This window comes from Sphingopyxis granuli (genome assembly GCF_001559015.1).
GTDB lineage: Bacteria > Pseudomonadota > Alphaproteobacteria > Sphingomonadales > Sphingomonadaceae > Sphingopyxis > Sphingopyxis granuli.
Window position 1 is genome coordinate 53,242 of record NZ_CP012199.1, and the last position, 55,771, is coordinate 109,012.

Consider the following 55,771-nt stretch of genomic DNA (forward strand, 5'->3'; position numbering starts at 1 on the left):
TCCGCCGTCCCATCTTGTCGTCGCCGATCGCCGCCTGGAAGATGGCCGGCACTTCGTCTTCGCCGACGACCGGGCCTGGCACCGCCTGTGGCTCCGCACCGACAGGCCCGGCGTCCCGCTTGCGAACCTGATCCTGCGCGATTCGTTGGTCGGCCTGCGCCACGAGGCGGCTGTGCGGTTCGATCGGTGGCTCGGCGATGGGCCCGGCCCGCCGCCTGCCGGCTTCTTGCCGACCGCCTATCAGGCGCGCCGCCTCGGCATGATGCTCGCCATTCTCGATCTCCTCCAGGAACCGGGCGGCGCCGGCGTCACCTCTCATGATGTCGCGCGCCTCATCATCTATCCACGCCTGTCGGTCGGCCGCGGCGCCGAATGGAAGTCCTCGTCCGAACGAAGGCGAACGCAGCGGTTGATCGAGGAAGCACGCGGTCTGATGCAGGGCGGTTATCGGGCGCTGCTCGCCGGCCCTGCGGGGCGACAAAAATTGCCCTGAATTTTAGCCGCTCCGGCTCTCGCTCATCTTCGCGCCACCACGCTCCACGACCCGCCGCACCGGCTTTTTTCGGCCCGGCGGCTGGAAGGAGCACGCGAATGAATCCCCCCTTGCCCGCCCTTGGCCCGCGCTATCTCAGAACGCCCGATGCCGCCCTGCATCTCGGGCTGTCGGCCCGCACCCTCGAGAAGCATCGCTGCTACGGGACCGGGCCCGCCTATCGCAAGCTTGGCGGACGCGTCGTCTATGGGATCGAGGATCTCGACGCCTGGGCTGAGATCGGCCGGCGCTCTTCGACCTCCGATCCGGGCAAGGGAACCGTCCATCCGGCGCGGCCGGTGCGCCGATGATGCCGCGCGATCGCATCGCGGCGGCGAGCACGGCAGCGGCGCAGCCGCCGCTGACCGAGGTCGAACTGACCTGGATCGAAGGCCGCACCGAGCAGTGGATCCGCTTTGGCCGCGTCGCCGCCGAGCGGATCGTCAGCCGCCGCAAGCGCATCGTCATGTTTCGTCCGGGAGCGACCTTCGCCTATCTGCGCTGGTCCTCGAACGACTTCGGCACCATCCACTCGAGTATCCAGATCGTCACCGCGGTCGCTGTCGGCGAGCCTCATACGGCGCTGCCGTTCGTCCGGCCCGGCGGCGAAATTCTGCTGCACATCGAGAGCTGGCCGAAGGTTTCGCGGGTGCTCGAAGCGGTCGATGCGGTCGAGGCCGCCGGGGTCGATCCGTGCGATGCGTCGCCCGATCACTGGCGTCATGTCGCCGATCGCCTCGCGGCCGGGATGCCTTTTCGTCCCTATAGTGCCGAGCGCCATGCGGCATGGCTGCGCCGCCGGGCGATCGAAGCATGAACCGCCGCTACCTCCCTATCGCCGCTGCGGCCCTGACATTGCTCGGTCTTTCAGCCGGGCTCGCGCCGGCGCCGCGCCTGCTGTGGAATGCGAGCCAAAGCGCGCCGGCCGGTCTGTATCGCATCGATCCCGGCGCCGCGCCCGTGGTCGGCGATTGGGTCGCGATTGCGCCGCCGGCTGATCTCGCCGCCTACATGGCGCGGCGTAATTACCTGCCTCGCGGTGTGCCGCTTCTGAAACGCGTTGCCGCGCTCCCCGGCGCGCGCGTCTGTCGCTCGGGCGTCTTCGTGACCGTCGATGGCCGGGCCGTCGCCCGCGCGCTGGCGCGCGACCGGGCCGGCCGGCCGCTGCCGGCCTGGCTCGGCTGCCGCATCGTGCAGCCCCGCGAGATCTTCCTGATCAATACAGCGCGGGACAGTCTCGACGGACGATATTTCGGGCCGCTTCCGACCACCGGCCTGCTCGGAACGGCGCACCCGATCCTGACCCGCGACGCCCCGGGCACGCCGCTGCGCTGGCGCCCTTCGGGCCGCGATCTTGCTTTTCCCCGTAGCGAAATGGAGTGATATCGATGCTCATCGGAACTTTCGAAGTGTGCGGCGACGGCTATGCCGGCCGCCTGCACACGCTCACCTGCGATGCCGCGATCACCATCGTTCGAGCGCAGCCGTCGGCGGCTGAAAATGCCCCCGAATGGCGGCTGCTCCTCGGCGACGCTGCAAGCGGAATCGAGATCGGTGCGGGCTGGAACCGCACCGGCGAGCGCGCCGGAGCGTTCATCGCCGTGCAGATCGACGACCCCGCCTTCGCGGTTCCGCTGCGCGCAAACCTGCTTCGCGCGTCGCAAAAGGATGGCGAACATCATCTGCTCTGGTCGCGCCCGTCGGCGCGCGAGCGGAGCTAGGCCATGGCATACGGGCTGCGATCGTCCTGCACCGCCATTGCGCTCGCGCTACGCTGCGCGGCGATCGGCTGCGCACTCGGCGCGGCGCTCGGCGGCGCATCCGCTGCCATCGCCGCGTCGGCGGTGCGCGCCGATGATCATCCCTATGCGGCATCGGTTGCCGAGGCGTCGCAGCGTTTCGGCATCCCCGAACGCTGGATCTGGCGCGTCATGCACGCCGAAAGCCGGGGCAACGCGCGCGCCGTCTCGCAGGCCGGCGCGATGGGGCTGATGCAGATCATGCCCGCAACCTGGGCGATGTTGTCGGCGCGCCACGGCCTCGGTGCGGACCCGTTCGATGTGCGCTCGAACATCCTTGCAGGTGCCGCTTATCTGCGCGCGATGTGGGATCGCTACCGCGATGTGCCGCTGATGCTCGCGGCCTATAATGCGGGGCCGGGCCGCGCCGACGCTTTTGCGTCCGGACGGCGCGGACTGCCTGCCGAAACGCGCGCCTATGTCGCGCGGATCGCGCCCGAGCTTGGCGCTTCCGGCATTGCTTCGCGCGCCGCCGCGCCGCCTTCGGCCGCGCCGGGATGGCAGCGATCGACGCTCTTTGCCGCACGGGGCGACAATGCCTCTGTCGTCGAAGATCGCGCGCCGGCCGTGTCGGACTCGAACAGTCTGCCGGATAGTCCGACGGCCGCCGCGCCAGCCACTGGCGCCGGGCGGCACCCGCTCTTCGTCCCGCTTTCCGGTCAGGACCGTCGATGATGGCCTCGCTCGCTCCGCCGCGTTCGTCTGCGCCTTGTGGGGTAAAGCCGACAAGGAGGGGCGGGATTGGCTGGGATGGAAGGGAAGTATGGCGAGATAAAAGGGCTGCCAGCCGCTTGGTCGAAAAGGGGCACAAATCAGCGGGAAATTCATATGGCTCGCAATTGCTCGGCCATATGACGGCGAATATTATGAAGAAAATTCAGCGGCTTGGAATATGGCAGGCCTGCCGTGAGCGGTGACGACGGTGAGTTCAAGATCCGGCCGGGAAGGGTGCGGGACCGCGGGGCCGGGGCGTCGCGGCGGGGGCGGAGTCTCGCCGGGCAGGTGCGCCGCTCCATGGCGCGCAAGGGTTTCGCGCGCCGCCCGCCGGCGTCCGGCGGCGGCACCGGGCATCATGGCCGCGGCCGCCGCGCGCTCGCGCGGGCGCGCTTTCGCGCCGACGGCCGCCGCGTCGTGATCAAGGCGCGAATCGTGCGCCACAAGGGCCAGCGCTTCCGCTCGGCGCCGCTCGCTCGCCATATCCAATATCTCGAACGCGATGGCGTCACTCGCGACGGGCGCGACGCCTCGATGTTCGACGCGCAGGGCGACAGCGCTGACCGCGCCGACTTCGCATCGCGCTGCGAGGATGATCGTCATCATTTCCGTTTCATCGTCAGTCCGGAAGATGCCGGGGAGATCGGCGACCTCAGGCGCTTCACCCGCGACCTCATGGCCGACATGGCAAAGGATCTCGAGACGCGCCTCGACTGGATCGCGGTCGATCACTGGAACACCGACAATCCGCACATCCATATCCTCGTGCGCGGCGTCGCGGACGACGGCCAGGATCTTGTCGTCGATCGCGGCTATATGAGCGAAGGGCTGCGCTGGCGCGCCGAGGATCTCGCCACTCTCGAACTCGGACCGCGCAGCGCGCGCGACATCGCCGATGCGCTGGCGCGCGAGATCGAGGCCGAGCGCTGGACGAGTCTCGACCGAACGCTGGAGCGGATGGCGGCCGAGGGGGCAGGCGAGATCAATCTTCGGCCGGACGGTCAGGCCGACGGGCATCTTCATCGGCAGTTGCTCGGCCGGGCAGCGAAGCTCGAGGTGCTCGGTCTTGCCGAGCAGATCGAGTCCGGCATCTGGGTCATGCGCGGCGATGCCGAAGCCGTGCTGCGCGACCTCTCGGTTCGCGGCGACATCATCAAGACCATGCACCGCGCATTAACCCGCGATGGCGGCCGCTTCGATCCGTCGGCGCTTGCTCTCCACGACGAGGTGCCGACCGATCCGGTCACTGGCCGCCTCGTCGATCGCGGGCTTCACGACGAACTCGCCGGCAGCGCCTATGCGATTGTCGATGGCGCCGATGGGCGCACGCATCATCTGCGGTTCGGCGACATGGAGTTGACCGGCGACGCGCGGCCCGGGGCCATCGTCGAGCTCCGATCCTGGGCGGACGCGAAGGGGCAGATGCGGCAGTCGCTCGTGACGCGATCGGACCTGCCGCTCGATGCGCAGGTGACGGCGCCCGGCGCGACCTGGCTCGACCGTCAACTCGTCGCCCGCGAGCCGGCGGCGAGCCATCAAGGCTTCGGACGCGAAATTCGCGATGCGATGGATGCGCGGTCGCGCCACCTCGCCGAGCAGGGATTGGCGAGCCGCCAGGGGCAGCGCGTCATTCTCGCGCAGGGTCTCATCGAGACCTTGAACGCGCGCGACCTCGACGCGGCGTCCCGCTCGATCGCCGAGCGCACCGGCCTCGCGCACAGACCTTCGGGGTCGAATGACTATGTGAGCGGCATCTACCGCGAGCGCGTCACTTTGTCCTCGGGCCGTTTCGCGATGATCGACGACGGGCTCGGTTTCCAGCTCGTTCCTTGGCGCCCGGCGCTCGACAAGCATCTTGGCCAGCATGTCACCGGAACGATGACGCCGGGCGGCACCGTCGACTGGGCGCTCGGGCGCGGCAGGAGCATCGGGCTGTGAGGCCGGGCATCCATCATGGGAGGCGAGCGTGAATGACAGGATTCTCTGGGGCCAGATTGCAGCTGTGTTTCTGATCGTCCTGTTGGCGGTCTGGGGCGCGACACAATGGACGGCGGCGGCGCTCGCCTTCCAGCCCGAGCTCGGCGAACCCTGGTTCCTCGTAGGCGATTATCCCGTCTATCTGCCGCCGGCCTTCTTCTGGTGGTGGTTCGCCTTCGACGCCTATGCGCCGCCGATCTTCTACAAGGGCGCGCTGATCGCGGCGTCGGGCGGGTTCGCCGCTATCATCGTCGCGATCGCCATGTCGGTATGGCGCGCCCGCGAACGGCAAAAGGCCGAGACCTATGGTTCGGCGCGCTGGGCAGGCCGGCGCGAAATCCGCGCCGCCGGGATGCTCGGGGGCGAAGGGGTTGTGCTCGGCCGGTTCGGCAAAGCCTATCTGCGCCACGATGGCGCCGAACATATTCTCTGCTTCGCGCCGACGCGGTCGGGCAAGGGCGTGGGGCTCGTCGTGCCCACTTTGCTCACCTGGCCGGGAAGCTGCATCGTCCATGACATCAAGGGCGAGAATTGGCAGCTGACAGCGGGCTTTCGCGGGCTGCATGGCCGCGTGCTGCTCTTCGATCCCACCAACGCCAAATCCTCAGCCTATAACCCCCTGCTCGAAGTGCGCCGCGGCGAATGGGAAGTGCGCGATGTCCAGAATGTCGCCGACGTGCTCGTCGACCCCGAGGGGAGCCTCGAGAAGCGCAACCATTGGGAGAAGACGAGCCATGCCCTGCTCGTCGGCGCTATCCTGCATGTGCTATACGCCGAGGAAGACAAGTCGCTCGCCGGCGTGGCAGCCTTTCTCTCCGATCCGCGGCGACCGATCGTCTCGACGCTGCGCCGCATGCAGACGACCCGGCATCTGGGGGACAAGGGCGTGCATCCCGTCGTCGCCGCGGCCGCGCAGGAGCTGCTCAACAAATCGGACAATGAACGCTCGGGCGTGCTTTCGACCGCCATGTCCTTCCTCGGCCTCTATCGCGATCCCGTCATCGCGGCGGTGACGGGCCGCTCCGAATGGCGGATTGCCGATCTGATGGCGGGGGATCGTCCGACCTCGCTCTATCTCGTCGTGCCGCCCGGCGACATCAGCCGCACCAAGCCGCTGATCCGCCTCATCCTCAACCAGATCGGGCGGCGGCTCACCGAGGAACTCAATCCCGGCGCGCGGCCGCGGCGCCTGCTCCTGATGCTCGATGAATTTCCGGCGCTGGGCCGCCTCGATTTCTTCGAAAGCGCGCTCGCCTTCATGGCGGGGTACGGCATCAAGGCTTTCCTGATCGCCCAGTCGCTCAACCAGATCGAAAAAGCCTATGGTCAGAACAATGCGATCCTCGACAATTGCCATGTGCGGGTGAGTTTCGCGACCAACGACGAGCGGACCGCCAAGCGCATTTCCGATGCGCTCGGGACTGCGACCGAAATGCGCGCGATGAAAAATTATGCCGGCCACCGCCTGTCGCCCTGGCTCGGTCATCTCATGGTCTCGCGCACCGAAACCGCCCGCGCCTTGCTCACCCCGGGCGAGGTGATGCAACTGCCGCCAGGCGAGCAGATCGTCATGGCCGCCGGGGTGCCGCCGATCCGGGCTTCGAAGGCACGCTATTATGTCGACCCCCGGTTCACGAGCCGCATTCTCGCACCGCCACCGCCTGCCCGGACGCCGAGACGGGCGGACGACGACTGGACGCCGCGGTCCGGGGAACCGGCGCCCGTCCTTCTGCTTCCCGGACCCGGGCCTGACGGACGCCGGGCACCGCCAGCCGAGGACGGCGACGCGAAGACGGGGGCGCCAGCCGAGGCGGGCGCAACCGCGGAAGAGGGGGCCAATTCGGGGATCCGGCGGGAGCCGGGCCTCGCCGACCATGAGAATGTGGCATCCGAACCCGTGCCCGAGGTCAACGAGTTCGATTTCGACCGCGGCGGCAAAGGGAGCAACGCGGCGCGCGACCGGCGCGCCATGGACCGGGCGATGCAGCGCAATGCCCGTATCGCATCGCTCGATCCGGGCGATGGAATCGACCTGTGAAAAGGCCCGCGGTCAAACGGACCTTCCGCCTCGATGCCGCGCTTTGCCGCGAGCTCGACGAACGGGCGCGCAGCCGGCGCATGACGCGAACCGATATCGTCGAAGCCGCGCTCGCATCCTTGCTCACACCCGATCAGGAGGAGCGGCTCGAGGCGGTGCTCGCCCGGCGCCTCGACCGCCTGTCGCGGCAGATCGAGCGGCTCGAATGGCATATCGAGCTGTCGAACGAGACCGCCGCGCTGTTCATCAGATCCTGGCTGACGAACAATCCGCCGCTCCCCGATGCGGCGCTGCAGGCGGCCCAGGCCACCGGCAAGAAGCGGTGGGAGGCTTTCGTCGACACGCTTGCGCGCCGGATGGAACTCGGGCCGAAATTTCAGGAGGAAGTGTCGCCGGGCAGGCCGTCCGGCACTCATTCCTCGCCGGCCGCGAAATAGGCGGTGAGCCGGTGCGCGACTTCGGGCGCCAGACGGATGAAATTTCGCCGTCCGTCGGCGGGATCGGACGTGCGGACCAGAAGCTCGGCCTCGCAGAGCCGCTGGACCAATCTCAGCGCGCTGCTCATCCCAAGCCCCGAAGCGATGCCGAGGCTACTCGTCGACACCGGTTTCGCCTCGCCTTCATGAATGAAGAGGTCGATGAGCATGTCCCACGCCGGCTCGCCGAACAACTCGTCATTGCCCAGAAGCTGCTTGCGCAGCAACCGCCGGCGCAAGGTCCGGCGCGCATTGGCGAGTGCGAGGTCGGTAACTCCCTTCTCTGTCTCGATGCGGTCGCGATGTCCGTCCCCGAGGGTCAACGGCGGTCCCGGTCTTCCCCTCGGAGGAGTTTTGCCGGCGGCCAGCCTATGGTGTTCGCGCTGGGTGACGATAATATGGTCGATGAGTTCGACGTCGAGCGCCCGGCCGATGTCGCGCAGGAGTTCGGTGACGCGAATGTCGCTGTCGCTCGGGGTCGGGTCACCGCTTGGATGATTATGGACCAGCAAGATAGCCGCCGCGTCCAGTTCGAGCGCGCGCCGAAAAATCGTGCGGGGATAAAGTGCCAGCTGCCGAACCGAGCCATGCTGCATTTGCTCGTCGGCGACGAGCCGGCGCGACGCGTCCAGAAACAGCACGCGAAGAATTTCCTCGGGCAGCGCGCCCATCGAGGTCTTGAGATATTCGATCAATTTCGGGCTGGAGGGTTCGATAACGCGACCGAGCAATTCGGCGCGTATGGCTTCGAGGCCGGCCTCGCGCGCGGCAAGCAGAAGGCCTATGACCGGACTCTGCTTGCCCAGAATTCGCGCCAGCGCCTCGGGTGACCGCGACCAGATGCGATCGAGACTATGAAACTCGGCAAGTAGCGTTTCGGCTATCGATTGGCTGTTCTCGGGATCGATCGACGCGACGAGATGTACCAGGACGGCTCGCTGTCGCCGCGCGCCAGGCGTCGCTGGTGCCGCCAGGTTGCGAGGATGAGGATCGGCGGAACCAGCCACGAGGTCGCGACCTGCATCGTCAGATAAGCCGCTGGATGTATCTCCACATCGAGGAACCGGCTCGTGTGCGCGAGGAGCGGGAGTATATGGAGCACCGCGACGCACATGGGCCAGAAGCGATGCGCAAAAAGCGCGAGCAGGGTGGTTGCGGTCGCACCAAACAGGTCGATCGCGAGATGCCCCGTGTCCAGCGATGCGAATTCGACCGGTACGAAAGCGTGGAGCATCTTGTCCGCTCCCACCATGGTCAGCGCGATCGCGGCCATCGCGCGTTCGGGTCCGCCCCCGCGCCAGGCCGCATAGCCAAGAGCAACCAGCAAGAAAGCGAGGAAAAATGCCATGCGCATCGCCCGAACCTTTCATGCTGGCTGCTCCGGGTCAATCGGAGTCAGGCGGCCGCCGGAAGATGCTCGGAAACCGCACCGGCGATCGCCGGGCATTCATGGAGGTCATAGCCCGCCGTCTCGCGTCCGATTTGCACGAGATCGCCATGGACGCGAAGAATGTCGCCGCTCACATCGACCAGCGCCATCTGCGCCTTAGCGAGCCGCCGGATCGTCGCATGGCCGCTGGTGGCCGGCACGCCGATGATATCGCGGCGTGCGGTCACGACACTTGTCGTCAGCGAGGATACCGCGATGAGGGCATCGTCGACCCTGCCTTCCGCAGCCGCGACGTCGCGCTCGAGACGAGCTGCTGCAAAACTGATTTCCTTGGACATGACTTCTCCTTTTCCGGAAAGCGGGGCGATCCGGCGATTGCTTGGGCACAAGTGAAAGGGATCAGCCGGAGATCAGCGTCGTCAGCGCCTGGGCGATGGCGAGCCCCGATAAGATGAGCAGGACCAGTGCGACCAGCATGGCCGCCATGATCAGCGCTCGCCTTGTCCGGGCATGGTCATGCCTCCAGAAATCCCTGAACGGCGGGCTGGCCTCCATCGGCCCGTCCGCCGCCAGGACACTGTCGTTCAGCGCCATCGCGTCGGCCGGGCCTCCGTCCGGGAAGTGGGATGGCACGAGCGTGGGTGGCGGCGGAAGGTCGATCGGATCGCATGTGATCCGGTCATAGGTCTGTTTGAGACGGGCATAGACGATCGCGGTCTCGTCGCGGTTCGCCGTCCCCAATATGTCGCGCGCCTTGGTCAGCCGGAGATCGACCGTGGGCTTGGCGATTCCGAGCTGCCGCGCGATCTGCTTCGAGGTCTGTCGCTCGATCAGGAGATCGAGACAGGCCCGCTGCTTGTCGGTGAGGCGCGCCCAGCGTTCGGCGTCCTCAAATGTGTGCGACCTCGAATCACTCATGTTCACACTCTTGTCAAAATTGCCTCCGGCACAAGCCCCGGGGGTGATTCGCGGGGGCGCGGCCGCTCGTTCGCGATGACGGCGCCTACGCCATAGCCTGTCTTTCAACGCCACGCTGCGACGCGCTCAAAAGCTTGTTGAATTGGGGCAATCCCTGCGTCTCTTACTCGGCCCCGTCGCACGGACACTCCGGTCCGGCGCCGCGAAACGGGGTCCTCCCATGGCAGCAGAACCGATCCGGCTCGAAGCGCGAAATCGCAGCGCGCGCATGTTGCAGACCGCATTCGGAGCGGCGATCGCCGGTTGGCTTGCCGACCCGCAAGTCGTCGAGATCATGCTCAATCCGGACGGCCGCCTCTGGGTCGACCGGCTCGGCGAGGGCATCGCGGATAGCGGCACCTGGCTGAGCACCGCCGATGGCGAACGCATCATCCGCCTCGTCGCGCATCATGTCGGCGCCGAAGTTCATCCCGGAAGTCCGCGCGTATCGGCCGAACTGCCCGGCGGCGGCGAGCGGTTCGAGGGATTGCTGCCGCCCGTGGTGATCGCTCCGGCCTTTGCCATCCGCAAGCCGGCGGCCGCCGTTTTCACACTCGACGACTATGTGGACGCGCGCATCATGGCGCCGGCTGCCGCCGCCGCGCTGCGGCATGCGGTCGCCGGGCGGATGAACATTCTCGTCGCCGGCGGCACCGGAACCGGCAAGACGACGCTCGCCAACGCGCTGCTCGCCGAGATCGCCGGCACCGATGACCGGATCATCCTCATCGAGGATATTCGCGAGTTGCAGTGCGCCGCGCGCAATGTCGTCGCCATGCGCACCAAGGACGGGATTGCATCGCTCACCGACCTCGTGCGCTCGTCACTCCGCCTCCGGCCCGATCGCATTCCGATCGGCGAGGTGCGCGGCCCCGAAGCGCTCGATCTGCTGAAGGCCTGGGGGACGGGGCATCCGGGCGGGATCGGTACGATCCACGCCGGAAGCGCGCTCGGGGCGCTCCGCCGCATGGAGCAACTCATCCAGGAGGCGGTCGTCACCGCGCCGCGCGCGCTGCTTGCCGAAACCATCGACCTTGTTGCCGTCCTCGTCCGCGACGGGACCGGCCGGCGCCTGTCCGAACTGGCGCGGGTCGAAGGGCTCGATCCCGCCACCGGCGCATATCGCCTTGTCCCGCACCAACAAGAAGGAGAAAGCTCATGATCCGTGCCGCCCGGCATGGCGCCCGACGCGCCATGCTCACTTCGACCGCGATCGTCGTCGCGATGATCGCCGCTGTTCCGGCCCATGCGGGCGGCTCGTCAATGCCCTGGGAAGCGCCGCTCCAGTCGATCCTCGAGAGCATCGAGGGTCCGGTCGCCAAGATCGTCGCGGTGATCATCATCATCGTCACCGGCCTGAGCCTTGCCTTCGGCGATACCTCGGGCGGATTCCGCCGGCTGGTCCAGATCGTCTTCGGCCTGTCGATCGCCTTCGCGGCGTCGAGCTTTTTCCTCTCCTTCTTCTCCTTCGGCGGCGGGGCGCTCGTCTGATGGCACAGGAGGCCGACATTCCGGGTTTCTTCGCGCCGGTCCACCGCGCGCTCGCCGAGCCGATCCTGCTCGGCGGCGCGCCGCGCAGCCTTGCGATCGTCAACGGCACCCTCGCCGGCGCGATCGGGCTTGGCCTTCGGCTCTGGATCGCCGGCCTTGCCCTCTGGGCGATCGGCCATGCCCTTTCGGTTTGGGCGGCGCGGCACGACCCGCAGTTCGTCGACGTCGCCCGCCGCCACCTCAAATTTCCTGTCTGGATGCGCCCATGATGAACCTCGCCGAATATCGCACCAAATCCGCTTCCCTCGCCGACTATCTTCCCTGGGTGGCGCTCGTCGCCGAGGGCGTCGTCCTCAACAAGGATGGCTCCTTCCAGCGCACTGCGCGCTTTCGCGGTCCCGACCTCGACAGCGCGACCCCGGCCGAACTCGTCTCGGTGACCGCGCGGCTGAACAATGCGCTGCGGCGGCTCGGCTCGGGCTGGGCGGTCTTCGTCGAGGCGCAGCGTGTTCCCGCGATATCCTATCCGGTCTCGGATTTCCCCGACGCCGTCTCGGCGCTGGTCGATGTCGAGCGCCGCGAGCAGTTCCGCGAGGAAGGCACGCATTTCGAAAGCTTCTATTATCTGACCCTGCTCTGGATGCCGCCCGCGGAAGAGGTCGCGCGTGCGGAAGCCTGGCTTTATGAGGGGCGCTCGGAGGCGGACGTCGATCCGAAAGAACTGCTGAAAGGCTTTGTCGACCGCAGCGGGCGGCTCCTCCATCTGATCGAAGGCTTCGTTCCCGAGGCCGAATGGCTGGGCGACGGCGAGACACTCACCTATCTCCACAGCTGCGTCTCGACCAATCGGCAACGCGTCCGCGTCCCCGAGACACCCGTCTACCTCGACGCGCTGCTGACCGACCAGCCGCTCGTCGGCGGGCTCACGCCGCGGCTCGGCGAGCATCATCTCCGCACGCTGACGATCACCGGCTTTCCGACCGCGACCTGGCCGGGCCTGCTCGACGAGCTCAACCGGCTCGCTTTCGCCTATCGCTGGTCGACGCGCGCGATCATGCTCGACAAGACCGACGCGACGAAGCTGCTGACCAAAATCCGGCGGCAGTGGTTCGCCAAGCGCAAATCGGTCGCCGCGATCCTCAAGGAAGTGATGACCAACGAGGCCTCGGTGCTCATGGACTCGGACGCCTCGAACAAGGCTGCCGACGCCGATATGGCATTGCAGGAACTCGGCGCCGATCATGCAGGCATCGCCTATGTGACCGCGACGCTCACCGTCTGGGACAAGGATCCCGCCATCGCGGCCGAAAAGCTGCGGCTCGCCGAGAAGGTCATCCAGGGCCGCGACTTCACCTGCACCGTCGAGGGCATGAACGGGGTCGAGGCCTGGCTTGGGAGCCTCCCCGGCCATGTCTATGCCAATGTCCGCCAGCCTCCCATTTCGACGCTCAATCTCGCCCACCTCATACCCTTGTCAGCGGTGTGGGCGGGGGCGGAACGGGACGAGCATTTCGGTGATGCCCCCTTGCTCTACGGCAAGACCGAAGGCTCGACTCCGTTCCGCCTCACTCTTCATGTCGGCGACGTCGGCCACAGCCTCGTCGTCGGCCCGACGGGCGCCGGCAAGTCGGTGCTCCTCGCACTGATGGCGCTGCAGTTCCGGCGCTATGAGGGCAGCCAGATTTTCGCCTTCGACTTCGGCGGCTCGATCCGCGCTGCGACGCTCGCCATGGGCGGCGACTGGCAGGATCTGGGCGGCGCCCTGCAGGATGACGGCGGCGGCGTCGCGCTGCAGCCGCTCGCGCGCATCGACGAGGCGGGCGAACGCGCGTGGGCCGCCGAATGGCTGGCCGCGCTCCTCGCGGGCGAAGGCGTGGCGGTCGATCCGGCCGCGAAGGAGCATCTCTGGTCGGCGCTGACGTCGCTGGCGACCGCGCCGGTCGCGGAGCGGACGCTGACCGGGCTCGCGGTCCTGCTGCAATCGCAGGAGCTCAAACAGGCGCTGGCGCCCTATCTGGTCGGCGGACCCTGGGGACGCCTCCTCGACGCGGAGGTCGAACGCCTCGGCGACGCGCGTGTGCAGGCGCTCGAGACCGAGGGGCTCGTCGGCGCCGCCTCGGCCCCCGCCGTGCTCGCCTATCTCTTTCACCGCATCGGGCAGCGGCTCGATGGCTCGCCGACCCTGATCATCATCGACGAGGGCTGGCTTATCCTCGACAGCCCCGCCTTCGCCGCGCAGCTGCGCGAATGGCTGAAAACGCTGCGCAAGAAGAATGCGAGCGTCATCTTCGCGACGCAGAGTCTGGCCGACATCGAAAGTTCGAGCATTGCTCCCGCGATCATCGAAAGCTGCCCGACGCGGATATTCCTTCCCAACGAGCGCGCCGCCGAGCCGCAGATCGCGCGGGTCTATGAGCGCTTCGGCCTCAACGACCGGCAGATCGAGATATTGAGCCGGTCTACCCCGAAGCGAGACTATTATTGCCAGTCGCGCCGCGGAAACCGGCTGTTCGAACTGGGCCTCGGCGAGATCGCGCTCGCCTTCACCGCCGCGTCTTCCAAGACCGACCAGATCCGCATCGGCGAACTCGTCGCCGAACATGGCGGTGATGGCTTTGCCGCCGCCTGGCTGCGTGAGCGCCGCCTCGACTGGGCGGCCGATCTCCTCGCCAATCTCGAATCTTCCACCCTGAAGGAGTGAATGACCATGAAGACGCCGATTTTCCATTGTGCCGCCGCGCTGCTCGTCACCGGGTTCGGCATCACGGCTGCGGCCGTGTCCGCCCCGGCCGCGGCCCAGATGGGCGGGATCGTCCACGATCCCCGCAACTACGCCCAGAACATCCTGACCGCCGCGCGCACGCTCGAACAGATCAACAATCAGATCAAGCAGCTGCAGAATCAGGCGACGTCGCTGGCGAACGAGGCACGCAACCTGTCGGGCCTGCCCGTTTCGACGCTCGAGGAGCTGCAAGGTCAGGTCGACCGGACCCGCGCCCTGCTCGGCGAAGCGCAGCGGGTCGCTTTCGATGTCGGCGACATCCAGAAGGCGTTCGACGCGCGCTACAAGGGCGGCGCGCTGACGGGCACGCAGGCGGAAATGGTCGCCAATGCCGAAGCGCGCTGGAACGACAGCGTCGGTGCTTTCCAGGATGCGATGAAGGTCCAGGCGGGCGTCGTCGGCAATATGGGCGATGCGCGCCGCTCGATTACGACGCTGGTGACCGCGAGCCAGTCCGCGACCGGCGCCCTCCAGGCGGCACAGGCGGGCAATCAGCTGCTCGCGCTCCAGTCGCAGCAACTCGGCGATCTTGCCGCTGCGATCGCCGCGCAGGGGCGGGCGCAGATGCTCGATGCCGCCCGCGCGGCGGCTGCCGAAGCCGAAGGACGCGAGCGCTTCCGCCGCTTCCGCAAAGGCAATTGAGATGGGCCGGGCGGCCAGGATCGCCGGCGCGGCAGTGCTGGGCGGAATCGCCATGACGCTCGCGCTCGTCGCCGTGACCCTGCCGCCCGCGCCTCGTGCGTCCGCCCCCCAGGTCTCCGGGGCGGACGCACACCCGGCGCCGGACGATGGGCTTCGCCGCTGCCGGACCATCACGACGGCCGACCCCGATTGCGAAGCGGTATGGGAAGCGAAGCGTCGCCGGTTTTTCGGTGAGCGGAGGAACGAGCGATGAACGACACGGGCGTGATCGACCAATTTCTGTCGGTCTTTTCGACCTATATCGACAGCGGCTTCGGGCTGCTCGGCGGCGAAGTCGGGTTCCTGTCGACGACGCTCATCGTCATCGACGTGACGATCGCCGCGCTATTCTGGGCGTGGGGCGCCGACGAGGATGTCCTTCAGCGCCTCGTCAAGAAGACGCTCTATATTGGCGTCTTCGCGTTCATCATCGGTAATTTCCAGAGCCTTGCGACAATCATGCTCGAAAGCTTTGCCGGTCTCGGGCTGAAGGCAAGCGGCGGCGCCATGGCGATCGGCGACTTCATGCGCCCGGGCGTCGTTGCGGCGACGGGCCTCGATGCCGCGGAGCCGCTTCTCGATGCGAGCAAGGACCTATTGGGGCCTATCGGGCTCTTCACGAACTTCGTGCAGATATTGATCCTGCTCATCGCCTGGGTGATCGTCGTCCTCGCCTTCTTCATCCTCGCGGTGCAGGTCTTCGTGACGATCCTCGAGTTCAAGCTCGTCACGCTCGCGGGCTTCGTTCTGATCCCTTTCGCCTTTTTCGGCCGCACCGCCTTCATGGCGGAGCGCGTCCTTGGCCATATCGTCTCCTCCGGCATCAAGGTGCTGGTGCTCGCCGTCATCACCGGGATCGGCACGACTCTCTTCGATCGCTTCATGGGTGCCCAGATTGGCGCCGAGCCCGACATCGAGCAGGTGATGGCGATCGCGCTTGGCGCGCTCACATTGCTGGGTCTCGGTATCTTCGGTCCTTCGATCGCCAATGGCATCGTCGCGGGCGGTCCCCAGCTCGGCGCAGGCGCTGCGGCCGGCACGGCCGTCGCCGCCGGCGCCACGCTCGCCGCGGGCGCGGCGGGTGCGACGCTGGCCACCGGTGCCGCCGCCACCTTTGCGCGCGGCGCTGCGGCTGGCGCTACCCGCACTGCGGGCAGCGCATCGGCCTCCTACGCCGCAGGCGCGGCCGGGAAGAGCGGGGCGCAGGCGGTCGGTGCGGGTCTCGCCAGTGTCGCGCGCTCGGCGGCGAGCGCTGCGGCGTCCCCGCTTCGGCGTGCCGCCGAGCGGACCCGCGAGCAATTTGCGGCCGGCCGCGCGGGTCAGGCGGCGAAGGCCGGGCCGGCACCTGCTGCCGGCACGCCGCCCGCGTGGGCGACCGCGATGCGGCAGCGGCAGGCGGTCGCGCAGGGCGCGATGGTCGGCGCGCAGACCCTGAAGGGCGGCGATAGCCACGGCGCTGGCTCCGCACCTGACATCAGCGAAAGGGATTGATATGATTTTCCGCAGGCCCTCCAATCATTATGGGATCTCGCCCGTCCCGGTCACGCCGCATCAGCGCGCGACGCAGGTCTGGGACGATCGCATCGGCTCGGCGCGCGTCCAGGCGAAGAATTGGCGGCTCGCCTTTTTCGGCACCCTGCTTCTCTCGGGCGGCCTCGCTTCGGCTCTGGTCTGGCAGTCGCTGCGCGGCACGATCACGCCCTGGGTGGTCGAGGTCGACAAGCTCGGCGAGGCAAGGGCCGTCGCGCCCGCGGACGCCGACTGGTCGCCGACCGATCCGCAGATCGCCTTCCATCTCGCGCGCTTCATCGAGCATGTCCGGTCGATCCCGGCCGACCCGGTGGTGCTGCGCAAGGACTGGCTCAGCGCCTATGATTTCACCACGGCGAGCGGCGCGCAGGCGCTAAATGAATATGCGAGGCTGAACGATCCCTTCGCGGAGATCGGCAAACGACAGGTCGCGGTCGATGTGTCGAGCGTGATCCGGGCCTCCAAGGACAGCTTTCGTATCGCCTGGACCGAGCGCCGCTATCAGGACGGCAGCCTTCTCGAGACGTCGCGCTGGTCGGCGATCGTCACCGTGATGGTTCAGCCGCCCCGCACCCCCGATGCTTTGCGGCGCAACCCGCTCGGAATTTTTGTCACCGCCGTAAATTGGTCGAAGGAGCTCAGCCAGTGACGCGTTTTATCTTTCTTGTGACCGCAGCCGCGCTCGCATTTCCCGCGGTTGCCGCGCCCTCCGACGTCAAGATGCAGGTCGGCCGGGCCAATGACGCGGCGCGCGTCCAGCCGGACCGTGCTACATTTCTCAACGCGATCCAGAAATATGCCTGGGCCGACGGCGCGCTGTTCCAGATTTATACAGCCCCGGGGCAGGTCACCGACATCGCGCTCCAAGAAGGCGAAGAGCTCGTCGGACCCGGACCAGTCGCCGCCGGCGATACGGTCCGCTGGATCATCGGCGACACGCTGAGCGGCGCCGGTGTGTCGCGGCGCGTTCATATTCTCGTCAAGCCGACCCGCCCCGACATCATGACGAACCTGGTCATCAACACCAACCGCCGCACCTATCATCTCGAACTGCGTGCAACGCCTGCGACCTATATGGCGGCGGTCAGCTGGTCCTACCCGGCCGATGAGCTGATCGCATTGCGAGCGGCCGAAACCGAGCGGGAGCGCGCTGCTCCCGTTGCGGGCGGCATCGACTTTGCGGCGCTCAATTTTGGTTATCGGATCAGCGGCGACAAGGTGCCCTGGCGCCCGCTGCGCATCTTCGACGACGGTCGCCAATTGTTCGTCGAGTTTGGCGACGGCATTGCCGAGGGCGATATGCCCCCGCTCTTCGTGCTCGGCGACAAGGATGGTGCGGAGCTCGTCAACTACCGCGTGCGAGGCCGGTTCCTCATCGTCGACCGCCTGTTCGAGCGCGCCGAACTGCGGCTCGGCAGCGGGCGTGGCGCGAAAAAGATACGGATCGAGCGCGACGACAAGCGCCGTCGGGGGCGGTCATGAGCGTGCCGGAACGGGAGGAGAAGGCAGAGCTGGCCACCGAACCCGGGGCTGCGGAACGCGCCGTCGCGCCGCCCAGTCCCGACGGGTTCCGGCTCGAGGGCGAAATGCCATCCGTCATGCGCCTCTCACGGCGCACGCTCGCGATCATCGGTGGTACGGCGGGCTTGGCGATCGCGGGGGCGCTGCTCTGGGCGCTGCGGACGCCGGAACCCGACCCCCGCGAGAATGTCTATGAAACCGATCGCCCCAACCGCTCGGACGTCATTACGGGCGCGCCCGCGGATTATGGCGCGGTTCCGAAACTCGGGCCGCCGCTTCCCGGTGACCTCGGGCGGCCGATCGTTTCGGCGCAGAGGGGAGGTGAGATGGTAACGCCGCCGCCCATGGCGGCTGTTCCACCGCCGGCCGATCCACGACAGCGGGCGGTGGATCAGGCGCGTGAGCGCCGGATCCAGGAAAGCGACGCGGCGCGTTCCAGCAATCTTTTCCTGGCGAGCGGGGGAGGCAGCGCCTCGGCCAGTACCGCGGAACAACCTGCGCCGCCCGCGGTACAGGCGATCATTCCGCCGGGCGCAGAAGCCCCGGCTCGTCCCTTTCTGAGGGCAGATGGTCCGCGCCGGACGGACAGCGGCGAACGCATCGTCCCGCTCGCTTCGCCCTATGTCGTGCAGGCCGGGAATATCATTCCGGCGGCGCTGATCACCGGCATCCGTTCCGATCTTCCGGGCCAGATCACAGCGCAGGTGACGCAGAATATCTATGACAGTCCGACGGGACGCATTCTCCTGATTCCCCAAGGCGCGCGCCTGGTCGGAGAATATGACAGCGAGATCGTGGCGGGGCAGAATCGCGTGCTGCTCGCGTGGGATCGGCTGACCTTTCCCGGCGGTCGCTCGATCGCACTTGGCCGGCTCCCCGGAGCGGATGCCGGCGGAATGGCGGGGCTGGCGGATCGCACCGACTATCATTGGGGCCATATGTTCAAGGCTGCGCTCATATCGACGCTGCTCGGTGTCGGCGCCGAGCTCGGAGCGGACGACGACGATCGGCTCGTTCGTGCGATCCGGTCGGGATCGCAGGATTCGATCGGTCAGACCGGCCGGCAGATCGTCGAACGGCAACTCGCTATACCGCCGACCATCACCATCCGCCCCGGTTTCGCGTTTCGGGTCATCGTGACCCGTGACCTGGTGCTGGAGCCGCTTTTCAGCGGCGAATCCCGATGAGCAAGCTGCGGCTCGGACCCATCGCCGAGGATCGGCCGGTCAAGGTCACGGTTGAACTGTCGGGAGGCATTATGCGCGATCTTGCAGACTATGCCCGCATCCATGCCAGGGCCAATGGGCTCCCCGAGCCTTTGCCGGCGGAGCGGCTGATTGCCCCGATGATCGAGCGCTTCATGAGCGGTGACCGCGAATTCGGCAAGCTGCGGCGTCGATCCTGATCGGCACCAGTTCGCGGCCACAAGACATCACGCCCCCGGCAATTTGGCCAGCTGTGCGGGTGTCAGGATAGGGGCGTTGCGATCCCTGCGCTCCGAATAGCGATCGACAAGCTGGTCGGCGTGGCCGCGCGTCAGCACGGTGAACCGCACCAGCTCCTCGGCAACATCGACAATCCGGTCATAATAGCTCGACGCCAGCATGCGGCCTGCCTCGTCGAACTCCGCATAAGCTTTGGCAACGCTCGACTGGTTGGGGATGGTGATCATCCGCATCCAGCGGCCGAGGATGCGCAGCGTGTTGACGCTGTTGAACGACTGCGATCCCGCCGAGACCTGCATCACGGCGAGAGTGCGGCCCTGCGTGGGACGCAGACCTCTATAGGCGAGCGGCAGGTGATCGATCTGCGCTTTCATTATGCCGGTGATCTGGCCGTGGCGCTCGGGGCTGCACCAGACCTGGCCATCTGACCAGAGCGAATGCTGGCGTAGTTCCTCGACCGCGGGATGATCGTCATCGGCGATGAGGTCGGGCAGTGGCAGGTCGGAAGGATCGAAGATGCGGGTCTCGCAGCCGAAAAGCTGGAGCAGACGCGCCGTTTCCTCGACAACGAGGCGCGAGTAGGAGCGCTCGCGCAGCGATCCGTACAGAAGAAGGATGCGCGGCGCGGGATCGAGCGGCCCCAGACCAAACGCCGGCTGTGCGTGGAGATATTCGGGGCTCAATGCGGGAAAATGGTCTGCGTCGGAGAGCGCGCGCAGGCGGCTGTGGGTCTGTTCTGTCATGATACTCAGACTTGTGAAGGAACGCTCGCCGGGAACCAGCGACGTCCGAGGCGGAATGCGACGCTGACGAGGAGGATGAGGACCGGCACTTCGACAAGCGGGCCGATGACCGCCGCGAAGGCGACCGGCGAGGCGAGGCCGAAGGCGGCGATCGCGACCGCGATCGCGAGCTCGAAATTATTGCCCGCGGCGGTGAAGGCGACCGCGGTCGTGCGTGGATAATCAGCCTCGATCAGCTTGCCCATCCAGAAGCTGATGAGGAACTGCACGACGAAATAGATGGTCAGCGGGATCGCGATCCGGATGACGTCGCCGGGGATGGTGACGATCTCGCCGCCCTTGAGGCTGAACATCGCGACGATGGTGAAGAGCAGTGCGACGAGGGTGATCGGCGCGATCCTCGGCAGGAAGTGCGTCTCGTACCAGTCGTTGCCCTTGGCGCTGGCGAGCCATTTGCGGGTGAGATATCCTGCCATAAACGGGATGCCGAGATAGATGAGCACCGCCTCGGCGATCGTCCAGAAGCTGACGTCGATGACGCTGCCTTCGAGGCCGAAGAGCGGCGGCAGGACCGTGAGGAAAAACCAGGCATAGACGCTGAAGAAGAGGATCTGAAAGATCGAATTGAACGCGACGAGCGCAGCGACATATTGATTGTCGCCCTTTGCGAGCTGGTTCCACACGATCACCATTGCGATGCAGCGCGCGAGACCGATCAGGATCAGGCCAGTCATATATTCAGGCTTGTCCGCGAGGAAGACGACCGCGAGCGCGAACATCAGCACCGGCCCGATGATCCAGTTCTGGATCAGCGAGATGGCTAGGACGCGCTTGTCTTCGAACACGCGCGGCAGCTCGTCATAGCGCACGCGTGCAAGCGGCGGATACATCATCAAAATGAGCCCGATGGCGATCGGGATATTCGTCGTTCCGATCGACATCGCGTCGATCGCAGCGGGGAGGTCCTTGAAAAGCGATCCCAAGAGGACGCCGAGCGCCATTGCAAGGAAGATCCAGAGTGTCAGATAGCGATCGAGGAAGGACAGGCGTTCACGCTTTGCGGCAATCATGATGATCCCCTCAGGCATGGACGCGGTTGCCGCCGGCATCGACCACCTGTTCACCGTCTTCCTTGGCGAAGGCGCCAAGCTGGCGGGCAGGGATGATGTCGAGCACCGCTTCGGACGGGCGGCAGAGCTTCACCCCGAGCGATGTGACGACGAGCGGGCGATTGATGAGGACCGGATGCGCCATCATTGCATCAATGAGTGCGCCATCGGTGAGATCGGGGTTGCCTAGGCCGAGTTCCGCATAGGGCGTGCCTTTTTCGCGGAGGAGCTCGCGCGGCGTGATACCGGCGCGCTCGATCAGCCGCTCGAGCAGGGCTCGCGACGGCGGTGTCTTCAGATATTCGACGACATGCGGTTCGATGCCGGCGTTGCGAATGAGCGCGAGCGTGTTGCGCGACGTCCCGCACTCGGGATTGTGATAGATAATGATGTCGGCGGTCATGCGCCTGTCTCCCGCTCGCCAGTCGCGCCCTCGATGCCGCCGATTTCCTTCAACCTGCGCGCCATTGCCATCTCGTCGATGCTTTCGTGCGGGAGCGCGAGGAAGAGCGAAATCCGGTTCGAGAGATAGTGCAGCGCACGTTCGAAAGCTTCGCGCTGGCCCGGGCCTTCGACCGCGGCGGGATCTTCGATCCCCCAGTGCGCGGTCATCGGCTTGCCGGGCCAGGCCGGACAGGTCTCGCCGGCGGCATTGTCGCAGACGGTGAAGATGAAATCGAGTTTGGGCGCGTCCGGGCCCGAGAATTCGTCCCAGCTTTTCGAGCGCAGACCCTCGGTCTCGAACCCGAGCTCATCGAGAAGCGCGAGCGTCTGTGCATGGACCTTGTCTTTGGGAAAGCTCCCGGCGCTATAGGCACGGAACCGCCCCTGGCCCATGCGGTTCAGCAGAGCTTCGGCTAGAATCGAGCGGGCGCTGTTGCCGGTACAAAGGAACAGCACATTATAAATCTTGTCGGTCATCGACTTCTCCCTCAAGCGCTGAATGGGCCGATCAGCAGCAGGCAAGTTCGGCGAGCAGCGGCTCACACAGTTCAGCGCGTCCTTGGCAGCAGTCTTTTGCGAGGAAGAGCATCAGGCCGCGAAGTGCGTCGATATCCGCTCGTTGGATGATCTGCCGGCCGCGCTTTTCCGGTATCACCAAGCCCGCCTTCACCAGAACCGCGAGGTGCGTCGAAAAACTACTCTGATTGAGCCCCGACGCTTCGACGAGCTGTCCCGTCGATAGCCCTTCGGGCTCATTCTGGACGATCAAGCGAAAGGCATCGAGGCGGGTGGGATGCGCCAGAGCGGCGAGGGCGGACAAGGCGGCATCAATTTGCATGCATCGGGATTATCCGATATGTTCATGTCTGTCAATTTGTATCGGGAATATGCGATGGGTCGGTTCGGCGAGGCCCACAATCGGCCTATGACGCGGATGTGGGCGGGTTGGCAACCGGTCGGGTGTCGCAATTCTACGCAGACTGATTGCCGGCTTTGGCAGGCCGCCCGGCTTCGATGGCCCGGCGATTATACCAGAAGCCAAGGATTATGATGACCAGCGCGGCGGCTTGCATGAGGATGACCTGCAGCGTCGGATAGATACCCAGGAGCGTTACTCGAGGCCAGCCGCTCACGGGCGTTACCGAGAGCATGCCTGCCTCCTGCAGCGCCGCCGTTCCCTTGCCCGCCAGTACGGCGGCGAGCACCGCCATGAGGGCAGAGCTATACGAAAAGAATTTGCCGATTGGCAGCCGCTGACTGTAGCGGAGCATCGCCCAGGCGATGACGGCCAGCAGGACAAGGCCGGTCACGAAGCCGCCGAAGACAGCCCCGCCACTGCCCTGCGATGCCAGCGCCGCATAAAACAGGATGGTCTCGAACACCTCGCGATAGACGGCCAGGAAGGCGAGCCCGAACAGGAACCAGGACGAGCGTTTCGAGAGCGCCGCGCTCAGCTTTGCGTGAATATAGCGCTGCCATTGGTCGGCCTGAGACTTTCCGTGCATCCAGATGCCGACCGACAGGAGAATGACAGCCGCGAGCAAGGATCCGAAGCCCTCGGTCAATTCGCGGCTCGCCCCGCTGACTCCGATGGCATAGGTCGCGAGCGCCCAAGTCAGGCCCCCTGCGGCAAGGGCCGCAACCCAGCCGGCATGCACATAACGCAGCGCCTCCGGGCGCTCGGCCTTTCGCAGGAAGGCGACGATCGCGATGACGACGAGGAGTGCCTCCAGGCCCTCACGCAGCAAGATCGTCAGGGCGCCGACAAAGGCCGACGTGCTGCTCGCCTGTTCGGGGGCGAGCACCTGCTCGGCATCGGTGAAGAGCGTGTCGAGCGCCGAAATCTCGTGGCGTACCTCGGCGACGGGCGCGCCCTTCTGGATGGCCGCGCGCACTGCCCCCATCGCCGTCTCGATCCGCGCCATCAGGGCGCCATCACGCGACGCGAGGAGCGGTTCCAGGGGTTCGAACCCGTCGAGATAAGCGGACAACGCAAGTTCTCCGGCTTGCTGCCTCTTCCCCGCAGCATATGCAGCGAAGCTCTGCTCGAGCCGTTCCCGCGCCAGCGCCAGCGACCCAGCCCCCGACCCCGTGACGGCCTGCGGATTAGCCCTGAGATAGGCCATCACGGCGTCGGCCTCCGGTTGTCCGATCTTCGCACCGAGCGCCGCCGGCGTCATTGCCGTCAGCGTAGGCATGTCAGGCACCAGGCGGCGCACACCAGCGTCGGATTGCCAGATCCGCTCGCCCTGCGTCGTATCACGGAAAGCGAAGCGGCCGCTGTAGAAGGCGAGGGCCCAGCGATCGGCGGCAGGAAGGTCGGCGAAACTTTGCATTGCCGTGCCGTCGAGGCCTTGCTCGATCACTTGGTAAAGCCCGAAGACGCTGCGTTCGCGAGCGCGCGCAGCATCGGAAAAGGCGATCGGCGGTGGATCGAGCCTGGCTGCATCGGGGCCGCGGCCATCGCCCGACATGCCGTGGCACGATGCGCAATTCTGCCCATAGAGAGTAGCGCCCCTCGCAAGATCTGGGCTGCGCGCCGGCGCAAGTGGCACCGGATAGGCGTTGAGCAACGCCGCTGCGACCGAACGGGCCTGCCGTGCGACTTCTCGTGGGCTTTCCTTGGCGACAACGGCTGCCTTCAGCCGCTTCGCGTCAGCCACCAATTGCGCACGTGCGCCTTTGGGTGGCAGCGCTGCAATATTCGCGGCGGCCGAATCGGTGAACTCGAGCATTTCGGCATATTCTGCCTGGCTGATGACCCGGCCGTCATGTACCGCACCGCCATAGTCCACCGCGACATAATCGAGCAGGCGCCAGGTAGTCTGCACCGACGTCGTGTCGGCGCGTGCCACGGCCGGAAGCAGCACCAGCATGGCAAGCAAGATTGCCGCAGCGCGCCGAAGCGTGGAATATGCCCTCATTTTGCTATGCCTGCGAAGGGCGCAGCTCGGCGCGTGCATTGCGCACGATCTCCGTGGCCGAATGCAGGAAGAGAAGGGCGATGACGCCCGCCACCAGAAGATCGGGCCAGGCGCTGCCCGTCCAGCCGACCAATATGGCCGCGACGATGACGGCGATATTCGCGATCGCATCGTTTCGGCTGAACAGCCAGATGGCCCGCACATTGGCATCGCCGTCCCGAAATCGCGAGAGAACCAGCGCCGCGGTCACGTTCACGGCCAAGGCGACTATGCCGATGACGCCCATGAGTTCGGCTTCGGGTGGCTCGGCATTTAAGGCCCGCGCCACGGCAAAGGCAATCACTCCCAGCCCGAGCGCACCGAGGAACAGTCCCTGGGTTAGCGCGATCCGTGCACGGCTTGCAGCAGACCATCCCAGCGCCAGTAATCCCACCAAAGTGATCGAACCGTCGCCGATGAAGTCGAGCGAATCCGCTTTGAGGGCCTGACTGTTGGCGATGAAGCCGCCGATGATTTCGCACACACCGAAACCGAGGTTGAGTATCACCACGATCCAGAGCGCCCGTCGATAGGCGGGATCACGCTCGGCACGCACGGTATCGCCCGTACAGCCACAGTTACTGTCGTTGCTTTCGCTCATCGCATTGTCCTACATTCTCCAGTAGCTGTAGAAGCAAGGCATTTCTGAGGTGCATATGGGCCGTGAGGTAGGACTTCCCATCGGAGCGCTGGCGAGCCGGACGGGTACGAAGGTCAATACAATCCGCTTCTACGAGGACATCGGGCTTCTACCACCGGCGGCGCGCACCGCCTCCGGACGTCGCAGCTATGGTCCCGAGGATGTCAGGCGCCTGGCGTTTATCCGGAGTGCGAGGGGGCTGGGATTTTCGATCGACGAAATTCGTTCACTGAAAGCCCTCGCGGCAGGACCCGAGCAGGACTGCGCCGAGGTTCGCGCTCTGGCGGCGCGACATTTGCTCGACGTCGACGAGCGTCTGGAACGCATGGTGCGCCTTCGCGCAGAACTCGCCCGGATCGTCCAGCTCTGTGAGGGCGGCCGCATAGCCGATTGCCGGGTGATTGAGGCGATCGAGGCGACGCTGCCGTCCGCGGTCTAGCGGTGGTTTCCTCGCACTCATCATTCGGTCTTCACCTTGTTATTTCTCAAATTCAGGGGTCGTCGCTTGCGGCGCCGCGAGTCTCCTTTCGGGCATCGCGCAGAATTTCGATGCCGCCCTTGATGGCAATCAGCGCAGTGGCGAACCCGACGAGCAAGTCGGGCCAGTTCGTGCCGAGCCACCAGACGAGGACGCCGGCGATCAGGATGCCGCCGTTCGAAACGAAGTCGTTGAAGCTGAAGGTCGTTGCCGCACGAAGGTTGACGTCGGGATTCTGAATGCGCTGAAGCAGCTTCAGGCAGGCATAGTTCACCACCGCCGCGACCGCCGACATGATCATCATCGTAGCGCCGATCGGTTCGCTACCCTGAAAGTAGCGCCGCCCGACATCGAACAGGACGCCGGCCGCGAAGATCAATAGCATAACGCCCGACGCTGTAGCCGCGCGGGTCTTCCATTTGATGCCATGGCTTAGTGCGACAAGGCTCAGGGCATAGACCGCCGCGTCCGATAAATTGTCGAGGCCATTCGCGATGAGGGCGCTCGAATCTCCCAGCGCGCCGGTTATGAGAAAGGCGATGGCGATCGCCGCGTTCAGGAAAAGAACGATCTGGAGGGTCTGCTTTTCGCGGTCGGTGCTGCCTGTCTTGTCTATCATTTCACACTCCTCATACCAAGCATCCCTAAAAGGAGGCGGAACCCCTCAGGGTTCCGCCCCTGTTCGCGGCCGGCCGCTTGCGCCCAAGCGCTGCAGCAAACCGTGAGGGCCTGGCTTCAGGTCGCAAGGCCGGGCTCACGCCGCGGCCCGGCGACTTCCTCTTCTTCGATCTTCGCGCTGCGACTGTGGACCATGAGGTACAGCGCGGGCAGGACGAGCAGCGTCAGGATCGTCGATGAGATGATCCCGCCGATGACCACGGTCGCCAGCGGCCGTTGCACCTCGGATCCTGCCCCGACATTGAGCGCCATCGGTACGAAGCCGAGCGACGCAACCAGCGCGGTCATCATCACCGGCCTGAGGCGGGTCAGCGCGCCCTCGCGGATTGCATCGACGAGCGCCTTTCCGCGTTCGCGAAGATCCTTGATGAAGGATAGCATCACCACGCCGTTGAGCACCGCGACCCCGGAGAGTGCGATGAACCCGACGCCCGCCGAGATGGAGAGCGGAATGTCGCGAAGCGCCAGCGCCGCGACCCCTCCCGTCAGCGCCAGCGGCACGCCCGAGAAGACGATGGCCGCATCGCGAACCGACCCGAACAGCATGAACAAGAGGCCGAAGATCAGCAGCAGAACGAGCGGCACCACGATCTGGAGGCGCTCGGTCGCCGACTGGAGCTGCTCGAACGTCCCGCCATATTCTATATAATAACCGTCGGGCAGCACGACATCGGCTTCGACCTTCTGGGTCAGTTCGTCGATGAACGAGCCGAGATCGCGACCACGGACATTCGCCGTGATCACCGCGCGGCGTTTGCCATTCTCGCGGCTGATCTGGTTCGGCCCCGCCGCGAGCGATATCTCCGCAAGCTCCGAAAGCGGCACGAAGCCGCCGGCCGGAAGCGCAACGGGGAGATTGCCGAGCGACGCGAGGTCGGTGCGAATGGCCTCGGGAAGCCGGACGACGACGTCGAAACGCCGGTCGCCCTCGAAGAGCTCGCCCGCCTGCCGCCCGCCAGTCGCGGTCGAAACCGCATCCTGGACCGTCTCCATGCTCACGCCATAGCGCGCAAGCTTGTCGCGATCGGGCGTGACCGAAAGCATCGGCAGGCCGGTGACCTGTTCGAGCTTCACGTCCTGCGCGCCCGCGATCCCGCCGGCCACCTCCTCGATCGCCCGCCCCGATTCGAGCAGTTGATCGAGATCGTCGCCGAACAGCTTGATCGCGACGTCGGCGCGAACGCCGGCGATCAGTTCATTCATCCGCATCTTCACCGGCTGGGTGAACTCGTAATTGTTCCCCGGCACTTCGTTTACCGCCTTGTTGAGCTCGGCGACGAGCTGGTCGCGCGGCTTTCTGGGCTCGGGCCACTCCTTCCGATCCTTGAGCATGATGAAATTGTCGGCGACCGACGGTGGCATCGGATCGGTCGCGACCTCGGGCGTGCCGATCTTCGCGAACACCCGCTCGACTTCGGGGAACTGCCTGATCCTCTTCTCCAGCGCCTCCTGCATCGCGATCGACTGGGTCAGGCTCGTTCCCGGAATGCGCATCGCGTGCATCGCGATATCGCCTTCGTCGAGGTCCGGGATGAACTCGGACCCGAGACTCGTCGCCGCCACGCCGCTGAGCGCGACGAGCAGCAGCGCACCCGAAAGCGCCGCCTTCGGCCAATTCAGGACGCGGTCGAGCATCGGACGATAGCCCTTGCCGAGACCGCGCATCAGCCAATTCTCCTTCTCCTCGACCTTGCCGGTAACGAAGAGCGCCACCGCGGCCGGAACCAGGGTGAGCGACAGGAGAAGAGCAGCGGTCAGCGCGAGGACGACCGTGATCGCCATCGGGTGGAAGGTCTTTCCTTCGACGCCTTCGAGCGCGAAGATCGGCAGATAGACCGCGGTGATGATGATGATGCCGAAGATGCTCGGCTTGATCACTTCGGCGCTCGCCGAGGCAACGAGGCCGAAGCGTTCGTCGCGATCGAGCAGCCGTCCGAGCCTGTGCTGTGCCTCGCCAAGCCTGCGAAGACAATTTTCGACGATGATGACGGCCCCGTCGACGATGAGGCCGAAGTCGAGCGCGCCGAGGCTCATGAGGTTCACCGATGTCCGCGTCTGGAGCATGCCCGTCAGCGTCATCAGCATGGCAACGGGAATAACCGCCGCCGTGATCAGCGCCGCCCGGAAATTGCCGAGCAGCAGGAAGAGGATCACGATGACGAGCAGCGCGCCCTCGGCGAGATTCTTCTGCACCGTCGAAATCGTCCGTTCGACGAGCGCGGTGCGATCATAGAGCGGCTTCGCGACAACACCCTTCGGCAAAGCACGCGACGCTTCGACGAGGCGTTCGGCCGAGGCCTGCGCCACCACGCGCGGATTTTGTCCGATCAGCATCGAGACCGTTGCGAGGACGACCTCCTTGCCATTCTCAGTCGCCGCGCCCGTGCGAAGGCCCGAACCGATCGCGACATCGGCGACGTCGGCGATCCGGATCGGAACGCCGCCGCGGGTGGCGACGATGATCTGCGACAGGTCGCGCTCATTGTTCGCCTGCCCCGGCACCCGGATCAATATCTGTTCGCCGCTGCGCTCGACATAGCCGGCGCCGCGATTTGCATTATTGGCCTCCAGCGCGGTGACGACATCGTTGAGCGAGAGATTGAGCGAAGCGAGCGAGGCCGGATAGGGGGTCACATGATATTGGCGGGCATAGCCGCCGATCGTGTTGATCTCGGCGACCCCCGGGATCGTGCGCATCTGCGGCCGGATGACCCAGTCGGACATCGTTCGGAGGTCTTCCGCCGTGTAGGGCGCGCCATCCGGCTTTCGTGCGCCCGGTTCGGCTTCGATCGAGAACATGAAGATCTCGCCGAGGCCGGTGGAAATCGGCCCCATTTCGGGCGCCATACCGGGCGGCAGCTGCCCCTTTGCGGCCTGGAGCCGCTCGTTGACCTGCTGGCGCGCGAAATAGATGTCGGTCCCGTCCTCGAAAACGACCGTGACCTGACTCAGGCCGTAGCGCGAGATCGACCTGGTATAGTTGAGGTTGGGGATGCCCGCGATCGCGGTCTCAATCGGGTAGGTGATCCGCTGCTCGGCTTCGAGCGGCGAATAGCCTTCAGCCTTGGTATTGATCTGGACCTGGACGTTGGTGATGTCGGGAACGGCGTCGATGGGCAATTTGGTCGCGCTCCACGCGCCGATCGCGCACAGGAGCGCGACGACCGCGAGGACGAGCCATCGTTGCCGGATCGAAAAGCCTATGGTTCTGGCTAGCATATTATCCTGCTCCCCGATCAATGGTCGTGGCCCGCGCCGGACTTTTCGATGTCGGCGCGAACGAGGAAACTGCCCTTGGTGACATAGGCGGTGCCGGGCTTGATGCCCGACAGGACCTCGGTCCATTCGGGCGACGAACGGCCGAGTTTCAGCATGCGGACCTCATAGTCCTGCCCGAAATTGGCATAGACCACCTTGAAGTCGCGGAAGGGCTGGATCGCCTCGGTACGCACGGCCAGCGGCACGGTGACGGGGTTGACCATCACGCGGCCGCGCAAGGCCATGCCGGGGCGCAGCGTTCCCGAGCGGTTGGGGATGGTCGCGCGGATGAGCGCAGTGCCCGCCTCGACATTGCCGTCGGGCAGGAACTGCTCGAGTGGCGCGGTCGCGATCTCGGCGCCGTCCTGCGTCTCGACCGTCACCCGCATGCCCGGACGGATAATCGCGAGGTCACGGGGGAAGATGTTGAAGACGACCGTCGTCTGCGCGGGATCGGTGATGACGTAGAGCGCCCGCCCGTCGGTGACATCGCCGGGGTTGGCGTTGCGCTCGGCAACGACCCCGCCGACCGTCGCATGCACCGGATAGACCTGGAGGCTTTCGCTCGATTCAATGCGTGCGAGAAGTTCGCCGCGGCGAACCGTGTCGCCCACCGCCTTTGTGACCGAGACGACGCGGCCGGGGAATTGACCGCGAATTTCGGAACGGGCCGTTGGCGACAATTGGACAGTGCCATAGAGTTCGCGCCTCTCGCCGACCGTCGCCGGTCCGACGACGGCGGTCTCGATGCCGCCGGCCTTGGCGGCGTCGGCCGCGATCCGCGTGCGGCCCTCAGGGTTGGCATATTTCCAGACGTGGCGTTTGCCGCCAGTCACCGCGACGACTTCGACATCGAAGCTGTGCGGTTCGGTAACGACGCCTTGCCCTGCCAGGAACTTGCCCTGCGGGCGGAAGGTGAAGCGATCGACGTCGCCGCCAAGCCGCGTGAGCGTGATCGCGAGCTGGACTTCCTTGGGATCGACCGGCTTCCCGTCCCGGGTCGCAAAAACTCGGAACTGCGGCTCGGTGCCATTCTCGAAAATCGTGATTTCGACAGCGAAATCGCCATTTTTGAGCAATTTGCCGCCATTCGGGCCCTCGGCGTCTTCTTCGCCTTCGCCCTCGGCGTGGCTCTCACCTTCTGCATGTTTGTCTTCGCCTTCGGCTCCGCCGCCGCAGGCAGCGAGCGGGACGGCAAGGAACAGCGCCGCTGCAGCGGCGGGAAATGGAAACTTCTTCATGGAATATTCTCCGCAAGGGGAGCCGCATCGAAGCGGCCGGTCAGGCGATCGATTTCCGCGAGCAAATCGCGGTAGCGCGTCATGGCCTCGGCCCACTGACCCTGGATCTGGATGATGACGTCGGCGGCATCCTGCACATCGGCGAACAGGAAGCCGCCGCGGGCATAGCCTTCGCGCACCTGACCGAGCGTCTTCACCGCCTTGGGATAGACGTCGTTCATGATGCCCTCGGCCCGCACCCGTGCGGCGTCGGCATCGGCGCGCAGCGACGCGAGGCGCCGCAGTCGTTCGAGGCGGCTCGCCTCGGACTGGAATTCGAGCTGCCGCCGTTCGGCCTGCGCCCGGGCGATATTGCCCTGGTTGCGGTCGAAGCGTCCGAGCGGGATCGAGATTCCGCCGAGAACGGCGACATCATTGGTCTCGCGAAGGAAGCGAGTGCCGCCCGACACCGTATAGTCCTGGTGCGCGCGGCTTTGCTCGACGACAACCTGTGCCCGGGCGCGATTGACGGCGGCGTCGAACACCGCGGCATCGGCTTCGGCCAGCGGCGGATCGCGCGGATCGGGCTTCTCGATACCCTCGGCGATAACGAGGCTGTCGGGAGCGCCGCCCCAGAAGGATACGAGCAATGCTCTTGCGGACTGCCGTTTGGCTTGGGCTTCCTTCAGTGCCAGCTCGGCTTCGAGAATGCGGGCATCGGCGCGGGTCTCGACGAAGAGCGGATCCTTGTAGCCGCGCATGCGCCGGATCGCTTCGGTGCGCATCTCCTTTTCGAGTTTGACGCGATCCTCTGCGATCCAGACCATCTGCTCGGCGATCTGGACGTCGATATAGGCGCGCTGCACTTCCTGGGCGATATCGAGCCGGACGAGCCGCCACTGCGCCTCGGCGAGAACGACCCCGCGTTCGGCAAGCGCCATCCGCGCCTCCCGCTTTCCGCCGCGTTCGAGCGGCTGCGAATAGGTGACGGTGAGTTCCGATTGCCGGAACAGGCCGTAGCCGCCCGTCCCGACTCCATTTTCCATGTCGACCGACACGGTCGGATTGGGTCGGACGCGAGCTTGCAGTTGGCCGGCGCGCGCGGCGTCGACCCCCGCTTCGCCGGCTCTAAGCTCTGGCGATGCAGCGATGGCCCGCTCGACCGCCTGGTCGAGCGTTAGCGGCTGGGCCCACACGGACCCCGCCAGCAGCGCAGCCCCGGCCAACAGGGCGGCGCGCATATGGATATGCATAAATGATCACTCCTGAACGGTTCGACTGAGCGCAGGCCGGGAAGGGCCGCGCGGCAGGCGTCGTTCAGGCGAGGGGAGGGTTCAGGGGAGGCGCGAGGGCGCGCGAAGCGAGGCGCATCGCGGGCAGCGCGAAGTGCAGGCCGCCGGAAAAAAAGGGCAGATCGTCATGACCCGAAAGGGCCTGATCGGATGCGACCGGGCAATTATGGTGACTGCCGTGGAGGTCGGCGTCCTGCTGACCTTTTTGCGTGTCCTTGTCCGACGCATGGCCCGGCTCGACATGGTGCGAAAGATGCGAATCCGTCGCATGGTGCGTCATGCCCGCCATCGCCGGCGCAGCATTGTGAAGCCCGCTGAGCAGCAGGATGAACACAAGCAACAGGCGAAGGGGAGCGGCGGCCATGGTCGCGCCCCTAACAGCGAATGGCTTGTTCCGGAAGTCCAAAACCGGATCAGCCCTTTCAGGCGTCGCGTTCGGCCGCCGACCGGGCCGCCTCGATCAGTACCGCCAGGCCCTCCGGCATCGGCATCGGATCGAAGGCGCTCACTCGCGCGCGGCCGTTGTTACCGGCCGGGAGCCGGCCGGTCAGCGAGCCTAGCGGCACGAGCAGGAACCGCACTACCTGACCGGCGGCTTCGCGGCTATCGCCGAGTTCGATCGCATAGCGGAACATGTGCCAGTGCGAGGCCAGATGCGCGCCCATATAGGGCTGGCTCAATATATGTTCCCATTCCAGCGCCCGCCACGCGGCGGCTTCATCGCCGGTTCGGCTTGATTCGCGGAAAAGGCGATATTGGTCGCGCAGGAGCGGCGCGACGATGGTCCGGGTCAGCGGCTTGGCAGTCGACGTGATCATGCTGGGTCCCCCTTTTTGTCCAGGGCAGGCTTTTGCACCCTGTAGTAGATACAGGGTCAAGCTCTCATGTTGCCGCTCGGCGCCTCGATGCGCGATTTCCGATTTACCGCCCTGTCCAAGACGAATCCCTCCGCCCCGGCACAGCCCGGTACAAAGGAGGACAGAAGCAATAGCGTAAGTCCGGAAATAAGATTGCAAGACAATCGTAGAACTATTGTGCTTAACGCCCGATTGTTCGACGGATATCCTGTTCTTATAGAGGTCCTAATAAGTATTTCTAGGACGGATAAATGGCTCGATTGCCATCATGAGATAACATTACAGCACTCGTTCGGGGGTTAGAAGAGTGCCGCCGAAGTTGATTGAAAATCTTCTACTTTTCACCGCGCTATTTCGATGCTAGGGGCCGGTTCCAATGCGACGGATAATCCTCCTCTTGCTGACCTTTCTCCTTGCATCCGGAACGGTTGCGGGATCGCTCGCGCATGCGACCGAGGATCGGGCCGAGGCGAGCCTTTTTGTCGCGGCGATCGAAGCCGGCTGCGTGAGTGCGCCGGCTACCGAAAGCGCCGAGTCCGACAAGAAAAATTCCTCGTCCGGCGAAAAGCAGCAGGTGCCTGCCGCCGCTCATGGTTGCCATGGCCACCATTCGGGCGTCCCGGCGGAAACGCTTTCGGCAGCGACCGAAACCCCTGCCGCTGAAGCGCATGCGCGCATTCTGACGGCCGCCTTGCCGCCCGTCGCCTATATCGGGACCTTTCGCCCTCCAATCGCCTGACGCTCTAGGTCTGCGCGTGCCCTTCGCGTGCGCTTCTCCCTGGAAACGTCAGGAGTCTCTTTTTCATGAAATCCATAGTTGTCGCCGCGAGTCTCGTGGCGCTCGTTGCAGGCGCAAATTCCGCGCCCGCCGCTGCCCAGTCGGCAGCGACGGAGCAGGTGGGACCGCCTTCTTCGGCAGGCCAGGCCGTGCGTGCCGGCCCGCTTCCCGCTCGATTGTCCCTCGCGCAGGCGATGGAGGAGGCCGACGCGCGCTCGCCGCGCGTGGTTGCCGCCGAAGCCGAAGTGGAGGCTGCTCGCGGTCGCCAGCGTCAGGCGGGCTATCGCTTCAACCCCATCCTTAACGTCGACGTCGAGAATTTCGCGGGCACCGGCCCCTATTCGGGACTAAACGGCCTCGAATCGACGGTGTCGGTCAATCAGCGTCTTGACATCGGCGGCCGGCGCCGTGCGCGCATGACGCTAGCAGATGCCGAGTTCCTCGCCGCGCAATATAGGCTCGAGATTGTCCGAGCCGATCTCGCGCTCGAGGTTCGCAACCAGTTCGCGACGGCACTCGCAGCCCGCGACAGTCTGGCGCTCGCGCGCGAGAATGAAGCGCGCGCCCGCGAACTCGTCCGCGTCGCACAGGCGATGGTCGATACGGGTAACGAGCCGCCGCTGCGTGCCTTCCGTGCCAATGCGGCGCTGGTCCAGGCCACCGCCGAACTGCGCACCGCCGAGGCCGAGGAACGGACAGCGCGCCGTTCGCTGGCAGCGCTCCTCGGCAGCTCGGTTGCGCCGGCCGAACTGGTCGAAGGCGACCTGTGGGTGATGCCCGCATCGGTGGACTCGCTGGCCACGCTCGACGTGCGGCTTGCCGAAACCGACCGCCTCATCGCCGAAGCTCGCCTCCGAGGGCAGCGCGCCGACGGTCGCCTCGACCCGTCTGTTGGCTTCGGAGTGCGGCAACTTCGCGACACGGGCGATCGTGCCCTCATTGCGAATGTCTCGGTGCCGCTGCCGATCTTCGATCGCAATCGCGGCAACATCTCGGCGGCCAAGTCCGACGTCGCTGCCGCCATCGCGCGGCGGGAAAATGCGGTCGTCAACGCCGAGGCAGAGATTGCCAATGCGCAGGCCGAACTCGAAGCCGCCGAGGCCCGCCTCGCGGCGCTCGAGGGCAGCGGGATCGAGCAGGCGCGCGAAGGCGTCCGGCTCGCCGAGCTCAGCTACCGCGCCGGCAAATCGACGCTGGTCGAACTGATCGACGCGCAGCAAGCCTATGCCGCGACGCAGGCGGAGCTGATTGCGGCCCGGCAGGCCCGCGCCGAAGCGCGTGCGATCCTCTCGCGTCAGGCCGCGGCCGAGGGCGACGCGGATCACCAGCCATGAGCGTGCCGGTCCCAGCAATCAGCGGGGCCGTCCGCCCCGCCATCCTTCTCAATCAACAGGGGTGCGCCGCCGGTCGGCGCGCGAACCGCATCAACAGCGGAGACAGAATATGATCACCAAGGACAAGCGCCTCCTCGGCACCGTCGCGGGCGCAATGGCTCTCGCGGCCGTCACCGGTTTCGGTGTCGCACGTTGCACCGCCGATCCGGCGCCGGCTCCGGCGGCTGAAGGCGGTGCGGAAGCGGCGAGCGAAGCTCTTCCCAACAACCTCGTCATCAGCCCCGAAGCGATCAAGTCTGCCGACATCGGCGTCGAAACGATCGCATCGGGCGGCCTCGGCTCCGAAATCATCTCGCAGGCGACCGTCACTGCGGCACCGAGCGGCGAGGCTATCGTGACCGCGCGGGCCGGCGGTGCCGTCACCCGGCTTTTCAAGCGGCTCGGTGATCCGGTCCGCGCCGGAGAGACGATCGCCATCGTCCAGAGCCGTGACGCTGCACAGATAGCGGCCGAGCGGGTCGCAGCCGATGCGCGCTCGACGCTGGCGCAGAAGAACCTCCACCGCGAGAAGACGCTGCTCGATCAGAAAGTGTCCGCTCGCGTCGATTATGAGCGAGCGCAGGCCGAGGCGGCGGCTGCCGCGGCGGAAGCGCAGCGCGCCCGCGCCGCTGCGAGCGCGGCGCAGGTCACGCGCGATGGCAGCAGTGTCATAGTGGCAAGTCCGATCTCGGGGCGGATTACGGCCGAGAACGCCAGCCTTGGCGCCTTTGTCCAGCCTGAAACCGAACTGTTCCGCGTTGCCGATCCCAGCAAGGTGCAGATCGAGGCCGCGGTTGGTCCGGCCGATGCACAGCGGCTCTCGCCCGGAGATCGTGCGATCATCGAACTTCCCGACGGCCGGACGATCGATGCCCGCGTGCGGGCTGTGACTCCTGGCCTGTCCGGCGACACGCGCTCGGCAACCGCCGTGCTCGACGTGCCCGGCGCCTTGCAGCCGGGCCTTGCGGTCCGGGTACGTCTGCTTCCGAGCCGCGGCGCCGAAACCGGTGGCCCCGCCCGAATCGTGATCACTGACGAAGCCCTCCAGACGCTCGAAGGCCGCGACGTGGTGTTCATTCGCACGAAAGAAGGCTTCCGTGCGCAGCAGGTCACCGTCGGCCAGCGCAGCGCGGGCCGCGTCGAAATCCTCTCCGGGCTGAAGCCCGGACAGATGGTCGCGACCGAGAACGCCTTCCTGCTCAAGGCCGAACTCGGCAAGGGCGCGGGCGAGGAGGAATAGACCATGATCGCGAAACTGATGGCGCTATCCGTCCGCGCGCGCTGGGCGGTACTCTTTCTCTTCCTCGTGATCGCGGGACTCGGCGTATGGCAGCTCACCAAGCTGCCGATCGACGCGGTTCCCGACATCACCAACAAGCAGGTGCAGATCAATACGATCGATCCGCGTCTTTCGCCGGTCGAAATCGAGAAGCTCGTAACCTACCCGATCGAAATCTCACTCGCCGGCATTCCGGGGCTCGAGACGACGCGTTCGATCTCGCGCAACGGATTCAGCCAGGTGACGGCGATCTTTACCGATGAAACCGACCTCTATTTCGCGCGCCAGCAGGTGGGCGAACGGCTTCTCCAGGCGGGCGAGAACCTTCCCGACGGGGCTCAGCCGCAGATTGGCCCCGTGACAACGGGGCTGGGCGAGGTCGTCATGTATACCGTCGGCTACAAATATCCTGACGGGAAGGGCGCCAAGAAAGTCGCCGGCCAACCCGGCTGGCAACCCGACGGCAGCTATCTGACCCCCGAGGGCGATATCCTCACCGACGAGATTGCCAAATCGGGCTATCTTCGCACGGTTCAGGACTGGATCGTGAGCCCGCAGCTCAAGTCGGTCGGCGGCGTCGCCGGCGTCGATTCGATCGGCGGCTATGCCAAGACCTTCGTGGTCGAGCCCGATCCGACGCGGCTCACCAGCTACGGCATTTCCTACAGCGAGCTCGGCGAAGCACTCGAACGCGCCAATCTCGCGGTCGGGGCCAACTATTATAACCGGGCGGGCGAGGCCTATCTCGTGCGCGTCGATGCGCGCGTCCGTTCGGTCGATGAAATCCGCAACGCCGTCGTCGCGACGCGCGGCGGCGTGCCCGTCACGGTCGGACAGCTCGCCAATGTGAAAATCGGCGGCGACCTCAGAACCGGTGCGGGCAGCATGAACGGCAAAGAGGCGGTGATCGGCACCGTGCTGATGCTGATCGGCCAGAACAGCCGGACTGTCGCCGAAGACGTCTCGGCTAAGATTGCGCAGGTGTCTAAAACCCTGCCGCCCGGCGTCGAAGTGAAGGTGGTGCTCGACCGCGCTAAGCTGGTCAATGCAACGGTCGGCACGGTCGAAAAGAACCTCACCGAAGGCGCGGTGCTCGTGGCGGCCGCGCTCTTCTTCCTGCTCGGCAACTGGCGCGCGGCGATCATCGCGGTGCTGGTCATTCCCTTCTCCTTCCTGATGATGGCGATGGGCATGAACGCGTTCCGCGTGCCCGGTAACCTGATGAGTCTCGGCGCGCTCGACTTCGGTCTGATCGTCGACGGCGCGGTTATCATCATCGAAAACTGCCTCGCCAGATTGGCGCACCGGCAAGAGCATGAAGGGCGTTTGCTCAATCTTCGCGAACGTCTCGAGGAGACGATGCGCGCCAGCCAGGAGATGATCAAACCGACCGTCTTTGGGCAGGCGATAATCCTGCTCGCCTTCGCGCCGCTGCTGATGTTCACGGGCGTCGAGGGCAAGACCTTCTCGCCGATGGCCATCACCATCATGCTCGCGCTCGTTGCCGCCTTCATTCTCGCTATCACGCTGGTTCCGGCGCTTGTCGCGCTGATGATCCGCGGCAAGGTTGCCGAGAAGGAAGTCTGGGCAATCCGCAACTTGAAGGAGCGCTATCTGCCGCTGCTCGACAAGGCGATTGCCAAGCCCTGGCCTTTCATCGCCGGCGGCTTTGCTTTCTTCCTCCTCGCCATCCCGGCGTTCGGCCTGCTTGGCTCGGAATTCATTCCGCAGCTCGATGAGAAGAATATGGCGCTCGCCTCGACGCGCGTGCCGTCGGTCAGCCTCGAACAGTCGCTTGCGATGCAGCGCAACGTCGAGACAGCCATCTCTAAATTGCCCGAGGTCGAGCTGATGTTCTCGAAGACCGGTACAGCCGAGGTCGCGACTGATCCGATGCCGCCGAACATCTCGGACGGTTTCATCATTCTGAAACCGCAAGACCAATGGCCCGTCGGGGTCGATTCCAAGGCCGACGTCGTCGAGCGCATCGAGAAGGCCGCTGGCGGCCAGCTCGGTCAGCTCTACGAGGTCAGTCAGCCGATCGAGCTTCGCTTCAACGAACTGATTGCGGGTGTCCGCGGCGACGTCGCGATCAAGCTCTATGGCGACGACCTCGACAAGATGTCGCTCGCCGCGAACGAGATGGTGAAGGTGCTCCAGGGCATTCCGGGAGCGGGCAGCGTCAAGGCCGACCAGGTCGGCGGGGCTCCGATGCTCGACGTAACGCTCGATCGCAACGCGATTGCGAGGTACGGCCTGTCGGTCCAGGAAGTCGCCGACACCGTGTCGGCAGCGCTCGGCGGGCGCGAATCGGGCCTGCTCTATGAGGGCGACCGGCGCTTCGACATCACCGTGCGCGTTCCAGACGCAACGCGCGTGAATCTCGACGATATTCGCGCGCTTCCTGTCCTCCTTCCTTCGGAAGGCGGCAATCGCGGGCAGATACCGCTCGCGCAAGTGGCGCAGATCCGGCTGACCGAAGGACTCAACCAGATCAGCCGCGAGAATGGCAAGCGGCGCGTCGTCGTGCAGGTGAACCTCGAAGGCCGCGATGCGGGGTCCTTCGTGACGGAAGCGCAGGCGAAGATTGCCAATGTGAAGCTCCCGGCGGGCTATTATCTCGAATGGGGCGGGCAGTTCGAAAGCCTGCAGGCTGCATCGAAGCGGCTTTCCATCGTGGTTCCGCTCTGCTTCGCGGGCATTTTCATCCTGCTCTACATGGCGCTCGGCACCTTCGGACGCGCGACCGCCGTGTTCCTCGCGGTGCCGCTGGGCCTCGCGGGCGGGGTGTTCACCCTCGCGCTTACCGGGATCAACTTTTCGGTGTCTGCGGCGGTGGGCTTCATCTGCCTTGCCGGCGTCGCGGTGCTCAACGGTCTCGTCGTCATGACGGCGATCCGCGAGCGGCTCGAGAATGATGTCCCGCTCACGGAGGCAATCCGCGAGGGTATGACCGAGAAGATGCGTGCGGTGATCATGACCGGTTTCGTGCCCGCGATCGGCTTCGTGCCGATGGCGATCGCGACCGGAACCGGCGCCGAAGTGCAGAAGCCGCTCGCGACTACCGTCATCGGCGGCCTCATCGCGGCGACCATCCTGACGCTTCTCGTCCTGCCCGCGATCGCCAAGGTCGTACTCGGAGCCGACTGGCAGCCGAAGTTCCTCAAGCGGAAAGCGGAGCCGGCCACCCAGCCGGCTACGGAATAGGGAGATAATGTCATGACAAAAGCATCCAAGCTCTTGCGCATCTACACTGACGAATCCGCATTCTTCGGCGACCGGCGAGCCTTCGAATTCATCGCGGAACTTGCGCGGCAGCAGAAGCTCGCGGGCGTAACTGTCCTTGAGGCGGTGCTCGGCTTCGGTCGCTCGGCGCATCTCCATCGCCGCCACGCGCTGGAGAATGACCGGGCGGTCGTGATCGAGATCATCGACGAAGAGCAGCGGCTCCGCGATTTCGCGGCGCAACTGGGGGAGATACCCGATATCGGGCTCATCACCCTCGAAGCGGTAGATATCCTCGGCGGCAAATCCGCTGCGGAGCCTCCCGATGTTCAGAGCTGACCGGCAACTTGCCGGTTTCCACCGCGGCGCAGGCCCCCGGCCTGCGTCGCGGACCAGCTTGCGCGAGCGAGGAGGTCTCCGATGTTCTCGGTAGGCACCTCGCTCCGCTTGCCAGTTCCGATCGGTCGCGTCTGGCGTCTTCTCGTCGATATCGACCGATATGGCGACTGGCACCCGACGCTGCGGTTCACCGACCGCTCGGGCGACGACGAGCGACTGGGCTATGTCTATTCACCGCGCGGCAAGCGGGGTCCGGAATTTGCCTCCGAGGGGCGCATCACCGCTCTCGACTGGCTGACCGGTTTCTCGTGGCGGACAGGTACGCGCGGGCTGCTCGTCATTGAGGAAAGCTACCGGCTCGAAAAGCTTGGGCAGGGGGTGGAGGTTACGCATCGTATCGAATGCGCGGGTCTCTTTTCGTGGCTCGGATACCCCGTTCTTCGACGGGTTTGCAGCGTTTTTCTCAAGCGCTCTAACACGGCGCTTGAACAGCAACTCCGTCGCACGACGGTTCAGTCCCGATACGCCCGGCCTCGCGGGCGGCGCGCTTGAGGGACAATGAGATCTTGGCCGCCGGGAGCCCTTGGCTCCTTGCCCCCGCCACCCGGTCGAGGGTCACTGGCGGTCAAGGAGGTGCGGGAGTGGGTCGCGTCCCACCAAGACTCCCGCACCTCATCCTTCCGGGAGGGCCGGACATTGCCTGACCCTCCCGGATCAGATGGAAAAAAGGATTGCATCATGAGTGATCAGCTGCGGCTCGATATTCCGCTTCTTCTCCCCGAGGTCGCCGATACTGCCGACCGCTGCGTCGCGCGCCTTACGAGTGAGCTCGAAGGACGCGAGGGGGTCGACAAGGTCCATGTGATCCGCACCAGCGACGGCTCGCCACCGCAGCTCTGCATTCATTATCGGCCGGATATCCTTCCGCTCGAACGGGTGCGGCAGCTGGCGCGTAGCGCCGGCGCCGAGCTCACCGGCCAATATCAGCATCTCTTCTGGGACGATCTCGAAGGCGTCGGCCACACGCGGCGCGCGCGGACGGTCGGGCTTCGGCTTCGCGAAATTCCGGGCGTCATCGAGGCCGAAGTCGGCGCGGCGGGGACGCTGCGCGCCGAGTTCCAGCGCTCGGAGACCTCCATCGAAACGATTAGAATGGTGCTTTCGGATATGGGCGTTACCCGGAAATCGGCTGCCGTCGCCGCGGCTGTCCCGGCACAAGCCGGCCACGAGCATGGTGATGATGGCCATGATCATGGCCCTGATCATGCCCACGGGTCCGACCACAAGCATGGCCACAAAGGCTCCGACGACCATGATCATGGTCACGATCATGGGGGCATATTTGGCGAGCGCACCGAGTTGATTTTCGCTCTGCTCTGCGGTCTCGTTCTTGGCATCGGTTTCACCATCGAGAAGTTCGACGTCGCTCGCGAATGGGTAAGTTTCAGCTTCTATCTTGCCGCTTATGGCTTCGGCGGTTGGTTCACCGTCCGCGAAGCGATCGAGAATCTGAAGCTCAAGCGCTTCGAGATCGACACGCTGATGCTCGTTGCCGCGGCGGGCGCGGCGGCCCTGGGTGCTTGGGCGGAAGGCGCGTTGCTGCTCTTCCTCTTCAGTCTTGGCCATGCACTCGAGCATTATGCCATGGGCCGGGCAAAACGTGCGATCGAGGCGCTGGCGGAGCTCGCGCCGCAGACCGCGATCTTGAAGAGCGCCGATGGTAGCACCCGCGAAGTGTCGGTCGAACTCCTGCAGATCGGCGATACGGTCGTGGTCAAGCCCAACGAGCGGCTCCCGGCCGACGGCTTCGTGACCGTTGGCCGCACCGCGGTCAATCAGGCTCCCGTCACAGGCGAAAGCGTGCCGGTCGACAAGGAGCCGGTCGCGGACCGGGCCTTGGCGGCGGCCAAACCCGATGGCTTGGATGCAAAATACCGCGTGTTTGCAGGCACGATCAATGGTCATGGCGCGATCGAGATCGCGGTCACGCGCCTCGCCGCCGATACCACGCTCGCGAAAGTTGTAAAAATGGTGAGCGAGGCGGAGACGCAGAAATCGCCGACCCAGCGCTTCACCGACAAGTTCGAGCGCATCTTCGTGCCGAGCGTGCTCGCGCTCGTGTTCGTCCTGCTCTTCGCCTGGGTCGTCGTCGACGAGTCTTTCCGCGACAGCTTCTACCGCGCCATGGCGGTCCTCGTCGCGGCAAGCCCCTGCGCGCTCGCGATTGCGACGCCGAGCGCCGTCCTGTCGGGCGTCGCGCGCGCCGCGCGGGGTGGCGTGCTCGTCAAGGGGGGCGGTCCGCTCGAGAATCTCGGCTCGCTGACCGCGCTCGCCTTCGACAAGACGGGCACGCTCACCGAGGGCAAGCCGCGCATCACCGATGTCGTGCCCTCCACTGCTGTGCCCAAGGAAGAGTTGCTCCGCATCGCGGTCGCGGTCGAGCGGCTCAGCGACCATCCGCTTGCCGCCGCGATCGTGCGCGATGGCGAGGCCATGCTGACCTCGGCGCGCGTGCCGGTTGCGGACGATCTCAACAGCCTCACGGGGCGCGGCGTCACCGCCAAGGTCGAGGGCGAAACCGTCCTGATCGGCAAAGCCGAGATGTTCGGCGCCGACGGCATCGCGCCGATCGGCGACGAAGTGGCGACGGCGATTGCCGGCCTCCGCGAGCAGGGACGCACGACGATGGTGGTCCGTATGGGCGACCGCGACCTGGGTGCGATCGGCTTGATGGACACGCCGCGCGAGGCGGCGCGCACGGCGATCGCCAAGCTCCGCGAGCTCGGTATCGGACGGATGATCATGATCTCGGGCGATCATCAGAAAGTAGCGGAATCGATCGCGGCCGAAGTCGGGATCGACGAGGCGTGGGGCGACCTGATGCCCGATCAGAAGGTCGACGCCATACGCGATCTCAAGGCCGAGCAGCCGGTCGCGATGGTGGGCGACGGGGTCAATGACGCGCCCGCGATGGCGATCGCAACCGTCGGCATAGCCATGGGCGCCGCGGGGTCGGACGTCGCCCTAGAAACCGCCGATGTCGCGCTCATGGCCGACGATCTTGCCCATCTGCCCTTCGCCATCGGGCTCAGCCGGCAGACGCGGCGGATCATCCGCCAGAATCTCGTGGTGAGCCTCGGCGTCGTCGTCGTGCTCGTGCCGGCAACCATCCTCGGGCTGGGCATCGGCCCCGCGGTGGCCGCGCATGAGGGCTCGACATTGGTCGTGGTCGCCAACGCGCTGCGGCTGCTCGCCTATCGCGACCGCAGCGCGGCCTGAGAGGCCGGCGCGGCGGCGAGGCGAGACCGGAAAGGGGAGAGCGGATGAACTTCAAGAATATCTCGGCCTGGTCCATCCGGAATCCGATCCCGCCGCTCGTCATGTTCTTCGGTCTGACCGTGGCGGGAATCGTCTCCTTCCTCATGATGGGGGTGCAGAGCGATCCCGACATCGATTTTCCGGGGGCGATCGTCATCATCGCGCAGCCGGGCGCCGCACCCACCGAACTCGAAACGCAGGTCACCCAGCGCGTCGAGGCCGCGGTGCGCACGATCGAAGGGATCGACGAGCTCAACTCGACCGTCACCGAGGGCCAGTCGCAGACCTTCGTCCAGTTCGCGATCGGGACGCCGATCGACCGCGCGGTCACCGACATCCGCGACAAGATCACCCAGATCCGCAGCAACCTCCCGAACGGCATCCTCGAACCGCAGGTCATCCGCCTGTCGACCTCGGGCAACACGCTTGCCTATTGGTCGGCTTCGGCCACCGATATGACGCTCGAAGAGTTGAGCTGGTATGTCGATAATGTCGTCGCCAAGCGGCTGATCGCCGTCCCCGGCATGGGCGACGCGTATCGACGGGGCGGCGTGAGCCGCGAAATCCGCGTCATCCTCAACCCCGAACGCATGCGCGCCTATGGCCTCACCGCCGCCGCGGTGAACACCCAGCTCGTCCAGCTCAACGTCAACGCTGCGGGCGGCCGGATGGAGGTCGCTGGATCGGAGCAGGCGGTGCGCATCCTCGGCAATGCGAGCAGCGCAAACGCGCTCGGCGAAACCCTCATTTCGGTCGGCACCAACCGCACCGTGCGCCTCGCGGACATCGCTGAGGTCAAGGATCTCTATGCCGAGCAGCGCTCAGTCTCTAAGCAGGACGGACGGCAGGTGCTGACCTTCGGGTTCGAGCGCGCGAAGGGTGCCTCCGATGTCACCGTCTATGACGCGGCGGTCGAGGAGCTGCGCAAGCTCGAGAAGGAAAACCCCAAGGTCAAATTCACCGAGCTGTTCAGCGATATCGAATATACCAAGGGCCAATATCATTCGGCGATCAACGCGATGGTCGAGGGCGCGATTCTCGCGGTCGTCGTCGTCTTCCTCTTCCTGCGCGACTGGCGCGCCACCTTGATCTCGGCGCTCGCGATCCCGCTCTCGGCGGTCCCGACCTTCCTCTTCATGGACCTGATGGGCTTCTCGCTCAACATGATGACGCTGCTCGCGCTCAGCCTCGTTGCCGGCGTGCTGGTCGACGACGCGATCGTCGAGATCGAGAATATCGTGCGCCACATGCGGATGGGCAAATCGGCTTATCAGGCTTCGATTGACGCCGCCGATGAGATCGGCCTTGCGGTGCTCGCGACCACCATGACGATCGTCGCGGTCTTCTTGCCCGTCGGGCTGATGCCGGGGGTAGCCGGGCAATATTTCAAGAATTTCGGGCTGACCGTCGTCGCGGCGGTGCTGATGAGCCTCGCGGTCGCGCGCCTGATCACGCCGATGCTCGCGGCGTATTTTCTTGCCGCGCAGGGTCCGCAGAAGCATGGCGAAGGCCCACTTATCGACACCTATATGCGCGTCCTGCGCTGGAGCCTCGATACCCGGGCCGCCGACGCCGCCCGCGCCCGAGGCGGTCGCTGGAAATGGCTCGCCTATCTCAAGGATCACCGGCTCTGGGTCGTCGGTATCGGGGTACTTGCGCTCTTCGCGACCATCTTCAGCTTCTCGTTGCTGCCGATGACCTTCCAGCCTTCGATCGATTCCGACACGAGCCGCGTCGCCATCCAGCTCGCACCGGGGGCAACGCTCGAACAGACCGAGGCGGTGGCCGACGAGGTGACCGATCTCATGAAGCGCGATTCGCTCGTCGAGTCCGCCTTGTCGCGGATCGATGTCGGCACAGCGACAGTGTATCTGAAATTGCGCAAGGACCGCGAGCTCACCTCCACCGAGTTCGAAAAGGATCGCGCGCCGCGGCTGGCTGCGGTTCCCGATGCTCGCATCAACTTCCAGTCGCAGCATGGCGGCGGTGGCGGGAGCAGCCGGGACATCTCGATCACGCTCGGCAGCGACGACCCGAAGAAGCTCGAAGATGTCGGCAACCGGCTGCTTGCCGAAATGGCCAAGGTTAAGGAAATCCGCTCGCCGCGCGTCGAGGGCAATCTTCAGCGTCCCGAGATCGTCATTCGCCCGCGCTTCGCGCTCGCCGCGCAGCTTGGCGTCACCACCCAGGCTCTCAGCCAGTCGATCCGCGTCGCGACGCTTGGCGAGATCGACCAGAATAGCGCGAAATTCTCGCTGTCCGACCGGCAAATCCCCGTCCGCGTCGCGCTTGCGGAAAGCGCGCGCGAGCGGCTCGATACGCTCCGCAATATGCCAGTTCCGACCCGGAACGGGGGAACGGTGCCGCTGTCGGTCGTGGCCGAGATCGGCTTCGGCGCCGGCCCGACCCAGATCAATCGCACCAACCAGGTGCGCCAACTCACCATCGGGGCCGACCTTGCTCCAGGTCTCGTGACCGGTCAGGCGATGGAAAAGGTCGAGGCGCTGCCGGCGCTCAAGACGCTGCCCGCCGGGGTCGCCCGGCTGGTGCTCGGGAGCGCCAAGTGGCAGGCCGAGATGCTGCGCAACTTCGCGATCGCGGTGGTGTCGGGCATCTTCCTCGTGCTCGCTGTGCTGATCTTGCTCTATCGCAAGATCATCCCGCCCTTCGTCAACATGGGCTCGCTCCTGCTCGCTCCGCTCGGCGGCGCGATCGCGCTGCTCTTGACCGGCTATCCGCTGTCGCTCCCCGTCTTCATCGGCGTGCTGATGCTGCTCGGTATCGTCGGCAAGAACAGCATCCTGCTCGTCGACTTCGCGATCGAGGAAATGGCGTCCGGCGTGCCGCGCGACGAAGCGATCGTCGACGCCGGACACAAGCGCGCGCAGCCGATCCTGATGACCACGGTCGCGATGGTCGCGGGCATGATCCCGACCGCGCTCTCGCTCACCGGCGACGGCGCATGGCGCGCGCCGATGGCGGTCACCGTGATCGGCGGGCTCATCCTGTCGACGATGCTGACGCTGCTAATCGTACCGGCATCCTTCAGTCTCGCGGCGGGCTTCGAACGCCGGATGGCCCCGCGCCTGCGCCGCTGGTTCACGACCGGCGGCGCGCACGCCGATCCCTTGCCCGCGGGGGCCACCGACATCGGCGCGGCGCAAGGCCCGGTCGCCGATCGATAGAGGAGTTAAGCTGATGGAGTTCGAGCGGGAGCATGACCTCCCCTATAGTCCGGAACAGATATGGGCGGTCCTCGGCGACTTCGAGAACCACCGGATATGGAATCCCTATGTCCGCATCGAGCGATTGGCCGAGGATCCGATCGCGATCCGCTATTCGATGCGCATGGATCCGCACAAGCCCAAGTTTCTCGAAGTGTCTGCGACGGTCCTTTCCGCGCGTCCCGGGGAGGAGCTGATACTCGACGTCAAGCCGAGCTTCATCCTCCAGTTCGAGGAGAGCTATATCCTGACCCGGACGCCGGAAGGTACCAAATTCCTCCATCGCTATCGCTGCCGCGGACCCTTTGCCTGGCTCCGGCTTCCCGGCATTAAGACGAGCTTTCAAAGGATGCTCGCGTCGATCGACGGCATCCTGCTCAGCTATCTCAAGTCCAAATACAGCAAGCCGCAATCCCTGCCGCGCCGACCGAAGCCCAAGTTCAAAGGTGGCCGGCGATAACGAGCTTTCCGCTTCTCGCGCCTCATAAATGGCGGCCGCTCGGCGCGGCATGGGCGATTGCGCTCCTGTCGAGCCTCGCCGTTCTCTTTGTCGGCGAGGTCATGGGCCAGGCGCCGTGCGACCTCTGCTGGTTTCAGCGCGCCTTCATGTTCCCGCTTGCGATCATTCTCGGCATCGCCGCCTTCAAGTCGGACCGCGCCGTTGTGCCTTACGGGCTGGCGCTGGCAGCGGGAGGCGGCCTCATCGCCCTCTATCATAGCCTGCTCTACGTCGGCGTCATTCCGGCCCCGATCGTCCCCTGCACCGGCGGCCCGTCCTGCTCGGGCGAGAGCATGGCGATCGGAGGGGTGCCGCTGCCCCTGCTGTCGCTCGCCGCCTTCGCTTCGATCCTCACCCTCTTGCTGACTTTCCAAAGGAGACTGAAATCATGAACAGACGTATCGGTGTCGTTGCCACGCTTGTCTTCTCGGCCCTCGCCTTCACCGGCGGCGCGATACTCTACAGCGGAACCGCCGAGGGCGAACCCACGAAAAAGGTCGTGGCAGGGCCCGTCGACAGCCTCATTCGTCCGCACTCGCCAATTATCGGCCCCAAGAATGCGCCCGTCACCATCGTCGAATTCTTCGACCCCTCGTGCGAGGCCTGCCGCGCCTTCTATCCGACGGTGAAGGGCATCGTTGCCAAATATCCCAAGGATGTGCGTCTCGTGATGCGCTACCTGCCGCTTCATCCCGGCTCGGCCGAGGCGATCGTGATCCTCGAAGCCGCGCGCGTGCAGGGCAAGCTCGAGCCGGTGACGGCCGCGCTGCTCGAGGCGCAGCCCGACTGGCATGACGGCAAGATGGACGGCGCCTGGGCTGCCGCCGAGAAGGCCGGCCTCAACGTCGCGAAGGCGCGCGCGATGCCGACCGCCGATGCGATGGCCTGGATGGAGCAGGACATCGCCGACGCGCGAGCAGTCGGTGTCCGCGGCACCCCAACCTTCTTCGTCAATGGCGAGATGCTTGTGCAGCCCAGCCCCGAACAGGTCGAGGCGAAGGTTCAGTCCGTGGTCGCGGCGATGGGGCAATGAGCCGGCGCCCCGCGCTTGGCTCTTCTGCCGGGAGCGGGGTGTCCCTTGGACGGGGTAAGCGAGCCGCGCCAGCAACTCGTCCTGCCGCAGCACTGGCCCGAGTGATCCACCGGCTCGTGTTCGGGCGCGATATTCACAGTGCGTTCAATGACGAAGGGGGAGTTTGCAGGTCATAAAAAGGAGAGACAGACATGCGAAAATTCGTGCAGTTCGCGGCGGCGCTGCTCGCATTTGCGATACCGGGCACCGCAATGGCTCAACATCATGGTGATCGTGGCGGCTGGAGTGGCAGCCATGATGCTCCGCGCGGACATGACCGCGATTACCGGCCCGCTCGGCACAGCGTCCCCACTTATGACCACGACCGGGGCTATCGTTCCTACGATTCCCGTTATCGCGGCAATGCTCATCGGGACGAGCGGCGCGATCGATACGAACGGCGCTACCAGAAGAGGCGACAGCATCATCATCACCGGGGCCGTCACTGGCGAGGCTAGGCGCGGCGAATGTCGTCTCCGCGTCAGGTAGAGCGACCTCTCTGATCGACAACAACCTTGCCTTGGTGCGCAAAGCCAAGGAGAGCATCGTCGGCGACGATAGCAGAGCCGCTTCAAAGGCAGGCGTAAGGCTGCGCCAACCAGCAGGCCGTGCTGACCTTCGAAACCGTTTGCCAGCGCAGGGCCGTTCATACGCGGTCACAGTTCATGGAGCCCATTCGGGCAACCGGATTAAAGCCGCATCGCCCGCCGGGGCTACCGCTCACGGATCATGAGTTCGGTCCCGGCATAGCGCTCCGGGCGGACATGCTCGAGACGCCGTGTCTTGCGACCGGCCTCGTCCATGAAAGTGACTTCGACGGTCACCGGTGTCATGGAGGCGAGGCCGAAGTGAAGCGGCTGCGTTCCTTGCGAATTATAGCCCTCGCCGGTCGAAACCTGACGCGTCGCGATGATCTTGCCTACGGCGTCGTAGAGCCGCACCTCGGCGCCCAGGCGGGTGAAGCGCCCGGCCTTGTCGAGTACGCGCACGGAAAGGCTGCGGCGGGCGGTTTGCTTGTCCAGATCGTTATGGAAGAGGAAATGGCCGCCGGTCGCGGTGTATCCGCGTGTCACCGAGAGATCGAGCGCGCCGTCGCGGTCATAGTCGATCCACTGGACGCCGTGGTCCGCGACATCGAGCGCGGAGCCGGCGGGCAGGATGTTTTCGAAGCCCTTGCCGCCGAGGTTGCGGTAGAGGCGGTTCGCGGGCTGCTGCGCGCCCGACTTGCCGGTGTAGGCGGCGACGAAGAGATCGAGCCAGCCGTCATTGTCGAAATCGCCCCAAGCGGCGCCGACGGCATGATTATCCTCCGCGAGACCGAGCTGCGGCGCGACATTCTCGAAGTTGCCGTCGCCCTTGTTGCGGTAGAGGCTGTTGACGCCGTAGCTCGCGACGAACAAGTCGAGTTCGCCGTCATTGTCAAAGTCGCCAACCGCGCAGCCGACGCTGCCATCTTCGGCCAGACGTCCGGGGCGGTCCATACCGAGCGCGGGAGCGACGTCGACGAAGCGCCCGCCGTCGTTGCGCCACAACGCGTCGGTTGCGCCGGCCTGGTTGGCAAGGAAGAGATCGAGATCGCCATCGCGGTCGTAATCGAACCAGCAGGCACCCACGGTCGGCCGCGCGTCGTCGCCTGCCTGTTCGGCGTCGACGCGCACGAAACGGCCCGCGTCCTGACGGAACAGCGCGTTCGGACCCGAGCGGTTCGAGGCGAAGAGATCGAGGTCGCCGTCATTGTCGAAATCGACCCAGCTCGATTGGCGCGCCGAGCGGCCGGGAGCGACGGGGGTGAGGTCTTGGCGGACGAAGCGGCGGCCGCTCTCATTGCGGAACAGAAGGTTGGCTTCGGTTGCCTTGGTGGCGCCGGCATAGAGATCGAACCAACCATCGCCGTCATAGTCGCCCCATGACAGACCGCGCATCTCGGCGCCGGAGACGGGAAGGCCCATGGCGGCACCGATGTTGGTGAGGGTTCCGCGATCGTTGCGGTAGAGGCGAATCTCGCCAGTCTTGATCGACACGGCGAGGTCGAGGTCGCCATCGCGGTCGAAATCTGCCCAGCTGTTGGAGAGCGAGCCGGGAATGGCGAAATCGGCGGTCTGGACGGGTGTGAAGGCGGGACCGGCCGTCCCGGCCGTCCCGCCGCCGGCAATGCCGGTCGACAGGACGGCCCAGGACAGGATCCGCATCAGTTCATCGCGCATGATGCGGACTCCTGAGGATGGTGGGGATCAGAAATCGAGCGAAATCCGGCCATAATAATAGCCGCCATATTGACCGAACGGTCCGGCGCCATAGGGGGCGAGCCCGATGGTGTTGGCGACGGTCGTGCGGTCGGGATAGACGTCGAAAATATTATAGGCGCCCGCGGCGACCCGAAACTTCTCGGTCACGCCGTAGGAGACCTCGAGATCGGTGATCCACTTGGCGCCGAAGCTCTGGTCGTTGACGGGAAGGCCGCCGACGAGATTATCGAGCGACTTGAATTTGTCGTAGCGCGTTTCCTTGACGTTAATCGTGAAGGGACCGGATTCGAAGTTGGCGCCGAGGATCAGCTTGGTCTTCGGAGTCGAGGTGAACCAGCCCTGGGTGCGCCGGTCGAACAGGGTCAGGCCGAGGCCCGCGAGTTCGCTCGGGTTGGCTGCGATCTTCCTGATGTCGGTGTCATTATAGTTGAAGCCGACGCTCGTGCGCAGGCGTCCGGCACTGCCGACGTCGAACGCATAGGTGCCCACGACATCGACGCCGCGCGTGCGCGTGTCGACGGCGTTGGTGAAGAAGCGCACCGACTGGTCACCCGAGAAGCCGTTTGCGATCAGGATGTTCCGGATCCCCGTGCCCGACAACAGGCCGGTGAGGGTGATGCGGTCGTCGAGATCGATCTGATAGGCATCGACCGAGAGCGAGAGACCCGACGCCGGCGTCAGCGTGAAGCCGAGGCTGTAGTTCTTCGACTTCTCCGGCTTGAGTGGCTGCGCACCGAGCGCCTGCGCGACCGCCGAGTTGGTCTTCACGATCTTGGTGAGCACCGGGATATAGACGCCGCCGACAAGATTGATCGACGTCGAGGTCTGCGCGAAGTCCTGCTGCGCCAGCGAGGGGGCGCGGAAGCCGTTGCTGAACGCACCTCGCAGTGCGAGCCAGTCGGTCAGCTCATAGCGTGCGCTCACCTTGCCGCTGAAGACGCTGCCCGAGCTGTCGTCGAAATGCTCGAAGCGGCCCGCCGCTGTGACCAGAAAACGCGGGCTGACGTCGAGCGCGAGATCGACATAGCCCGCCCAGATGTTGCGATTGATGTTCGCCGCATCCTCGGGGGTGACGACGATCGCGCCCTGCGCGCCGACCTGTGCCGGGCGCCCGGCGAGTGGGCCGGTCGGATAGAAATAGCCCCCGGCCCGGTAGCTGTCGACGTCGAGCGGCTTGGTGACGTAATTCTCGTAACGATATTCAGCGCCGAGCGAGACCTGGAGTGCCGTCTCGCCGCCGAACTCGATACGACGCGTCAGGTCGAGATTGTTCGTCCACTGGTCGAACGCCGAGCTGAAGGTCTTGAACTCGGTCGGGCTCGACGGACCGAGCGACGCGTTGAGCGTATTTTCGGCGCCATTCTTGACATAGTTGCGGCCATAGGTGCTGCTGAGATCGATGTTCCAGCCCGCAGTCTCGCCGCGAAGGCCGCCGGTGAACTGGAAGTCGGTTTCCTGCAGCGTGTAGTAAGGCGTGAAGCCGTCGGGATAGATCTGGATGATGTTCTGGTTGCTGTTCGGGCGGCGGCCGGCCTGGCCGACGCGCGCGTCGCGATAGCCGAAGGTGCCATCCGAATAGAAGGTGACGTTGCCGAGCGGCAGGACGAGCGTTTGCGCGACCTTGACGTCCTTCACGTCGGGGAGGCCGCCTTGATAGGTGCGGCGATTGGCGGTGAGTTCGCGCGGATCGGGTACACCGCCGGCGAGCGGGAAATAAAGCGCCCCGGTTACGTCGGTGTTGCGCACGGCGGCATTGGCCTTCTTGCCTTCGACCGACAGTGTGAACGAACCGCCGTCGCCGAGCGCGAAGCCGTGCGAGACGCTGCCTGAGATGGTTTCGCCATCGCTGCCGCTGCCGTCGCGACCATAGCGCTGGCCGGCTTCGAGGGTCGCCTTGCCGCCCGAGTCATTGGTCTTCAGGATGACGTTGATCACACCCGCGATCGCATCCGAGCCATATTGTGCCGAGGCACCGTCGCGCAGCACTTCGATACGCTCGATTGCGCTCGACGGAATGAGGTCGAGATCGACCGGGTTGCCGCCCTGCGACGTCGCGCCCGAGTTGAAGTCGATGATCGAGCTGTTGTGACGGCGCTTGCCGTTGACCAGCACGAGGACATGGACGCCCGAAAGGCCGCGAAGGCCCGCGGGGCGCGTCAGGCTGTTGAACGACGAGCTGCCCACGGTCGTCGACTGGAAGGACGGCACGAGCTGCGTCAGCGCGTCGCGCAGCTGCATGCCGCCGCCGAGCTTTTCAAGCTCTTCGCCGCCGATCACGTCGATCGGGGTCGGGCTCGAAATGACGGTACGAGCTTGGCCGCGGGTGCCGGTGACGATGATTTCGGACTGGGAGGCCGTTTCACCGGCGTCGTCGGCCGGGGCATCCTGCGCGAAGGCAGGCATGGAGATGGCGGCGGCGACGCAGGACGCCCCCACCAGCAGTCTCGTATATTTTTGCATGGTCTTGCTCCTGAATACGGAAAATCGTTCCCCCGGTGAACCTGCGATTTTTTTGTTTTCCGCTTGTTTCGGCGCTTATCCTGCGGCCCTCAACTTGCGCGGTGGCGCTGCGGTGTCCTGCGAAAGGGTGTCGAGCCCTTGCCGCAAATCCGCGATGAGGTCATCCACCCTTTCGAGCCCGATGTGCAATCTTAGCAAGGGGCCGGGATAGCTGAGCTTGTGGGTCCGGGCCTTGAGCTGCGGGTCGACGGGAATGGCGAGGCTCTCATAGCCGCCCCAGCTGAAACCGAGACCGAAAAGCTTGAGCTGCTCGACCATCGCGGCGACAGCCGTTTCGGGCGCGGGCTGGAGCACCGCGCCGATCAGGCCGCAGATGCCCGTGAAATCGCGCTTCCAGATCGCATGACCCGGATCGCTCGGCAGCGCGGGGCACATCACCGAATGGACTTCGGGCTGCGCCTCGAGCCATTTGGCGACCTGAAGCGCGGCGGCGCCATGTTGTGCGAGACGGGTATGGAGTGTCCGCAGACCGCGGATCGCCATATAGGCGTCGTCGGGCGATACCGCCCAGCCGGTCTCATAGCTCGACGCCGCGAGCAGTTCGGCGGCATGGCCCTTCGCCGCGGCGAGCCCCATGAACACGTCCGAATGGCCGCAGACATATTTGGTGAGCGACTGGATGCTCACGTCGACGCCGTGATCGAGCGGCTTGAAGAGGACGCCGGCCGACCAGGTATTGTCGATCACGGTCATGATCCCGGCTTCCTTCGCCATTGCGGCGATCGCCGGGATGTCCTGCATTTCGAAGCTCAGCGAACCGGGGGATTCGAGAAAGATCACACGGGTCTTCGGCGTTATCATCGCGCGGATGGCTTCGGCATCGTCGGCGGGATCGAAGTAGCGCGCGGTGACGCCGTAGCGCGCGAGCGTGCCGGCAAGGAAACGCCGGGTCGGATTATAGACGGTGTCGCAGGCGAGAACTTCGTCGCCGGCGGAGAGCAGCGCGAGCAGCGTGCCGGTGATCGCGGTGAGGCCCGAGGGATAGATGAAGGCTTCATCGGCATTCTCGAGATCGCGCAGGGCATCGCGCAGCGTGCGCTGGGTCGAGAGGCCGACGCGGCCGTAGGTGACCTTGCCGCCGTCGTAGAGCGCCTCACAGCTGGGCAGGAGAACGGTCGAGCCGCGCTGGATCGGCGGACCGGGGGTCCGCTGGAGCGCGTCGCACGGGGTATCGCCGTGGATGAGCCGCGTCTGCTCGTGAACCATACTGCAAAGCGTCATCTATATTTTCTTTCTCAGATGGAATTGGAGAGGAGTTTCTGCCGCTGCGGCGACACGCCGTTGCGATGTGCCGCGACGAGATCGCTGCGGCGGACGACCGAGAGCGCCTTGGCGGCCTTGGTCACATGTTTTTCGATGGCGCTCGTCGAGATGTTGTAGCGGTTCGCGAGGCTCTTCAGGCTCGACCCTTCGACACGGATCGCGACGAGGATTTCCTGCGTCCGCTCGGGAAGCTGGCTGAGCATGGTCTCGACAGCGCGGACCTCATCCTTGGCAAGCAGGATGCGCAGCGGCGACATCTCGTCGACCGGATGGTCAGGTTCGTCGAGCTGGCAATGGCAGTCGCTGCGGCGCGTCGTCTGGCGGCGATGGCGATCGATGAGCGCGGCCTGCGCGGCCTGGAAGAGATAACATTTGGGATGGGCGACCGCGGCGGCGTCGGCGCGGCGAATGATGCTGAGGAGAACGTCCTGGAGAATGTCGTCGAGGTCGGCGACCGGGACGCGGCGGCGGAGATATTTCCTGAGTAGCGGGAGGTGCGGCCAGAAAGCTTCGACAAGATCGGGCGCGGCGTTGTCGGACGGCAAAGCGGGAGTGGCCGGCGGCTTTTCCGGAGGTGGAGCGATAAGTTCGAACGTCTGCCAGCCATCGCCGGCCGTGACGTTTTCAGTCTCATACTCGGCCCCATAGGCACTGAATGTCATCGTGCGTCCCCTTGTGGCGACATTTTATGACATGAGTGCTAGGGTGAATTCATCACCGACTTTGGCAGGAATTTGGCGAATGTTGGGATGTTTGAACTGATAGTTCGGTATTCGGTCGATCAAATGATCGAAATCCTACATGAACAACGTCGGTCCGGTCGAATCATCTGCCCCGGAGTCGCCTCGGAACTGCAACATTTGGCGAGGGACCGCAAAACTTCCTCGCGGAATCGCGCTTTGGGCGATGGGGTGTTCGGTTCGTAGCGCGTCAAAGCAAAGGGGCCTCCCGCATCGGAGGTAGGAGGAGTGATCGCATGGCGAGAACCTGGCTTATTTTGTCGGCGCTGGTCGCTGGACTGGCGCTGGGCGTGGGATGGACGCGGCTCGGGCTCGCTGGTCTCATCGATGCGGTAACGATTGCGGACAGCATCGGCGGTATCTGGCTCGACGGACTCAGAATGACGATCATCCCGCTCGTCGTCTCGCTCCTGATCACCGGGATCGCAAAGACGGTCGATAGCGCGCGCGGCGATCGCGTCGCGATGCGCTCGGTCGTCACGTTCATTGCGCTGCTATGGATTTCGACCGCGATGGCGGCGCTCCTCATTCCCGCGCTGCTCGGTATCTTCCCGATGCCGGCCGACGCCGCGCGCTCGCTCACGGGGAGCCTTACGACATCGGCCCATGTCGAGGCGCCAACGGTCGGGATTGCCGCCTTCCTCCGCTCGATCGTACCGACCAATCCGTTTGCCGCGGCCGCGAACGACGCGCTTCTTCCGCTCATCCTCTTCACCGCGGTCTTTGCGGTCGCGCTGGCGCGGCTGCCCGCGGTGCAGCGCGAGCCGGTGACCGCCTTCTTCGACACGATCGCGAGCGCGGTGCTGCTCATCGTCGGCTGGGTGCTCGCGCTCGCGCCGATCGGCGTGCTCGCGCTGGCCTTCGGGGTTGGCGCGCGCGC

Annotated in this window: 55 protein-coding genes (2 of these 55 running past the window's edge); 32 read left to right on the plus strand and 23 right to left on the minus strand. The window is 65.5% G+C overall.

Annotation, left to right across the window (positions count from 1 at the left end; all coding sequences use genetic code 11):
- The 9 genes from SGRAN_RS00275 to SGRAN_RS00315 form a co-directional block, all read left to right on the plus strand.
- On the plus strand, nt 1-493 hold the 3' portion of the coding sequence (locus SGRAN_RS00275; RefSeq protein ID WP_231728227.1) for a DUF2285 domain-containing protein. Its footprint begins 41 nt before the window's first position; the window shows 493 of its 534 coding nt (coding positions 42-534); its start codon lies beyond the left edge, outside the window; its stop codon occupies nt 491-493.
- Between the two features lie 98 nt (nt 494-591).
- A complete protein-coding gene (locus SGRAN_RS00280; protein ID WP_053555711.1) occupies nt 592-843 on the plus strand; it encodes a helix-turn-helix transcriptional regulator in 252 nt (83 codons plus the stop codon).
- Nucleotides 840-1,349 (plus strand): DUF2840 domain-containing protein, encoded by a 510-nt coding sequence (locus SGRAN_RS00285; protein ID WP_067179701.1) that lies wholly within the window; start codon nt 840-842, stop codon nt 1,347-1,349. The genes SGRAN_RS00280 and SGRAN_RS00285 overlap by 4 nt, the downstream gene beginning before the upstream one ends.
- Nucleotides 1,346-1,915: a S26 family signal peptidase gene (locus tag SGRAN_RS00290; protein WP_067179705.1), complete on the plus strand. Its 570-nt coding sequence runs from the start codon at nt 1,346-1,348 to the stop codon at nt 1,913-1,915. The genes SGRAN_RS00285 and SGRAN_RS00290 overlap by 4 nt, the downstream gene beginning before the upstream one ends.
- Nucleotides 1,916-1,920: 5 nt before the next feature.
- Entirely contained in the window at nt 1,921-2,253 is a 333-nt protein-coding gene (locus tag SGRAN_RS00295) for a DUF736 domain-containing protein (protein ID WP_067179709.1), read from the plus strand.
- Between the two features lie 3 nt (nt 2,254-2,256).
- A complete protein-coding gene (locus SGRAN_RS00300) occupies nt 2,257-3,006 on the plus strand; it encodes a lytic transglycosylase domain-containing protein (RefSeq protein ID WP_082737022.1) in 750 nt (249 codons plus the stop codon).
- A 231-nt stretch (nt 3,007-3,237) separates the two neighbouring features.
- Nucleotides 3,238-4,983 (plus strand): relaxase/mobilization nuclease domain-containing protein, encoded by a 1,746-nt coding sequence (locus SGRAN_RS00305; protein ID WP_067179712.1) that lies wholly within the window; start codon nt 3,238-3,240, stop codon nt 4,981-4,983.
- Nucleotides 4,984-5,011: 28 nt separating this feature from the next.
- Nucleotides 5,012-7,060, plus strand: coding sequence for a conjugal transfer protein TraG (locus SGRAN_RS00310; RefSeq protein WP_067179716.1), 2,049 nt, complete (start codon nt 5,012-5,014; stop codon nt 7,058-7,060).
- Nucleotides 7,057-7,497, plus strand: coding sequence for a ribbon-helix-helix protein, CopG family (locus SGRAN_RS00315; RefSeq protein WP_053555705.1), 441 nt, complete (start codon nt 7,057-7,059; stop codon nt 7,495-7,497). Before SGRAN_RS00310 ends, SGRAN_RS00315 begins: the two co-directional genes overlap by 4 nt.
- Here SGRAN_RS00315 and SGRAN_RS21400 read toward each other — a convergent pair.
- The 4 genes from SGRAN_RS21400 to SGRAN_RS00335 form a co-directional block, all read right to left on the minus strand.
- Nucleotides 7,473-8,267, minus strand: a complete 795-nt coding sequence (locus tag SGRAN_RS21400) for a JAB domain-containing protein (RefSeq protein ID WP_404950430.1) — start codon at nt 8,265-8,267, stop codon at nt 7,473-7,475. The genes SGRAN_RS00315 and SGRAN_RS21400 overlap by 25 nt on opposite strands.
- 149 nt (nt 8,268-8,416) lie before the next feature.
- Nucleotides 8,417-8,890, minus strand: coding sequence for a hypothetical protein (locus tag SGRAN_RS22870; RefSeq protein WP_058818143.1), 474 nt, complete (start codon nt 8,888-8,890; stop codon nt 8,417-8,419).
- A 41-nt stretch (nt 8,891-8,931) separates the two neighbouring features.
- Complete coding sequence (locus SGRAN_RS00330; RefSeq protein WP_053555703.1) at nt 8,932-9,264, minus strand: hypothetical protein; 333 nt, start codon at nt 9,262-9,264, stop codon at nt 8,932-8,934.
- Nucleotides 9,265-9,325: 61 nt separating this feature from the next.
- The gene (locus tag SGRAN_RS00335) at nt 9,326-9,844 is read right to left on the minus strand and encodes a LuxR C-terminal-related transcriptional regulator (protein ID WP_053555702.1); all 519 of its coding nucleotides are present in this window, start codon (nt 9,842-9,844) and stop codon (nt 9,326-9,328) included.
- Between the two features lie 220 nt (nt 9,845-10,064).
- Between SGRAN_RS00335 and trbB the strand changes: the two genes are divergently transcribed.
- Genes trbB through SGRAN_RS00390 form a run of 11 tightly spaced genes read left to right on the plus strand, consistent with a single transcriptional unit; the run spans nt 10,065 to nt 19,293 of the window.
- Nucleotides 10,065-11,045, plus strand: coding sequence for a P-type conjugative transfer ATPase TrbB (trbB, locus tag SGRAN_RS00340; protein WP_067179720.1), 981 nt, complete (start codon nt 10,065-10,067; stop codon nt 11,043-11,045).
- Complete coding sequence (locus SGRAN_RS00345; protein ID WP_053555700.1) at nt 11,042-11,374, plus strand: TrbC/VirB2 family protein; 333 nt, start codon at nt 11,042-11,044, stop codon at nt 11,372-11,374. The genes trbB and SGRAN_RS00345 overlap by 4 nt, the downstream gene beginning before the upstream one ends.
- Nucleotides 11,374-11,643, plus strand: a complete 270-nt coding sequence (locus tag SGRAN_RS00350) for a VirB3 family type IV secretion system protein (protein WP_053555699.1) — start codon at nt 11,374-11,376, stop codon at nt 11,641-11,643. Before SGRAN_RS00345 ends, SGRAN_RS00350 begins: the two co-directional genes overlap by 1 nt.
- Nucleotides 11,640-14,075 carry a conjugal transfer protein TrbE gene (trbE, locus tag SGRAN_RS00355; RefSeq protein WP_067179723.1) on the plus strand — a complete coding sequence of 812 codons (2,436 nt, stop codon included), beginning with the start codon at nt 11,640-11,642 and terminating at the stop codon, nt 14,073-14,075. Before SGRAN_RS00350 ends, trbE begins: the two co-directional genes overlap by 4 nt.
- A gap of 6 nt (nt 14,076-14,081) precedes the next feature.
- Nucleotides 14,082-14,798 (plus strand): P-type conjugative transfer protein TrbJ, encoded by a 717-nt coding sequence (trbJ, locus tag SGRAN_RS00360; RefSeq protein ID WP_067186756.1) that lies wholly within the window; start codon nt 14,082-14,084, stop codon nt 14,796-14,798.
- A 1-nt stretch (nt 14,799) separates the two neighbouring features.
- Nucleotides 14,800-15,051 (plus strand): putative entry exclusion protein TrbK-alt, encoded by a 252-nt coding sequence (trbK-alt, locus tag SGRAN_RS00365; RefSeq protein WP_053555697.1) that lies wholly within the window; start codon nt 14,800-14,802, stop codon nt 15,049-15,051.
- On the plus strand, nt 15,048-16,328 hold the full coding sequence (gene trbL / locus SGRAN_RS00370; RefSeq protein ID WP_067179726.1) for a P-type conjugative transfer protein TrbL: 1,281 nt from the start codon (nt 15,048-15,050) through the stop codon (nt 16,326-16,328). Before trbK-alt ends, trbL begins: the two co-directional genes overlap by 4 nt.
- Before the next feature lie 4 nt (nt 16,329-16,332).
- Nucleotides 16,333-17,016 (plus strand): conjugal transfer protein TrbF, encoded by a 684-nt coding sequence (trbF, locus tag SGRAN_RS00375; protein WP_067186758.1) that lies wholly within the window; start codon nt 16,333-16,335, stop codon nt 17,014-17,016.
- Between the two features lie 17 nt (nt 17,017-17,033).
- Nucleotides 17,034-17,849: a P-type conjugative transfer protein TrbG gene (trbG, locus tag SGRAN_RS00380; RefSeq protein WP_404950431.1), complete on the plus strand. Its 816-nt coding sequence runs from the start codon at nt 17,034-17,036 to the stop codon at nt 17,847-17,849.
- On the plus strand, nt 17,846-19,075 hold the full coding sequence (locus SGRAN_RS00385) for a TrbI/VirB10 family protein (protein ID WP_082737025.1): 1,230 nt from the start codon (nt 17,846-17,848) through the stop codon (nt 19,073-19,075). The genes trbG and SGRAN_RS00385 overlap by 4 nt, the downstream gene beginning before the upstream one ends.
- Nucleotides 19,072-19,293, plus strand: coding sequence for a DUF2274 domain-containing protein (locus tag SGRAN_RS00390; protein WP_058818134.1), 222 nt, complete (start codon nt 19,072-19,074; stop codon nt 19,291-19,293). Before SGRAN_RS00385 ends, SGRAN_RS00390 begins: the two co-directional genes overlap by 4 nt.
- Before the next feature lie 27 nt (nt 19,294-19,320).
- Here SGRAN_RS00390 and arsH read toward each other — a convergent pair whose 3' ends face one another.
- The 7 genes from arsH to SGRAN_RS00425 all read right to left on the minus strand — a co-directional run bounded on the left by arsH (nt 19,321) and on the right by SGRAN_RS00425 (nt 25,193).
- Nucleotides 19,321-20,076: an arsenical resistance protein ArsH gene (arsH, locus tag SGRAN_RS00395; protein WP_058818133.1), complete on the minus strand. Its 756-nt coding sequence runs from the start codon at nt 20,074-20,076 to the stop codon at nt 19,321-19,323.
- Nucleotides 20,077-20,081: 5 nt separating this feature from the next.
- Complete coding sequence (gene arsB / locus SGRAN_RS00400; protein WP_058818204.1) at nt 20,082-21,146, minus strand: ACR3 family arsenite efflux transporter; 1,065 nt, start codon at nt 21,144-21,146, stop codon at nt 20,082-20,084.
- Nucleotides 21,147-21,156: 10 nt separating this feature from the next.
- Nucleotides 21,157-21,588, minus strand: coding sequence for an arsenate reductase (glutaredoxin) (arsC, locus tag SGRAN_RS00405; protein WP_058818132.1), 432 nt, complete (start codon nt 21,586-21,588; stop codon nt 21,157-21,159).
- The gene (locus SGRAN_RS00410; protein ID WP_067179729.1) at nt 21,585-22,106 is read right to left on the minus strand and encodes an arsenate reductase ArsC; all 522 of its coding nucleotides are present in this window, start codon (nt 22,104-22,106) and stop codon (nt 21,585-21,587) included. Before SGRAN_RS00410 ends, arsC begins: the two co-directional genes overlap by 4 nt.
- Before the next feature lie 31 nt (nt 22,107-22,137).
- Entirely contained in the window at nt 22,138-22,467 is a 330-nt protein-coding gene (locus SGRAN_RS00415; protein WP_058818130.1) for an ArsR/SmtB family transcription factor, read from the minus strand.
- A gap of 133 nt (nt 22,468-22,600) precedes the next feature.
- A complete protein-coding gene (locus tag SGRAN_RS00420; protein WP_058818129.1) occupies nt 22,601-24,553 on the minus strand; it encodes a cytochrome c/FTR1 family iron permease in 1,953 nt (650 codons plus the stop codon).
- Nucleotides 24,554-24,557: 4 nt separating this feature from the next.
- Nucleotides 24,558-25,193 (minus strand): cation diffusion facilitator family transporter, encoded by a 636-nt coding sequence (locus tag SGRAN_RS00425; protein WP_058818128.1) that lies wholly within the window; start codon nt 25,191-25,193, stop codon nt 24,558-24,560.
- A gap of 55 nt (nt 25,194-25,248) precedes the next feature.
- Between SGRAN_RS00425 and SGRAN_RS00430 the strand changes: the two genes are divergently transcribed.
- Nucleotides 25,249-25,671: a MerR family transcriptional regulator gene (locus tag SGRAN_RS00430; RefSeq protein ID WP_058818127.1), complete on the plus strand. Its 423-nt coding sequence runs from the start codon at nt 25,249-25,251 to the stop codon at nt 25,669-25,671.
- Nucleotides 25,672-25,723: 52 nt separating this feature from the next.
- Here SGRAN_RS00430 and SGRAN_RS00435 read toward each other — a convergent pair whose 3' ends face one another.
- The 7 genes from SGRAN_RS00435 to SGRAN_RS22040 form a co-directional block, all read right to left on the minus strand.
- Entirely contained in the window at nt 25,724-26,329 is a 606-nt protein-coding gene (locus SGRAN_RS00435; RefSeq protein ID WP_058818126.1) for a cation transporter, read from the minus strand.
- Between the two features lie 116 nt (nt 26,330-26,445).
- The gene (locus tag SGRAN_RS00440; protein WP_067179732.1) at nt 26,446-29,607 is read right to left on the minus strand and encodes an efflux RND transporter permease subunit; all 3,162 of its coding nucleotides are present in this window, start codon (nt 29,605-29,607) and stop codon (nt 26,446-26,448) included.
- A 17-nt stretch (nt 29,608-29,624) separates the two neighbouring features.
- The gene (locus SGRAN_RS00445; protein ID WP_067179735.1) at nt 29,625-30,887 is read right to left on the minus strand and encodes an efflux RND transporter periplasmic adaptor subunit; all 1,263 of its coding nucleotides are present in this window, start codon (nt 30,885-30,887) and stop codon (nt 29,625-29,627) included.
- Nucleotides 30,884-32,119: a TolC family protein gene (locus tag SGRAN_RS00450; RefSeq protein ID WP_067179737.1), complete on the minus strand. Its 1,236-nt coding sequence runs from the start codon at nt 32,117-32,119 to the stop codon at nt 30,884-30,886. The genes SGRAN_RS00445 and SGRAN_RS00450 overlap by 4 nt, the downstream gene beginning before the upstream one ends.
- Nucleotides 32,120-32,183: 64 nt before the next feature.
- Nucleotides 32,184-32,522, minus strand: coding sequence for a hypothetical protein (locus tag SGRAN_RS00455; RefSeq protein ID WP_067179740.1), 339 nt, complete (start codon nt 32,520-32,522; stop codon nt 32,184-32,186).
- A 58-nt stretch (nt 32,523-32,580) separates the two neighbouring features.
- Nucleotides 32,581-32,976: a DUF3703 domain-containing protein gene (locus SGRAN_RS00460; RefSeq protein ID WP_067179743.1), complete on the minus strand. Its 396-nt coding sequence runs from the start codon at nt 32,974-32,976 to the stop codon at nt 32,581-32,583.
- A gap of 388 nt (nt 32,977-33,364) precedes the next feature.
- Nucleotides 33,365-33,625: a hypothetical protein gene (locus SGRAN_RS22040; protein WP_148650763.1), complete on the minus strand. Its 261-nt coding sequence runs from the start codon at nt 33,623-33,625 to the stop codon at nt 33,365-33,367.
- A 194-nt stretch (nt 33,626-33,819) separates the two neighbouring features.
- On the opposite strand from SGRAN_RS22040, the gene SGRAN_RS00470 reads away from it, so the two are divergent.
- The 10 genes from SGRAN_RS00470 (at nt 33,820) to SGRAN_RS00515 (ending at nt 48,083) form a co-directional block, all read left to right on the plus strand.
- Nucleotides 33,820-35,127: a TolC family protein gene (locus SGRAN_RS00470; RefSeq protein WP_148650764.1), complete on the plus strand. Its 1,308-nt coding sequence runs from the start codon at nt 33,820-33,822 to the stop codon at nt 35,125-35,127.
- Between the two features lie 109 nt (nt 35,128-35,236).
- A complete protein-coding gene (locus SGRAN_RS00475) occupies nt 35,237-36,406 on the plus strand; it encodes an efflux RND transporter periplasmic adaptor subunit (protein ID WP_067179751.1) in 1,170 nt (389 codons plus the stop codon).
- Nucleotides 36,407-36,409: 3 nt separating this feature from the next.
- Nucleotides 36,410-39,652 carry an efflux RND transporter permease subunit gene (locus SGRAN_RS00480; protein WP_148650765.1) on the plus strand — a complete coding sequence of 1,081 codons (3,243 nt, stop codon included), beginning with the start codon at nt 36,410-36,412 and terminating at the stop codon, nt 39,650-39,652.
- Nucleotides 39,653-39,664: 12 nt separating this feature from the next.
- Nucleotides 39,665-40,009: a DUF190 domain-containing protein gene (locus SGRAN_RS00485; protein ID WP_067179753.1), complete on the plus strand. Its 345-nt coding sequence runs from the start codon at nt 39,665-39,667 to the stop codon at nt 40,007-40,009.
- An 81-nt stretch (nt 40,010-40,090) separates the two neighbouring features.
- The gene (locus tag SGRAN_RS00490; RefSeq protein WP_067179755.1) at nt 40,091-40,561 is read left to right on the plus strand and encodes an SRPBCC family protein; all 471 of its coding nucleotides are present in this window, start codon (nt 40,091-40,093) and stop codon (nt 40,559-40,561) included.
- Between the two features lie 186 nt (nt 40,562-40,747).
- The gene (locus SGRAN_RS00495; RefSeq protein WP_067179758.1) at nt 40,748-43,288 is read left to right on the plus strand and encodes a heavy metal translocating P-type ATPase; all 2,541 of its coding nucleotides are present in this window, start codon (nt 40,748-40,750) and stop codon (nt 43,286-43,288) included.
- 44 nt (nt 43,289-43,332) lie between these two features.
- Complete coding sequence (locus SGRAN_RS00500; RefSeq protein ID WP_067179761.1) at nt 43,333-46,512, plus strand: efflux RND transporter permease subunit; 3,180 nt, start codon at nt 43,333-43,335, stop codon at nt 46,510-46,512.
- A gap of 13 nt (nt 46,513-46,525) precedes the next feature.
- A complete protein-coding gene (locus tag SGRAN_RS00505) occupies nt 46,526-47,011 on the plus strand; it encodes an SRPBCC family protein (RefSeq protein ID WP_067179763.1) in 486 nt (161 codons plus the stop codon).
- Between the two features lie 56 nt (nt 47,012-47,067).
- On the plus strand, nt 47,068-47,442 hold the full coding sequence (locus SGRAN_RS00510; RefSeq protein ID WP_455363803.1) for a disulfide bond formation protein B: 375 nt from the start codon (nt 47,068-47,070) through the stop codon (nt 47,440-47,442).
- Nucleotides 47,439-48,083: a DsbA family protein gene (locus tag SGRAN_RS00515; RefSeq protein ID WP_067179768.1), complete on the plus strand. Its 645-nt coding sequence runs from the start codon at nt 47,439-47,441 to the stop codon at nt 48,081-48,083. Before SGRAN_RS00510 ends, SGRAN_RS00515 begins: the two co-directional genes overlap by 4 nt.
- 170 nt (nt 48,084-48,253) lie before the next feature.
- Here the strand turns inward: SGRAN_RS00515 and SGRAN_RS22760 are convergent, their stop codons facing one another.
- The 5 genes from SGRAN_RS22760 to SGRAN_RS00540 all read right to left on the minus strand — a co-directional run bounded on the left by SGRAN_RS22760 (nt 48,254) and on the right by SGRAN_RS00540 (nt 54,813).
- A complete protein-coding gene (locus SGRAN_RS22760; RefSeq protein ID WP_148650766.1) occupies nt 48,254-48,553 on the minus strand; it encodes a hypothetical protein in 300 nt (99 codons plus the stop codon).
- Nucleotides 48,554-48,835: 282 nt separating this feature from the next.
- Entirely contained in the window at nt 48,836-50,326 is a 1,491-nt protein-coding gene (locus tag SGRAN_RS00525) for an FG-GAP repeat domain-containing protein (protein WP_067179773.1), read from the minus strand.
- Between the two features lie 27 nt (nt 50,327-50,353).
- Nucleotides 50,354-52,828 carry a TonB-dependent receptor plug domain-containing protein gene (locus SGRAN_RS00530; RefSeq protein WP_067179775.1) on the minus strand — a complete coding sequence of 825 codons (2,475 nt, stop codon included), beginning with the start codon at nt 52,826-52,828 and terminating at the stop codon, nt 50,354-50,356.
- A gap of 75 nt (nt 52,829-52,903) precedes the next feature.
- Nucleotides 52,904-54,109, minus strand: a complete 1,206-nt coding sequence (gene metC, locus SGRAN_RS00535) for a cystathionine beta-lyase (protein WP_082737026.1) — start codon at nt 54,107-54,109, stop codon at nt 52,904-52,906.
- A 14-nt stretch (nt 54,110-54,123) separates the two neighbouring features.
- Nucleotides 54,124-54,813, minus strand: coding sequence for an RNA polymerase sigma factor (locus SGRAN_RS00540; RefSeq protein ID WP_053555670.1), 690 nt, complete (start codon nt 54,811-54,813; stop codon nt 54,124-54,126).
- Between the two features lie 314 nt (nt 54,814-55,127).
- Between SGRAN_RS00540 and SGRAN_RS00545 the strand changes: the two genes are divergently transcribed.
- Nucleotides 55,128-55,771, plus strand: the start of a protein-coding gene (locus SGRAN_RS00545) for a dicarboxylate/amino acid:cation symporter (RefSeq protein WP_082737027.1). 682 nt of this gene lie beyond the right edge of the window; the window shows 644 of its 1,326 coding nt (coding positions 1-644); its start codon is at nt 55,128-55,130; its stop codon lies off the right edge, out of view.

What these genes read in the sequence shown, in the direction of transcription:
- SGRAN_RS00500 (WP_067179761.1), top strand. Translation starts at nt 43,333, where the DNA reads ATGAACTTCAAGAATATCTCGGCCTGGTCCATCCGGAATCCGATCCCG.
- SGRAN_RS00420 (WP_058818129.1), bottom strand. Translation starts at nt 24,553, where the DNA reads ATGAGGGCATATTCCACGCTTCGGCGCGCTGCGGCAATCTTGCTTGCC.
- SGRAN_RS00540 (WP_053555670.1), bottom strand. Translation starts at nt 54,813, where the DNA reads ATGACATTCAGTGCCTATGGGGCCGAGTATGAGACTGAAAACGTCACG.
- SGRAN_RS00515 (WP_067179768.1), top strand. Translation starts at nt 47,439, where the DNA reads ATGAACAGACGTATCGGTGTCGTTGCCACGCTTGTCTTCTCGGCCCTC.
- arsB (WP_058818204.1), bottom strand. Translation starts at nt 21,146, where the DNA reads ATGATTGCCGCAAAGCGTGAACGCCTGTCCTTCCTCGATCGCTATCTG.
- SGRAN_RS00455 (WP_067179740.1), bottom strand. Translation starts at nt 32,522, where the DNA reads ATGGCCGCCGCTCCCCTTCGCCTGTTGCTTGTGTTCATCCTGCTGCTC.
- SGRAN_RS22760 (WP_148650766.1), bottom strand. Translation starts at nt 48,553, where the DNA reads ATGATGATGCTGTCGCCTCTTCTGGTAGCGCCGTTCGTATCGATCGCG.
- SGRAN_RS00525 (WP_067179773.1), bottom strand. Translation starts at nt 50,326, where the DNA reads ATGCGCGATGAACTGATGCGGATCCTGTCCTGGGCCGTCCTGTCGACC.
- SGRAN_RS22040 (WP_148650763.1), bottom strand. Translation starts at nt 33,625, where the DNA reads ATGGTGGCCATGGCAACCATGAGCGGCGGCAGGCACCTGCTGCTTTTC.
- SGRAN_RS00530 (WP_067179775.1), bottom strand. Translation starts at nt 52,828, where the DNA reads ATGCAAAAATATACGAGACTGCTGGTGGGGGCGTCCTGCGTCGCCGCC.
- SGRAN_RS00415 (WP_058818130.1), bottom strand. Translation starts at nt 22,467, where the DNA reads ATGCAAATTGATGCCGCCTTGTCCGCCCTCGCCGCTCTGGCGCATCCC.
- SGRAN_RS00440 (WP_067179732.1), bottom strand. Translation starts at nt 29,607, where the DNA reads ATGCTAGCCAGAACCATAGGCTTTTCGATCCGGCAACGATGGCTCGTC.
- metC (WP_082737026.1), bottom strand. Translation starts at nt 54,109, where the DNA reads ATGACGCTTTGCAGTATGGTTCACGAGCAGACGCGGCTCATCCACGGC.
- SGRAN_RS00350 (WP_053555699.1), top strand. Translation starts at nt 11,374, where the DNA reads ATGGCACAGGAGGCCGACATTCCGGGTTTCTTCGCGCCGGTCCACCGC.
- SGRAN_RS00480 (WP_148650765.1), top strand. Translation starts at nt 36,410, where the DNA reads ATGATCGCGAAACTGATGGCGCTATCCGTCCGCGCGCGCTGGGCGGTA.
- SGRAN_RS00485 (WP_067179753.1), top strand. Translation starts at nt 39,665, where the DNA reads ATGACAAAAGCATCCAAGCTCTTGCGCATCTACACTGACGAATCCGCA.
- SGRAN_RS00290 (WP_067179705.1), top strand. Translation starts at nt 1,346, where the DNA reads ATGAACCGCCGCTACCTCCCTATCGCCGCTGCGGCCCTGACATTGCTC.
- SGRAN_RS00280 (WP_053555711.1), top strand. Translation starts at nt 592, where the DNA reads ATGAATCCCCCCTTGCCCGCCCTTGGCCCGCGCTATCTCAGAACGCCC.
- trbJ (WP_067186756.1), top strand. Translation starts at nt 14,082, where the DNA reads ATGAAGACGCCGATTTTCCATTGTGCCGCCGCGCTGCTCGTCACCGGG.
- trbL (WP_067179726.1), top strand. Translation starts at nt 15,048, where the DNA reads ATGAACGACACGGGCGTGATCGACCAATTTCTGTCGGTCTTTTCGACC.
- SGRAN_RS00490 (WP_067179755.1), top strand. Translation starts at nt 40,091, where the DNA reads ATGTTCTCGGTAGGCACCTCGCTCCGCTTGCCAGTTCCGATCGGTCGC.
- SGRAN_RS00410 (WP_067179729.1), bottom strand. Translation starts at nt 22,106, where the DNA reads ATGACCGACAAGATTTATAATGTGCTGTTCCTTTGTACCGGCAACAGC.
- SGRAN_RS00335 (WP_053555702.1), bottom strand. Translation starts at nt 9,844, where the DNA reads ATGAGTGATTCGAGGTCGCACACATTTGAGGACGCCGAACGCTGGGCG.
- trbE (WP_067179723.1), top strand. Translation starts at nt 11,640, where the DNA reads ATGATGAACCTCGCCGAATATCGCACCAAATCCGCTTCCCTCGCCGAC.
- SGRAN_RS00330 (WP_053555703.1), bottom strand. Translation starts at nt 9,264, where the DNA reads ATGTCCAAGGAAATCAGTTTTGCAGCAGCTCGTCTCGAGCGCGACGTC.
- SGRAN_RS00475 (WP_067179751.1), top strand. Translation starts at nt 35,237, where the DNA reads ATGATCACCAAGGACAAGCGCCTCCTCGGCACCGTCGCGGGCGCAATG.
- trbK-alt (WP_053555697.1), top strand. Translation starts at nt 14,800, where the DNA reads ATGGGCCGGGCGGCCAGGATCGCCGGCGCGGCAGTGCTGGGCGGAATC.
- SGRAN_RS00385 (WP_082737025.1), top strand. Translation starts at nt 17,846, where the DNA reads ATGAGCGTGCCGGAACGGGAGGAGAAGGCAGAGCTGGCCACCGAACCC.
- SGRAN_RS00285 (WP_067179701.1), top strand. Translation starts at nt 840, where the DNA reads ATGATGCCGCGCGATCGCATCGCGGCGGCGAGCACGGCAGCGGCGCAG.
- SGRAN_RS00300 (WP_082737022.1), top strand. Translation starts at nt 2,257, where the DNA reads ATGGCATACGGGCTGCGATCGTCCTGCACCGCCATTGCGCTCGCGCTA.
- arsC (WP_058818132.1), bottom strand. Translation starts at nt 21,588, where the DNA reads ATGACCGCCGACATCATTATCTATCACAATCCCGAGTGCGGGACGTCG.
- SGRAN_RS00495 (WP_067179758.1), top strand. Translation starts at nt 40,748, where the DNA reads ATGAGTGATCAGCTGCGGCTCGATATTCCGCTTCTTCTCCCCGAGGTC.
- SGRAN_RS00295 (WP_067179709.1), top strand. Translation starts at nt 1,921, where the DNA reads ATGCTCATCGGAACTTTCGAAGTGTGCGGCGACGGCTATGCCGGCCGC.
- SGRAN_RS00425 (WP_058818128.1), bottom strand. Translation starts at nt 25,193, where the DNA reads ATGAGCGAAAGCAACGACAGTAACTGTGGCTGTACGGGCGATACCGTG.
- SGRAN_RS00345 (WP_053555700.1), top strand. Translation starts at nt 11,042, where the DNA reads ATGATCCGTGCCGCCCGGCATGGCGCCCGACGCGCCATGCTCACTTCG.
- SGRAN_RS00460 (WP_067179743.1), bottom strand. Translation starts at nt 32,976, where the DNA reads ATGATCACGTCGACTGCCAAGCCGCTGACCCGGACCATCGTCGCGCCG.
- SGRAN_RS00445 (WP_067179735.1), bottom strand. Translation starts at nt 30,887, where the DNA reads ATGAAGAAGTTTCCATTTCCCGCCGCTGCAGCGGCGCTGTTCCTTGCC.
- arsH (WP_058818133.1), bottom strand. Translation starts at nt 20,076, where the DNA reads ATGACAGAACAGACCCACAGCCGCCTGCGCGCGCTCTCCGACGCAGAC.
- SGRAN_RS00430 (WP_058818127.1), top strand. Translation starts at nt 25,249, where the DNA reads ATGGGCCGTGAGGTAGGACTTCCCATCGGAGCGCTGGCGAGCCGGACG.
- SGRAN_RS00435 (WP_058818126.1), bottom strand. Translation starts at nt 26,329, where the DNA reads ATGATAGACAAGACAGGCAGCACCGACCGCGAAAAGCAGACCCTCCAG.
- trbB (WP_067179720.1), top strand. Translation starts at nt 10,065, where the DNA reads ATGGCAGCAGAACCGATCCGGCTCGAAGCGCGAAATCGCAGCGCGCGC.
- SGRAN_RS00470 (WP_148650764.1), top strand. Translation starts at nt 33,820, where the DNA reads ATGAAATCCATAGTTGTCGCCGCGAGTCTCGTGGCGCTCGTTGCAGGC.
- SGRAN_RS00450 (WP_067179737.1), bottom strand. Translation starts at nt 32,119, where the DNA reads ATGCATATCCATATGCGCGCCGCCCTGTTGGCCGGGGCTGCGCTGCTG.
- SGRAN_RS00505 (WP_067179763.1), top strand. Translation starts at nt 46,526, where the DNA reads ATGGAGTTCGAGCGGGAGCATGACCTCCCCTATAGTCCGGAACAGATA.
- SGRAN_RS22870 (WP_058818143.1), bottom strand. Translation starts at nt 8,890, where the DNA reads ATGCGCATGGCATTTTTCCTCGCTTTCTTGCTGGTTGCTCTTGGCTAT.
- SGRAN_RS00390 (WP_058818134.1), top strand. Translation starts at nt 19,072, where the DNA reads ATGAGCAAGCTGCGGCTCGGACCCATCGCCGAGGATCGGCCGGTCAAG.